Origin of the sequence: Pseudomonas sp. RIT-PI-AD (assembly GCF_025642785.1) — a bacterium.
Taxonomy (GTDB): domain Bacteria; phylum Pseudomonadota; class Gammaproteobacteria; order Pseudomonadales; family Pseudomonadaceae; genus Pseudomonas_T.
This window is the reverse complement of the sequence record NZ_JANZKU010000026.1, coordinates 1-55,046: the sequence shown is the minus strand read 5'-3', so window position 1 is coordinate 55,046 and position 55,046 is coordinate 1. Positions and strand designations below refer to the sequence as shown.

Here is a 55,046-nt window from a genome sequence, read left to right as displayed (position 1 = left end):
GCCGATGATGATCACCAGGCTGGTGTCCTTGAACAGCGCGATGAAGGTGTTGACGATCCCCGGGATGACCAGCTTCATCGCCTGCGGCAGGATCACCAGGCCCATCATCCGCCAGTAGCCGAGGCCCATGGCGCTGGCGGCCTCGTACTGGCCCTTGGGGATGGCTTGCAGGCCGCCGCGGACCACCTCGGCGACATAGGCCGACTGGAACAGGATGACCCCGATCAAGGCGCGCAACAGCTTGTCGATGCTGAGCTGCTCGGGCAGGAACAGCGGCAGCATCACCGAGGACATGAACAGCACGGTGATCAGCGGCACCCCGCGCCAGAACTCGATGAAGGTGACGCAGATGACCTTGATCGCCGGCATCTTGGAACGCCGACCCAGGGCCAGCAGCACCCCCAGCGGCAAGGCGCCGGCGATGCCGACGGCAGCGATCACCAGGGTCAGCATCAGACCGCCCCACTGGCTGCTGGACACCACCCGCAGGCCCAGTCCGCCATGCAGCAACCAGTAGGCCAGCAGCGGATAGATCACCAGGAACGCCAGCCCGTAGGGCAGTTTCCGCGGCATGCGGCCGATGAACAGCGGTGCCGCGCCGACGATCGCCAGCAGCACGGTGAGGTTCACCCGCCAACGCAACTCGCTCGGGTAGAAGCCGTACATGAACTGGCCGAAGCGCGCCTTGACGAACACCCAGCAGGCGCCCTCCCCGGTGCAGTCGGCACGGGTGGTGCCGCTCCAGTCCGCGTCGAGCAACGCCCACTTGATCAGTGGAGGCAGCAGCAGGCAGACCAGGCCGAACGCCACCAGGGTCAGCAGGGTATTGAACCAGCCGGAGAACAGGTTGGCGCGCAGCCAGCCGATGAAGCCGACGCTCAACCGCGGCGGCGGCTGGTCGGCTTTGAACGTATGGGTAAGCATGGGCGTCTCCCTACCGCTCGATCAGCGCGATGCGCTTGTTGTAGGCGTTCATCAGGATCGAAATGCTGATGCTGATGGCCAGGTAGACGCTCATGGTGATGGCGATCACCTCGATGGCCTGGCCGGTCTGGTTGAGCACGGTGCCGGCGAACAGCGAGACCATGTCTGGATAGCCGATGCCGGCGGCCAGCGAGGAGTTCTTCGCCAGGTTCAGGTATTGGCTGGTGAGCGGCGGGATGATGACCCGCAAGGCCTGGGGCACGATCACCAGGCGCAGGATCTTGCCCGGCTGCAGGCCGAGGGAGCGCGCCGCCTCGGTCTGGCCATGGCTGACCGCCTGGATGCCGGCGCGCACGTTCTCGGCGATGAAGGCCGCGGTATACACGGTCAGTGCCAGGGTCAGGGCGATCAGCTCGGGGATCACCACCCAACCGCCGCGGAAGTTGAAGCCCTGCAGTTGCGGCACGCTCCAGAGGAAGGGGTTGCCGAACACCAGCGCACTCAGTCCCGGGAGCGCGACCAGCAGGCCCAGGCTCACCAGCAGCAGCGGGAAGCGCCGTCCGGTGGCCTCGCGGCGCGCACGGGCCCAGCGCCCCAGCACCAGGATGGCTATCACGGCCACCAGCAGGCTCAGGCCGAATGGCCAGAACCCCTCGCCGATGCCCGGAGCCGGCATGTACAGGCCACGGTTGTTGACGAAGAAACCACTTCCCATGCTCAGGCTCTGCCGCGGCCCGGGCAGGGGCAGCAGGACCGCGAAGTACCAGAAGAAGATTTGCAGCAGGGGCGGAATGTTGCGGAAAGTCTCGATATAAACAGTGGCCAGCTTACGCACCAGCCAGTTCGGCGATAGCCGGGCGACCCCCAGGACGAACCCGATCAGGGTCGCCAGGACGATCCCGATGACCGACACCAGCAGGGTGTTCAGCAGGCCGATGACGAACACCCGCGCGTAGCTGTCGCTTTCGGTGTAGTCGATCAGGTGTTGCGAGATGCCGAAGCCGGCGCTGTTGGAGAGGAAGCCGAAGCCGGAAATGATGCCGCGTTGTTGCAGGTTGTGCTGGGTGTTCTGGAACAGGTACCACCCGAAGGCGACTACCGCGATCACCGCGATGATCTGGAACAGCCACGCGCGCGCCTTGGGATCGGTCAGTAACGAATGGGCGCGCGGGGCATTGGCAGGGTTTTGCATGATAGCCCTCTAGGAACCCCGACGGCCCGTGTTCGCGGGCCGTGGAGTCCTCTCGACATGGAAACGCACCGGCGCCGTCCGACGGCGCCGGTGAACGGTCAACGCACCGGAGGTGCGTATTGCAGACCGCCCTTGTTCCATAGGGCGTTGAGGCCGCGTTCGATCTTCAGCGAGCTTCCCGCGCCGACGTTGCGATCGAAGACCTCACCGTAGTTGCCGACCTGCTTGACGATCTGCACCGCCCAGTCCTTCGGCAGCTTCAGGTCCTTGCCGAACTCGCCCTCGGTGCCCAGCAGGCGGCCGACGTCGGGGTTCTTGGTGCTCTTGGCCTGCTCTTCGACGTTCTTCGAGGTGACGCCCAGCTCTTCGGCGTTGATCAGCGCGAACAGCGTCCAACGGACGATATCGAACCACTCCTCGTCGCCCTGGCGCACCGCCGGTGCCAAGGGCTCCTTGGAGATCACTTCCGGCAGTACCACGTAGTCGTCGGGCGAGGCCAGCTTGATGCGTTGCGCATAGAGTTGCGACTGGTCGGAGGTCAGCACGTCGCAGCGCCCGGACTCGAGGGACTTGGCGCTTTCGTCGGAGGTGTCGTAGGTGATGGGGGTGTATTTCAGGCCGTTGGCGCGGAAATAGTCGGCGAGGTTGAGTTCGGTGGTGGTGCCCGCCTGGATGCACACGGTGGCGCCGTCGAGTTCCTTGGCGCTGGAGACGCCGAGCTTCTTGTTCACCAGGAAGCCCTGGCCGTCGTAATAGGTCACGCCGACGAAGTTCAGGCCCATCGCCGCGTCACGCGAGCTGGTCCAGGTGCTGTTACGCGAGAGGACATCGACCTCGCCAGACTGCAGCGCGGTGAAGCGCTCCTTGGCGGTCAGCGGGCTGTACTTGACCTTGCTGGCATCGCCCAGCACCGCGGCGGCGACCGCCCGGCACACGTCCACGTCGATCCCCAGGTAATTGCCCTTCTCGTCGGCGTAGGAGAAGCCCGGCAAGCCGTCGCTGATGCCGCACTGCACGTAGCCTTTCTTCTTGACCGAATCCAGGGTCGCGCCGGCCTGGGCCATGCCGCTCGCGCCGATGATCGCCAGCGCGGTCAGTGCAGCCAGGGTGGATTTCACCATCTTCATCAAAACCTCCAGTCGCTTTGTTGTGTTGGAGTCTCGGCCTTACCCCGCCCTCATGAGGCGCGTGCGATCCGTTGGGATCGCCCGGGGTGCGGCCCGAGGACCGGCGTCGAGCACGCCCTGCGTACCTTCGCCACTCCTCGCCCGTGGGTTGAACGGGCATGAGACGGATCGACTGCCGCGCGCATCGTTACCGACGTTCGACGACCATTCACGGGATGAAGCCAGTCCATTCCGCTGCCAACGTGCTCGAGCAGGTGGTATAGAGTGTTACCGGCTGTGCGCACACGGCTGAATCCCCTGTGGTTTAGCAAGCGTCGTACCAGTTCGCTCGCGACCGCTGGTTTCGCTCAGGTCAAGTGGCTGACTTTCAGGGTTGCGACATCTACTTCACAGTTTTGCCATTCAATTGCCAGCACGACGCACCATGCCGGTGCGCCCGCACCTTTTCGGAGTCACCCATGCACGATCCGCTGATCCTTGAGCCCACGCGCCAGGCGGACGCCTGCGTCATCTGGTTGCACGGCCTCGGGGCCGACCGCCACGATTTCCATCCCGTCGCGGAGGCCCTGCAGGTTCACCTGGACAGCACCCGCTTCATCCTGCCGCAGGCACCCACCCGGCCGGTGACCATCAATGGCGGCTGGGCGATGCCTTCCTGGTACGACATCCTCGCCACGAGCCCGGCCAGGGCCATCGACCAGGACCAGCTGGAGCATTCGGCGCAGGGCGTCATCGACCTGATCGAAGCGCAGCGTGACGCCGGCATCGACCCGGCGCGGATTTTCCTCGCCGGCTTCTCCCAGGGCGGCGCGGTGGTGCTGCATGCCGCCTTCCTGCGCTGGAAAGGCGCGCTCGGCGGCGTGCTGGCGCTCTCCACCTACGCGCCCACCTTCGCCGAGGACCTGCAACTGGACGATGCCGCGCGCCACATTCCGGTGCTCTGCCTGCACGGCAATCGCGACGATGTGGTGCTGCCCGCCATGGGCCGCGCCGCCTATGACCGTTTACTCGCCAACGGCGTGACGGCAAGCTGGCGCGAATACCCCATGGCCCACGAAGTGCTGCCCGCGGAAATCCGCGACATCGCCGACTGGCTGGGCGAACGCTTGAACTGAGCCCTAGGCTGACGAGAACCTTTGCCGGAGCGACCCGTGTCCATCACTTCACTGCGCGACATCGAACTCATCGAAGAAACCCCGCTGGAAGCCCGCGACCTGCCGGCCAGCACCTATGAGCTGCTGGCGCGCAGCGCAGCCCGCCATGGGGCCTCGCCGGCGCTGACCTTCATCCTCCAAGGCAATGCCGAGGAACAGCCGTACCGGCTGACCTATGCCGAGCTCTTCGCCCGCATCACCCAGACCGCCAACGCCTTCCACCGCCTCGGGCTGCGGCCGGGCCGGGCGGTCTCCTTCCTGCTGCCGAACCTGCCGCAGACCCACTTCACCCTCTGGGGCGGCGAAGCGGCGGGCATCGTCAATGCCATCAATCCCCTGCTCGAGGCCGAACACATCGCCGAGCTGATCCGCGCCGCCGGCTCGGACATCCTGGTGACCCTGGCGCCCTTCCCGGGCAGCGACCTCTGGGACAAGGTGGCCCACCTGCGCGGCGAGTTACCGGAACTGAAGGCCATCGTCACCGTGGACATGGCCAACCTGCTGCCGGAGCCGATGATCGAAATCATCAAGGGCCAGCGCGGCCCGCTTCCGGAAGGCGTGCTCGACTTCGACGAGTTGATCGCCGCCTGCCCCGCGGATCACCTGGAAAGCGGCCGGGTCATCCAGGCGGACGACATCGCTTCCTACTTCCACACCGGCGGCACCACCGGCACGCCGAAACTGGCGCCGCACACCCACCGCAACGAAGTGGTCATGGCCTTCAGCATGGCCATGGCGGCGGATTTCGGCGAAAACGACACCACCCTGTGCGGGCTGCCGCTGTTTCACGTCAACGGCATGATGGTGACCGGCCTGGCGCCGCTCTATACCGGCGCCGAAGTCCTGCTGGCGACCCCGCAGGGCTATCGCACGCCCACCTTGATCCAGAACTTCTGGTCGATCATCGAGCGCCACCGGGTGACCTTCTTCAGCGGCGTGCCGACCATCTACGCGGCCCTGCTGCAAGTCCCCAGCGAAGGCTACGACCTCTCCAGCCTGCGCTATGCGCTGTGCGGCGCCGCCCCCATGCCGGTGGAACTGATTCGCCAGTTCGAGCGCAAGACCGGCCTCAGCCTGATCGAAGGCTACGGGCTCACCGAGGGCACCTGCGGCACCAGCGCCAACCCCGCGGGCGGCGAACGCCGTGCGGGCTCCATCGGCTTGCGCATGCCCTACTGCGAGGTGAAGATCGCCCTGCTCGACGAACAAGGCACCTACCTGCGCGATGCCGCCGAGAACGAAATCGGCGCCCTGTGCATCCGCGGCGCCACGGTCTTCCGGGGCTACCTGCACGCCGACAAGAATCGGGACATCTGGGTCGACGGCGATTGGTTCAACACCGGCGACCTGGGGCGGATGGATACCGACGGCTACCTCTGGCTCACCGGCCGAAGCAAGGACCTGATCATCCGCGGCGGCCACAACCTCGACCCGCAGATGATCGAGGAAGCGCTGCACCGGCATCCCGCCGTGGCCTTGGCCGCCGCGGTGGGCAAGCCGGACCGCAGGGCCGGGGAACTGCCGGTGGCCTACGTGCAACTGGTGGCGGGCGCACAGGTGGCGGAAGCCGACCTGCTGGAGCACGCGGCCGCGCACATCGCCGAACGCGCGGCAGTGCCGAAGGACATCTGGATCGTCGACAGCCTGCCCCTTACCGCGGTCGGCAAAACCTACAAGCCGGCCCTCCGCCAGGATGCCATTCGTCGGGTTCTGTATGCGGAGCTGGAAACCCAGGTCCCAGGGGTCCGCATCGACGTGGTGCCGGACGCCCTGAACGGGCAGAAAGCCGTGATCCACACACCTCCCCTCGACACCCGCGCGCGCTATCGGCTGGAGGAGACCTTGCAGGATTTCGCCTTGAAATACGAACTGCGTCACACCTGAGAGCCGTCCCAGCGCGCCGCCGGTCGGCCAGGGGTTTTTCGAGGATTGTCAGGGCAACGGCACACGCTTAGTGTCGAAAATGGTTTCGCCTCGACGAAGGGAAGCGCTTGCGATGCCACACGCCTGCATTGCCATATCCGGATCTCTATGAAAAGCGCGCACTGGCAGGAGGACCTGCAGCAAATCAGACAAGCGCGGCTATTCCACAAGGTCGCCGCCGGCAGTCTCAAAGAGCTGCTCAAGGTCTTTCGTGCCTGGGAATTGGAAACCGGCGAGATCGTGCTCTCGCCGTTCAACCGCAACAAATACCTCTACCTGGTTCTTCACGGCCAGCTCAAGGTCTACCTCGGCTCCCTCGACAACCAGCCGATGTCCACCCTGGGCCCGGGCGAGTGCGCCGGCGAGATCAGCTTCATCGACAACGACCACCCCTCGGCCTACGTGGTGGCCACCGAGCCGACCACGGTGCTGCGCCTGCACCGCCAGGCGCTGGTGAACCTGTTCCAGCAATCGCCGCAACTCATGCAGAACCTGCTGGAACTGCTCTGCGACCGCGTGCGCCAGGGCAACCGGATCCTTCTGGACACCGAGCAGAATGCCAACGTCGATACCCTCACCGGGCTGTTCAACCGGCGCTGGCTGGAACACATCTACGAACGCGAGAGCACCCGCTGCGGCTATAACAACGAGCCGCTGTGCATGCTGATGATGGATGTCGACCACTTCAAGGTCTACAACGACCAGCACGGGCACCTGGCGGGCGACTATGCCCTGTGTCTGGTGGCGCATACCCTGCGCAACCAGCTGCGGCCGAAGGACAGCATGTCGCGCTACGGCGGCGAGGAGTTCGTCATCCTGCTGCCGGAAATCGCCCTCGAGGAGGCCCGCGGCATCGGCGAGCGGCTCCGCCAGAGCCTGGAGCAGATTCCCTCCTTCTATTCGCCGGTGGGCATGCTGCCCGGCGTCACCGTCTCCATCGGCCTCGGCGAGATGCACCCCGGCGACAGCCTGCAATGCCTGATCGCCCGGGCGGACAGCGCGCTCTACCAGGCCAAGCAGCAAGGCCGCAACTGCCTGTTCGGCTGATGGCGTGGGGTCGGCAAACCCGCGCCAACGCGCCGAAAAGGGCGCGCCCCCCGCTCCATCCGGGGGAAAAACCGTCGGATAAACCCGTCCTCGCCCCGCTCGACCGGGCGTAATGCTTCGCCATGCAGGCATCTTGCTTTACACTGCTCCGGTTAATTCATAATCACCGACGAGATCGCCGTGCTCAAAGCACTCAAGAAAATGTTCGGCAAGGGCGATGAAAGCCCTTCCAGCGCCCTCCCCAGCAGTACCGTTGCACCCGTCGCGGCCCCTTCCGCCGTCGGCGTCGAATCCCAGCCCTCTTCCCCTTCGCTCGCCGCCCCGGCCGCCGAAGAACGTCCGCCACGGGCCGAGCGCCCGCCGCGCACGGACAAGCCGCGCAGCGACAAGCCGCGACGCGAACGCCAACCGAAGCCCGCGGTGGTGGACACCTGGAAGCTGGAAGACTTCGTGGTCGAGCCCGCCGAAGGCAAGACCCGTTTCCATGACTTCAACCTGTCGCCCGAGCTGATGCACGCCATCCACGACCTCGGGTTCCCCTACTGCACGCCGATCCAGGCGCAGGTGCTGGGCTACACGCTCCGCGGCCAGGACGCGATCGGTCGCGCCCAGACCGGCACCGGCAAGACCGCCGCCTTCCTGATCTCCACCATCACCCAGTTGCTCAACACGCCGCCGCCCAAGGAACGCTTCATGGGCGAGCCGCGCGCGTTGATCATCGCGCCGACCCGCGAACTGGTGGTGCAGATCGCCAAGGACGCGCTGCTGCTGACCAAGTACACCAAGCTCAACGTGATGAGCTTCGTCGGCGGCATGGACTTCGACAAACAGCTCAAGCAACTGGAATCGCGCTTCTGCGACATCCTGGTGGCCACGCCGGGACGCTTGCTGGACTTCAACCAGCGCGGCGAGGTGCACCTGGACATGGTCGAGGTCATGGTCCTCGACGAGGCCGACCGCATGCTCGACATGGGCTTCATCCCCCAGGTCCGCCAGATCATCCGCCAGACCCCGCACAAGGGCGAGCGCCAGACCCTGCTGTTCTCCGCCACCTTCACGCCCGACGTGATGAACCTGGCGCAGCAGTGGACCGTATCGCCGGCCATCGTCGAGATCGAGCCGGAGAACGTCGCCAGCGACACCGTCGAGCAGCACGTCTATGCGGTCGCCGGCAGCGACAAGTACAAGCTGCTGTATAACCTCATCGCCCAGAACAACTGGATCCGCGTGATGGTCTTCGCCAACCGCAAGGACGAAGTGCGGCGCATCGAGGAACGCCTGACCCGCGACGGCATTAGCGCCGCGCAGATGTCCGGGGACGTGCCGCAGCACAAGCGGATCAAGGTGCTCGAAGGTTTCCGCGAAGGCAAGATTCGCGTGCTGGTGGCCACCGATGTCGCCGGTCGTGGCATCCACGTCGACGCCATCAGCCACGTGATCAACTTCACCCTGCCCGAGGATCCGGACGACTACGTGCACCGCATCGGCCGTACCGGTCGCGCCGGCACCACCGGCACCTCGATCAGCTTCGCCGGCGAGGACGATGCCTTCGCCCTTCCGCCCATCGAGGAATTGCTGGGCCACAAGATCGCCTGCGAAATGCCGCCCGCCGAACTGCTCAAGTCGGTTCCGCGCAAGCACTGAACAGCCGAGTCGCGAAAGCGGAGCCCCAGGGCTCCGCTTTTCGTTTAGGCCCTCGTCGCCGGCTGGTCCTGCCCTTCGAATAGCGCCTCGTTCCCCGGCGACGGCCAGGCCGCGCCTGATTCGCCCCGATGACAGACTGGGCGCCCTGCCCGCCCTCGCGCGAGGGCCCCTCGCGTAACCACCGCCGCGCCGGCCCCACCCTGGCGGCGCCGGGCATTCTCGGCCAGACTCGGACACCGTTTTTCCGGACCTTTCGCCATGACCGATCGCTTCGACGCCGCCGACCTCGCCCGTGCCGTACAGGCCGGGGTGCTGCAGCCCGGCCAGGACCGCGCATTGCTGGACTTTCTCCAGCGCCAGCCCCAGGCGCGGCCGAGCTTCCAGCTCGCCCACGTGGCCTATTACTTCGGCGCCATGCTGATCATCGCCGCCATGGGCTGGCTGCTCAACGAGGCCTGGATGCGCATCGGCGATGCCGCCCTGCTCGCCATCGCCCTGCTCTACATGGGCGCGCTCACCCTCGCCGGCCTGATCCTGTGGCGTCGCGGCTTGCAGATTCCCGGCGGCCTGCTCGGCGCGGCGGCGGTCAGCCTGACCCCCCTGGCGGCGTTCGCCGCTCAGCGGTTGCTGGGGTGGTGGCCCCTGGAGGCGGGGCTCGACTACCACGACTACTACGTCTACGTGCGCGGGGGCTGGCTGACGATGGAAGTCGCGACCCTGCTGGTGGGCCTGGCGATGCTGCGCCTGTTGCCCTTCCCATTCATCGTCATGCCCATGGCGCTGGCCCTCTGGTTCATGTCCATGGACCTGACCGAATGGGTCTATGGCACGCCCTTCGAGTGGGCGGAGCGATGCCGGGTCTCGCTGTGGTTCGGCCTCGCGGTGATCCTCGCCAGCCTGCTGGCGGACGGCCGCAGCCGGCGCGACTTCGCCTTCTGGGGGTACTTCGCCGGGCTGCTGGCGTTCTGGGGCGGGTTGAGCCTGATGGACAGCGACAGCGAGCTGGGCAAGGCCCTCTACTGCCTGATCAACCTGGTCCTGATCGGTTGCGCCGTGGCGTTGCGGCGCCCGCTGTTCATGGTCTTCGGCGCCCTGGGCGTGGCCGGCTACCTGGGCCACCTGGTGCACCGGGTGTTCCAGGACTCGCTGGGGTTCCCGCTGATAGTGAGCCTGATCGGGCTGGGGCTCATCGCCCTGGGCATCGCCTACCAGAAACGCCGCGAGGGCCTCACCGCAGCCATGCGCGAACGCCTTCCGGAAGGCCTGCTACGGCTGTTGCCGGCCCTGCGCCGCTGAGCGCGACAGCGAAGGCCTGCTCCGTTCCCTCAGCAAGCGCCCAGCCCCAGTTGCAACAGCGCCAGCCCGCCCCGCTGCCAGCCCCAGCCAGCCAGGCCCAGCGCCAGGAGCGCGCCAGCCAGCAAGGCAAGGCGCAGGCCCAGGCGTTTCATGCGCTGCCCAGCGCTTGCAGGCGCGCCACGGGCCGCTCCCGCACCGGCCAATTGAGCACCGCCGCCAGCAGGCTGAGGGCGATGGACAGGTGCCAGACCCATTGGTAGCTGCCGGTGTGATCGTACAGGTAACCGCCCAGCCAGCCGCCGAGGAAGGCGCCGAGCTGGTGGAAGAGGAAGACGATGCCACCGAGCATCGACAGGTTGCGCACGCCGAACAGAGTCGCCACGGTGCCGTTGGTCAAGGGCACCGTCGACAGCCAGAGCAGACCCATGGCGACGCCGAAGGCATAGGCGCTGCCCACGCTCAGGGGCAGGTAGACGAAGGCCGCGATCACCAGCCCACGGATCAGGTACAGCGCGGTCAGGAGCCGCGGCTTCGACATCCGTCCGCCGAGCCAGCCGGCGAGGTAGGTGCCGAACACGTTGAACAGCCCCACCAGCGCCAGCACGGTGGTTCCCACTTGGGCCGGCAGGTGCTGGTCCACCAGGTAGGCCGGCAGATGCACGCCGATGAACACCACCTGGAAGCCGCAGACGAAGAAACCCAGCGCCAGCAGCCAGAAGCCGCTGTGCGTGGAAGCCTCCCGCAGGGCCTCGCCAAGGCTCTGCTCGTGGTCGAGGCGCGGGGTCGGACGATCCCGCAGCAGGCCGGCCAACGGCAGGATCAGGGCCACCAGCAGCGCCAGGAACAGCAACGCCGCCGACCAGCCGAGCCAACCGATCAGCCCGAGGGTGCCGGGTAGCATGGCGAATTGGCCGAAGGAGCCGACCGCGCTGGCGACCCCCATGGCCATGCTGCGTTTTTCCGCCGGCACCGCGCGGCCGACCACGCCGAGGATCACCGAGAAGGACGTCCCGGACAGGCCGATGCCGATCAGCAGCCCGGCGCTGAGGGACAGCGAGGCGACCGAATCGGCCAGGCCCATCATCGCCAGGCCAGCGGCATAGAGCCCACCGCCGAGCATGACCACCTTGCCCGCGCCGAAGCGGTCGGCCAGCGCGCCGGTGAAGGGTTGGGACAGGCCCCAGATCAGGTTCTGCAGGGCAATGGCGAAGGCGAAGACCTCGCGGCCCCAGCCGAACTCCGCACTCATCGGCGCCAGGAACAGGCCGAAGCCATGCCGGGTGCCCAGGGACAACGCCAGGATCAACGACGCCCCCACCAGTATCCAACCGCTCGTACGCCATACCGAAGTCATGGGAGTCCTTGACCGGGGTGATCCCCGTTGTTGTTGTGAAAAATCAGTCGAGGCGTTCCAACTCGTCCAGCAGTTGCATGAGCGCAACCCGCTGGTCTTCGCCCAGGCGGCGCCTCAGCCGTTCCTGTACGCCTTGCCACAGCGGCAACGCCCGCACCAGGCAGGCCCGCCCCTCGTCGCTCAAGCCCACCAGGCGATTGCGCTGGTCCTCGCCACCGGCCAGCTCCACCCATCCGCGCTCCTGCAACACGCGCAGGTTGCGCCCGAGGGTGCTGCGCTCCAGCCCTATGGACTCGGCCAGCGCGGTGATGCTCGGCCGGTCGAGCCGCTCGACATGACGCAGCAGCGAATACTGCGCCACGCTCAGGCCGATTTCCGCCAACGCGTGGTCGTAGAGATGGCTGACGTTGCGGGTCGCGCGACGCAGCTTGGTGCACAGGCAGTGAGTGTTCAGCATGGTGCGTGTATATACCCGCAATGTACCGGGCGTCAAACGCGACGTCCGCGCCCGGGCATCTCGCCTCACCGCATACCCAGGGCCGCGACCGACATACACGCGCTGAATCGCTGAACCCGGCGGAGCATCGCGCAGCCTTGCCCCGATGCCGACATCGGCCGCTGTCGTTACCCGCCCAGGCAAGCGAGCGCCAGCAGCACCCCACACTCGGCCACTTCCACCAAAGCGCCGGCGGTGTCGCCGGTGGTGCCACCGAGGCGGTGCAGCAAGGCGCGGCGCAGCCAGAGGAACAGCGCCCCGCCCACCGCCAGGGCGAGCAGTGCCTCGGCGCCGAACGTCAGGAGCATCGCTAGGCCATGGAACGCCAGCACGCCGGGCAGCGCGCGCCGCGGCCGATGTTCGGCCAGCGCCTGGCCCAGGCCACCAGCCCTCACATAGGGCGTGCAGAGGAACAGCAGCGGCAACGCCATGCGCGCCAGCCAGGGCGCGAGCGACACGCAGGCGCCGCGGCCGGCTTCGAGCAAGGTCACCAGGGCGGCGAATTTCAGCAGCAGGAGCAGCACCAGCACGACCACCGCGATGGGACCGCTGCGCGGGTCCTTCATGATCGCCAGGGTACGCTCGCGGTCGCCCAGGCCACCGACCCAGGCATCCGCGGTGTCGGCCAGACCGTCCAGGTGCAGGCCGCCGGTGATCGCCACCCAGAAGGTCAGCAGCAACGCCGCCTGCAACGGCGCCGGCTGGGCCGCCAGCAGCGCTTCGCCGCCGAGCAGGCAGAGGCCGAGAAGCAGGCCCACCAGCGGGTACCAGAGCAGCGAGCGTCCCACCTGGGCCGGCTCCGGCAGGCCGGGCAGGCGCACCGGCAGCCGGGTAAGGAATTGCAGGGCGATCCAGAACGGCAGCATGGCCTCAGCCCTCGCGCCAGGCGCCGTCGGCGCTGCAAACCAGCCGATGCATGGCGGCGTGGGCGACCTCCACCTGCAACAGGTGCTCGCGGGGCAGTCCGCGTGCCTGGGCCAGCAGCAGACGCATGACCCCGCCATGGGTGATCACCAGCAACCGTTGTCCGGGGAAACGCGTGCGCAAGCCCTCCAAGGCACCGGTCACCCGCGCGGCGAAGGCCACCAGGGTTTCGCCGCGCGGCGGGGTGAAGGCGTAGGGGTCGGCCCAGAAACGCCCGAGGGCCTCGCGGTCGGTTTCCATCAGCTCGGCGGCGGAACGGCCTTCCCAGTCGCCGAAATGCAACTCGCTCAAGCCCGGCTCCAGGTGCAAGGGCAATGCCTCGCGCTCGGCCAGGGCCTCGGCGAAGGCCGCGCAGCGGCGCAACGGCGAGCTGATCAGCGCATCCCAGCGCGGCCGGCCGTCCAGCGCGGCTCGCATCTGTGCCCAACCGGACGCGGTCAAGGCATCATCGAGGCTGCCGCGAAAGCCTCCGCCACGCTCGGTTTCGCCATGGCGCAGCAGGTCCAGGCGCAGGCTCATGCGGGGCGGTCCGAAACCGCCGCTTCGGCGAAGGTGGCCATGCCGCCATGCAGGTCGCAGGCCAGGCGCAGCAACGGTACCGCGAGGGCCGCGCCGCTGCCTTCGCCCAGGCGCAGGCCGAGCGCCAGCAAAGGCTCCGCGTCGAGGGCGGCGAGCACGGCGCGGTGCCCCGGCTCCGCGCCCTGGTGGGCGAACAGCAGCCAGTCGCGGCAGCTTGGATTCATCCGTTCGGCGCAGAGCGCCGCCACGCTGCAAATGAAGCCATCCACCAGGGCCGGCAAGCCTTCCTGGGCGCAGGCCAGGTAAGCGCCGGTCAGGGCGGCGATCTCGAAGCCGCCGACATGGCGCAGGGCTTCGGCCGCCGAGGCGCAGGCCGGCCGGTGCAGCGCCAGGGCCCGCTCGATCACCGCCGCCTTGTGGGCCACGCCTGCGCCGTCGAGGCCGGTCCCCGGCCCCACCAGTTCCGCCGCCGGCCGCTGCAACAGGGCGCAGGCCAGGGCGCTGGCGGCGGTGGTGTTGCCGATGCCCATTTCGCCGCCGACGAACACCTGCGCGCCCTCGGCACGGGCGCGCAGCACCGCGTCGCGCCCGGCCTGCAAGGCTGCCGCCCACTGCTCGGGGTCCATCGCCGCGGTCCGGGCGAAATTCGCGGTGCCGCGGCCCAGCCCCAGGTGGCGCACACCGACGAGCGGCTCCAGCGCGAGGGCGGTGCCCAGGTCGACGACCTCCAGGGTGGCGCCGAGGCTGCGCGCCAAAACGCTGATCGCCGCGCCGCCGCGGACGAAGTTACGCAGCATTTCGCCGGTCACCGCCTGGGGGTAGGCGGAGATACCCTCCGCCACCACGCCGTGGTCGCCGGCGAATACCGCGATGTGGCAGCGGTCCAGACGCGGCCGCTCGCATCCCTGCATGGCGGCCAGGTCGATGGCCAGGGTTTCCAGGCGGCCGAGGGCGCCGCGGGGTTTGGTCAGTTGGGCTTGGCGCGCCTGTGCTGCTTCGCCGGCGGCATGGTCCAGCGGGCGGCTCGGCGCCTGCCACCAGTAAGGGCTCATCGGGATTCTCCTTTCAGGATCAGCGGCAAGCCGGCGACGGTCAGCGTCACCCGCTCGCAACGTTCGGCGACGGCCTGGTGCAGCGTTCCCGCCTCGTCCAGGTAGCGCCGGCTCAGTTCGCCCAGGGGCACCACGCCGAGGCCACCCTCGTTGCTCACCAGCAGGATGCGCCCCGGCAGGTGCGGCAGGCATTCGAGCAGCGCCTCGCGCTCCTCTGCCAGGCGCTGCCCGTCGTCCTCCAGCAGCAGGTTGGTCAGCCACAGGGTGAGGCAGTCCACCAGCAGGCAGCGTTGGGGGGCGGCGCGTTCGCGCAGCACGCGGGCCAGCGCCAGAGGTTCCTCCAGCAGCGCCCAGTGGAGCGGACGGCGAGCGCGATGCTGGCGGATTCGTTCGTCCATTTCCGCGTCCAGCGGCCGGCTGGTGGCGATGTACACCACTTCCAGGCCGGAGGCTTCGGCGTGGCGCTCGGCCAGGCGGCTCTTGCCGGAGCGGGTGCCGCCGAGAATCAGTTCGCGCATCGACAGATGTCCGTGATCGGGGAATGAAAGGGAAAACGGCGGCCCGGCGCCAACCGCCGGCGAACGGGGCGGCGCCGGATCAGAGCCCGCACAGCGACCTCAGCCGCGCCGTATCCAGGTGGCGCTCCACCAGGTCCGCCAGGCGCTCGATGTCGCGTTCGCGCAGGCCGTCGTAGTCGAACGCCTGCACCTCGCCCAGGCCCGCCCAGCGCAGCAACGCCGTCGTGCCCTCGGGGGACTCGAACAGCCCGTGCAGGTAAGTACCGAGCACTTGGCCGTCGGCGCTGATCGCGCCGTCGCAGCGCCCGTCGTCCAGGCGCACCGCCGGCCGCGCCAGCGCCGGCCCTCGGCTGAGCCCGGCGTGGATCTCGTAACCGCGCACCGGCGCATCGTCCAGGCACAGGCGCCCCTGTACGGTGTGCAACTGCTTGTCCGGCTCCAGCCGCGTGACCAGCTCCAGCAACCCGAGGCCCTCGCTGGCGCCGGCGTCGCCCTCCAGGCCCAGCGGGTCCTCGAGCCGCTCCCCGAGCATCTGCAACCCACCGCAGATTCCCAATAGTTTGCCGCCGTAGCGCAGGTGACGGCGGATCGCCGCCTCCCAGCCCTGCTCGCGCAGCCAGGCGAGGTCGGCGCGCACGCTCTTCGAGCCGGGCAGGACGATCAGGTCGGCGGCCGGCAAGGCCTCGCCGGGGCCGACGAAGCGCAGGTCCACCTGCGGGTGCAGGCGCAGCGGGTCGAAATCGGTGTGGTTGCTGATCCGCGGCAGCACCGGCACGGCGATTCGCAGGGCCTCGCCCGGTTTCGCCGCCTGGCTGCGGTCGACGGCGTCCTCGGCCTCCAGGTGGAAATCCTGCAGATAGGGCAGCACGCCGAGCACCGGTTTGCCGGTGCGCGCCTCCAGCCAGTCGAGCCCCGGTTGCAGCAGCGCCAGGTCGCCACGGAACCGATTGATCACGAAGCCGGCGACCCGCGCCCGCTCGCTTTCGCTGAGCAGTTCGAGGGTACCCACCAGGTGGGCGAAGACCCCGCCCTTGTCGATGTCGGCGATCAGGATCACCGGGCAATCCACCGCCTCGGCGAAGCCCATGTTGGCGATGTCGCGGTCGCGCAGGTTGATCTCCGCCGGCGAGCCGGCGCCTTCTACCACCACCAGCGGATAGGCGGCGGCGAGGCGCCGATGGGACTGCAACACCGCCGCCATGGCCACCGGCTTGTAGGCGTGATAGGTCCGCGCGTCCATGTTGCCGAGGGCGTGGCCGTGGACGATCACCTGGGCGCCGATGTCGCTGTTCGGCTTGAGCAGGATCGGGTTCATGTCGGTGTGCGGCGCCAGCCCGGCGGCCTGGGCCTGGACCGCCTGGGCGCGGCCGATCTCGCCGCCGTCGGCGGTCACCGCGCTGTTCAGCGCCATGTTCTGCGGCTTGAACGGCGCCACGCCGACACCCTGGCGCCTCAGCCAGCGACACAGGGCGGTCACCAGGGTGCTCTTGCCGGCGTCGGAGGTGGTGCCTTGCACCATCAGGGTGGTCATCGGGTGTCCTCGGCATGGGCGGACAGGGCGGCGCGCAGACGGCTCCAACCCACCGCGTCGGGCGGCAGGCCGAAACGCAGGCTGGCCGGCTGCGCGAACAGCCGGACCAGGATGCCGCGCCGCGCCAGGTAGTGGTGCAACTCGGCGGCCCGCTCGCCGCGCCACCATTGGAACAGCGCACACCCGCCAGCCGGGGCCAGGCCGTGGGCGGCGAGCAGCGCGGCGAGGCGCTCGCCGTCGGCGCGCAGGCGTTCCCGCTGGCGCCGCTGGCCAGGGCCGTCGGCGAGGATCGGCGCGGCCATGGCGCGGGTGGGGCCGGCCACGCACCAGGGCCCCAGCCATTCCTCCAAGGCTTCGAGCAACGCCGGCTCGGCGAGGACGAAACCCAGGCGCGCGCCGGCCAGGCCGAAGAACTTGCCGAAGGAGCGCAGCACGATCAGCCCGGGCCGCTGGGTCTGCGCCGCCAGGCTGAAGGCCGGAGTCGGGTCCATGAAGGCCTCGTCCAGCAGCAGCCAGCCGCCGCGCGCGGCGAGGCGCGCGTGCCAGTCCAGCAGGCGCGGCGGTGCGATCAGGCGACCGGTGGGGTTGTTCGGATTGACCGCCACCAGCACGTCGAGGCCGTCCAGGCAGGCATCCAACGCCGCCTCGTCCAGCTCGACGACCGAGTGCCCTTCGCGGCGCCAGGCGGCGGCGTGCTCGGCGTAACAGGGCGAGAGCACCCCGACGCGCCCGGGCGGCCGCAGGCGCGGCAACGCCTGGATGGCGGCCTGTGAGCCCGCCACCGGCAGCAGCGCGGGCGCCCCGTAGTATTCGGCGGCGACCCGTTCGAGCCCGTCGTCGCCCTCCGGCAGGCGCGTCCAGGCCCGCGCGGGGATGTCCGGCAGGGGCCAGCCGTAAGGCGCCAGGCCGCTGGACAGGTCCAGCCATTCCGCCAGCGGAATGCCATAGGCCTGCGCCGCCGCGCGCAGGCGACCGCCGTGTTCAAGCATGCCAGAGGCCTCCCAGCAGGAGCAGGCCGAGCCACAGGCAGACGCCGCGGCGCACCAGGCTCATGGCGCTATGGATATCCGCCGGCAGTGGCGGCGGCCCTTCGCCGAGTTCCGGCCGTGGGTGGCATTCGCCGTGGTACCGGGCGGCGCCGCCGAGGGACACGCCCAGGGCGCCGGCGCCGGCCGCCATCACCGGTCCGGCATTCGGGCTGTCCCACAGCGGCGCCTGGCGGCGCCAGCAGCGCAAGGCCAGGCGAGTGCGGCCGAGCAGCGCGTAGGTCAGCGCCACCAGCCGCGCCGGCAGGTAGTTGAGCCCGTCGTCGATGCGCGCCGCCGCCCAGCCGAAGCGTTCGAAACGCGGGGTGCGATAGCCCCACATGGCGTCCAGGGTGTTGCTCAGGCGATACAGCACCACCCCGGGCGCACCGGCCACGGCGAACCAGAACAGTGCGGCGAACACCGCGTCGCTGCCGTTCTCCAACACCGACTCGGTGGCGGCGCGGGCCACCGCGGTGGCGTCCAGCTCGGCGGTCTCGCGGCTGACCAGATAACCGACCCGGCGTCGCGCTTCCGCGAGGTCGTCCCGGCACAGGGCCATCATCACCGGCTGGGCATGTTCGCCAAGGCTGCGCAGGCCGAGGGCCGCGTAAAGAAAGAGGATTTCCAGCACCCCGCCGACACCCGGCAGGCAGGTCAGCAGCCAGGCCAGCAGGGTCGGCGGCAGCACCGCCAGGCACCAGCCGGTGACGCCATGGCTGCGCCAGCCCTGGCCACCGCCGTTGAGCCGGCGCTCGATGCGCTGCGCCAGGCGCCCGAATGCCACCAGCGGATGGGCCCGACGCGGTTCGCCCCAGCAGGCGTCCAGCAGCACACCGGCGACAGCGGCCAGGCCCAGGCTCATCGACATTCGCCCCAGGCGTCGGTGAACAGGAAGTCCTCCAGCGGGCGCGGCTGGGTCCAGCCCTCCAGGGCCAGCATCGGCGCCGGATAGAAGGTCTCGACCGGCCCCAGGCACAGGATCGCCACCGGCTCGGCACCGGCCGGCATGCGCAGCAGGTCGGCCAGCGCCGCCGGTTCGAACAGCGACACCCAGCCCAGCCCGAGGCCCTCGGCGCGGGCGGCCAGCCAGAGGTTCTGGATCGCGCAGGACAGCGAGGCGAGGTCCATCTGCGGCAGGGTACGACGGCCGAAGACATGGGCCTCGCGCCCGTCCATCAGGGCGGCCACCCAAAGTTCGGCGCACTCGCGGATGCCTTCCACCTTGAGGCGCATGAAGGCATCCGAACGCTCGCCCAGCGCCTCCGCGGTACGCACCCGTTCCGCCTCGACCTGGGCATGGATGGCCTGGCGCAGCTCGGCGCAGCGGATGCGGATGAACCGCCAGGGCTGCATCAGGCCGACGCTGGGCGCCTGGTGCGCCGCCTGCAACAGCCGCGCGAGCACCTCCGGCGCCACCTCGCCACCGCTGAAATGGCGCATGTCGCGGCGTTCGGCAATGGCACGGTAGACGGCGGCGCGCTCCGCCGCTTCGAAGGCGTGCTCGCTCATGGACGGAACAGCGCCGCCGCCGCGAGCGGGCTCGACGGCAGGTAGAAGTGGATGTAGGAAGCGGTCAGCCGGCCGAGCCGGTACACCGCCTCGGCGGTGCGCTTGTAGGTCGGGCATTCGCCCCGCGCCAGCGGCGGCAGGTCGCAGGCGAGCCGGGAATAGTGATAGGTGTGCCCGCGCAAGATGCCCTCCGGCAAGGTCGCCGCTTGCAGCGCCAAGGCGCTCATCCGCGGTTGCAGGGTCGCCTCGCCGTCCAGCAAACCGAGCAGTTCGGCACTGGCGCCGTCCTTATCGGTGAGCCGCCGCAGCAGGTAGAGCATGCCGCCGCACTCGGCGTGGATCGGCTTGCCGGCCGCGTGGTGCGCGCGGATCGCCTCGAGCATCGAGCGGTTGCCGGCGAGCCGCTCCAGGTGCAGTTCCGGGTAGCCGCCGGGCAAGTAGAGGCTGTCGAGCGCCGGCAGTGCGGCGTCCGCCAGGGGAGAAAAGAAACGGAGTTCGGCGCCCAGTTGACCCAGCAGATCGAGGTTGGCCTGGTAGAGGAAGGCAAAGGCGGCATCCCGCGCCACGCCGATCCGCACGCCCGCCAGGGGACGCTCGGTCGGTGCCGGCACTTGCTGCGGCGCGGCGAAGCGCACCGGCGCTGGCAGAGTCACGTCGCTGCTGGCGCCCAGGGCCTCGGCGGCGGTGTCCAGGCGCAAGTCGAGGTCGGCCAGTTCCTCGGCCTGCACCAGGCCCAGGTGGCGGCTGGGCAGTTCCACCGCGGCACTGCGGGTCAATCCGCCGTACCAGCGGATCGCCGGCGGCAGGCAGTCGCGGAGGATCTCGCCGTGGCGCAGGCTGCCCAGGCGGTTGCCGAGGACCCCGGAAAACGGCAGGTCGGGCTGGAAGCTGGCCATGCCGTGGGCCAAAGCGCCGAAGGTCTGCGCCATGCCGGAACCGTCGATCACCGCCAGCACCGGCACGCCGAAGCGGCGCGCCAGGTCGGCGGCGGAAGGCGAGCCGTCGAACAGGCCCATCACCCCCTCGATGAGGATCAGGTCGGCCTCCCCCGCCGCTTCCCAGAGCAGCCGGCGGCTTTCGGCTTCGCCGACCATCCACAGGTCGAGCTGGTACACCGGCGCGCCCGAGGCGCGGGCGAGGACCATGGGGTCGAGGAAGTCCGGCCCGCACTTGAACACCCGGACCCGTCGGCCCTGGCGGCTGTGCAGCCGCGCCAGGGCGGCGGTGACGGTGGTCTTGCCTTGCCCGGAGGCTGGCGCGGCGATCAGCAGCGCCGGGCATTCCCGCGCGCTCATCGGAGACTCCCGGTTCCGCCCAGGCGGCGAACCGGCGGGGTCTCGGCGACCGCGAGCGGCCGCGCGTCGCGGTGTGAGGGGTCGCTGGAGCCTTTCAATATTCGACGCCTTTCTGGGCTTTGACCCCGGCCTTGAAGGCATGCTTGACCAGGCTCATCTCGGTCACGGTGTCCGCCGCCTCGACCATGCCCGGCAACGCGCCGCGCCCAGTGACCACCACATGCTGGGTCAGGGGCCGCGCCGCCAGGTCGGCGAGCACCTCCTCCAGTTCCAGGTAGCCGTGCTTGAGGGCGATGTTCAGTTCGTCGAGCACCACCAGCCCGACGCGCTCGTCGGCCAGCAGTTCGCGGGCGACCGCCCAGGCCGCGCGGGCCTTGTCGATGTCGCGCTGGCGGTCCTGGGTGTCCCAGGTGTAGCCCTCGCCCATCACGTGGTAACTGACGTCTTCGGGAAAGCGGCGAAAGAACAGTTCCTCGCCGGTGGCCATGCCGCCCTTGATGAACTGCACCACGCCGACCTTCAAGCCGTGGCCCAGCGCCCGCGCGACCATGCCGAAGGCCGAACTGCTCTTGCCCTTGCCGTTGCCGCCCAGGACCAGCAACAGGCCGTATTCTTCCTGGGCGCCGGCGATCTTCTCGTCCATCAAGGCTTTCTTGCGCTGCATGCGCGCCTTGTGCCGCGCGTCGCGCTCGCTGGATTCGTTCATCGTGACCTCGTCATCGAATAGCTCCGTCGGCCGCCGGCAAGCGACAGGAGCGACGCCGGAGCAGGGATCGGATGGTGGAAAAGCGGCAATGCCAGTCGCGACAGCCGGCACGCACCCGGCGCGGCGAGGGCCGGCGGTTGGGAATGAGGCATGCGCAAGTCGAGGGTCTCCGGACGCGGCATCGGCGGGAAAGGCACGCGGCGGAGGAGCGCGAAGGCGGCCCGAGCGGCCTTCGCCCGACACGCGCCCACCGCACGGTCTTGGATCGCTTCAGGCCGGTCTCCGGGCTCGCGGGCGGGCCGTGCCAGTCGCCCGCGCGGAGATCGGGGTCATGGGGCTCGCTCGCCTACCGTTGCGGGGGCAGCGCCGGACTCTTCGCAGAATGCACCGGCTTCCCTGTTTCACCCGTCATGCGGGCACCTGAAACAAGCGGGGAAGGTTAGAGACTCGCGCCAGGGGCGTCAACGCGGGCGACCGGCCCGGCCAGCGCCGCCGGCGTCGAGGACTGCAATAGAGGGTCACGGCTCTCCAGCAAGGCGGTGCCGGCAGAGGTCGGCACGGGGAGGCGACGGAGTCGGACGCGGATGGATTTTGACCCGCCAGACACCTCGTTACCGACCCCATGAGGCAGTTCCGCCACAGGCTGAGCCGACTGAAAGCGCGCAGGAACGATTCGACCGCTTCGCTGCTTAACGGCCCGCCGCGGCACTTCCGGCAGGCTTTCGCGGCACACCTCGCAGGCCCAGCGCGGGACATGGCACCGCTCGTAGGCCAGTCACCCCTCGCGTGCGAAGTGCTGGAAGCATCACAGCATTGGAATAGAGCGTGGTTCTATAGTGGCCGCCCGTTCTATAAAAGGAATTAGCATGCCTATCGATACACGGGGCTATTTCATGCTCCCGCAAAAACCAGAGGAAGCGGGTTATTACCCTTATGGCACGCCTGATAGGGGAAGGGCTCATTATGGCCATCCCAAGTTACTGACCTTCATCTTTCTGGTTGAGCACCGCTGGGTCATGCAAGACGACCGTAAAATCGGCATCGGCAATATCAGCCTCGCTGACGGCACGCGGTCAGATCACAGATCTCATCGCAATGGGTTACAGGTGGACGTAAGACCTCTTCGCAAGGATGGCGAAAACATCCCTGTTAAATATTTCCACGCACAATACGACCGGGAAGCCACGGCCCGGCTGATAGACCTGTTTTGGCAAACGGGCCTCGTGAAGAATATCTTTTTCAACGATGTATCGATCCCGCGAGTTAGAAAACTCGCAGGGCACGATAACCATATACATGTGGAAATCCTGAATTGAAAAACATGAAATTTATCGGCTTCTATCTACTGTTCTCCAATGCCTTGGCCATCGCGGCGTCTTCCAGTGAAGACGGGGTAAAAGACGCTCCCGATTACCGATCCTTCCAGGGTACTTACAAAATCTACGGGGGCGAGCTCAGCGACCCCATCCCCGCGAGTAAGAGAGATCGCAAATTGGCGATCGGCATCGAGGACGATGCTGCCCGCGTCCTGTTCGAAGCCATCGGACCGGACATCCATGATGCATGTACGGAGGGCACCGAGACGCGGGTCCGCGCCCGCCGCAACAGCCAGTTCGAATGCATTCGCACGGAAGACGCCCAGTACCGCTGCTCCCTGGGTATCGATCTGAATTCGGGCAAACCGATCCCGGGCTCGACGTGCTGATTGACCCCTGACGCCAGGGTAGCGGACAGGGCGACTACGGCAGGCGGTCCGCCGGCATGCGCCACGGCAGGACCTGGTTCGCCACAGGCCAGCTTGCCCTCCCCCCTGACCGCGGAATCTCGAGGCGCGCTCGCCTGAAGACGCAGGGCAGTACCCGTTGGTGGGGGGATGCCCTCCGCTGCCGGCCCGCGATCGAACATCGGGACACCGCGAAACGCTGCGGCTGGCACCGCTTTCCCGAGCACCCCTCACGGCCGCCGTCAGGTCTTCGGCTTGAAGCCCGGCGGCTTGCCTGCCAGCCACTCGACGAAACCACGGATGCGTTCGTCCGCCATCAGGGCGTCGCGGCTGTTGTAGGTCAGGGCCAGTTCCCGCTCGCCGAAGGTGGCATGGATATGGTTGTGACAGGCGCGACAGACCCAAAGGGTCGCGCTGACCCGCTCCTGGCGCGTATAGCGCTTGCGGATGTAGAGCTTGCCGTGCAGGGATTTGGGAATCAGGTGGTGGCGGGTCAGCGGCGAGGCCCGCCGGCACAGTTCGCAGGCATCCGGCTGGGGCGGCAAGCGGATCGGTTCGTTCATGGCATGGAATCTTGGCCCGTCGGGCCGGTAAGCGATGGCACGCTAGCCGCGAAAGCGGCAGGCTGTCCCGCGGCCCACGGGGCTGGTCTCAGGGCGTGCGCGCGAGCCGGGCGTCGTCGATGATGCGCTTGGCGCTGAGGAAATTGCGCTGCCAATAGGCGCTGGCCAGGCTGTCCAGGCGCACCGTGCCGCCGCTGGCGGGCGCGTGGACGAAACGCCCCTCGCCGACGTAGATGCCGGCATGGCTGACCTTGCCGCCGCCGGCGGTGGCGAAGAACACCAGGTCGCCCGGCACCAGCGCGTCGCGCCCGACGTTGGCGGAGCGCATGGCGTTCATTTCGCGGGTGGAACGTGGCAGGACGATGCCCACGGCGTCACGATAGACGTAGCCGATCAGACCGCTGCAATCGAAACCGCCATCCGGGGTGTTGCCGCCATAGCGATAAGGGGTACCCACCAGGCCAATGGCGCGGAACAGCACATCCTCGGCCACCGGCGAGAACTGGCCGAGCGGCGGCGCGGTGAAGACCGGCGCGACGGATTTGACGGGAGGCGCCTTGCTCGCGCAGGCGGTGAGCAGCGCGGCGAGGCAGAGCATGACTACGCGAGACGAAAGAGGCATGGGCTGATCAGTCCAGGGCCGGGTGCGGCTACTCTGCCGTCTGGCCGGCGCGGAGGCAAGCCCCGCGCCAGCGTTCGGGTTCAGCGATGCAGGGGGCCGCGGCTGGCGATAGTGGCGGCTGCGGGAGCCGCCTGGGCCAGGACACGCTTGGCTTCGATGAAGCTGGAACGCCAGTAGCCGTCGTCCAGGCTGTCCACCCGAACCCCGCCGCTGCGGCGGCTGGAGGAATGGATGAATTGGTCGTCGCCGATGTAGATGCCGGTATGGCTGACACGGCCGCGACCGCGGTCGTTGAAGAAGACGATGTCGCCCGGCTCCAGGTCGTTGCGCGAAATCAACGGCGCGTCGAGGTTGATCATCTCGCGGGTGGAGCGCGGCAGCTGGATGCCAGCTTTTTCGTTGAACAGGTAGCTGACGAAGCCACTGCAATCGAAACCGGTCTTCAGGGAGCGGCCGCCGAAGCGATACGGGGTTCCGATCAATTGGAAACCGCGATCGAGGATGCTGTCGGCCAGGGAAGGCAATTCGTAGGATTCATCGTTCGGCAGTTCGTCGAACTTCTCCACGCTCGGCTCGGGCATCTCCGGGAACACCGGCTGACTGACCTTGGCCACACGGGGCGTGAAAGGGGTCTGGGACTGCTGCTGTATCGAGGGTCCGGCACAGGCGGCCAGTAAAAACACCATCGAAAGAGGGACCAGGGGTGCGAAGCACTTAAGCATGGGCACGGCCTTCGTCTGCTTTTTAAGATGCGCCACTCTGCCTTGTGAAGGCCGGTTATGCAAATTTATTCCGATAAAGAGTGACCTAAAAGCTGCGACATGATGTCTAAGGCGCGTCCTTTCATCTTTATATCGACCCGCTCGCTCAGCGCGGTGGTGCCCGGATTGATCTCGGCGATGAGGCCGCCGGCGCGCTGGATGAGCAGCAAGGGCTCGGCGATATAAGGAAAACTCGCGGTGGTGCCGATGCTGATGCCCAGCTCGAACCCTTCGCGCAGCTCACCATACAGGGTTTCCAGCGCGGTTTCCGGCAACATCTCTTCGAACAGCACCACGGGCGGCCGCAGCACCCCGCCGCACTGCGCGCACCGGGGCGGCAACGGCCGCTGCACATGCACGTCGAGACCGGCGTCGACTTGTCCGCACGACTGGCAGAACAGCGGTTCGAGCGTCCCGTGGATTTCGATCAGTCGCTCCGGCGGCGAACCGGCGCGGCGGTGGAAGCCGTCGATGTTCTGGGTCAGCACCCAGCAACCGGGTTTGCGCCGCTGCAACTCGGCGATGGCGCGATGCGCGGCGTTGGGCTCGGCGCCGAGGCAGGCGCGCCCCAGTTCGGCGAGGTATTTCCAGCACAAGGCAGGATCACGCCGCAGCATGGGGCCGGAGAGCGCCGTCTCGATCGGCAGACCCTCGGCGGTCAAGCCATTGTAGAGACCACCCAGGCCACGGTAGGTCGGCAGCCCGGAGTCCGCGGAAAGCCCGGCGCCGGTGACGATCAGGATACGATCGGCGCGCAGCACCGCGCGCATTAGGGCATGCAACTGCTCGTCTTCCATGATCGCCCGCCTCCTCGGCCAGGCTGCCGGGCCCAGGCCCGGACGGTTTCAGTGGTTGACCGTATGCGCCAGCATCACCGACAGCTGGCAGAACGGGCGGCCGCTCTCCGCGTGCCAGCGGTTGAACGCCGTCTGCACGGCGGCGAGGTCCTTCAGGCTGGTGGGCGCCTTGTCGATCACTTCCTGGGCCTTGAGCGCGGCCACCACGTCCTCGGTGGGCAGGAAGGTGTCCTTGCCGGCCATGCGCAGAAAGCGCGGCGCCGACAGCCCGCCCAGCTGGTTACCATGCCGGGCCAGGTATTTCCACAGGCCGACGATGTCCGTGGACGGCCAGTCGGCGATGAAATGGCCGAAGCGGCCGCTGGTCTTGACCACGTCCAGGATCATCTGGGCATTGCGCGGCACGCTCTTCAGCTTGCCGAGGTAACGGATCAAGCGGGCATCCTGCATCAGCCGCTCGATGTGCTCGGCGCCCATCAACACCACCTTCTCCGGGTCGAAGCCGAAGAACACTTCCTCGAAGGCCGGCCACTTGGCGTCCACCAGGCTGTGCTTGAGGCCGGCGCGAAAGACCCGCAGCGCGAGCAGGGACAGGTAACGGTCGTCGTCCAGCGCACGCAGCTCGGCATCGGACTTGGGCCGCGGCAGCCGCGCCTCCAGGGCCGCCTGGGAACCGAAACGGTTCAGACAGAATTCATTCAACCACGAGTAGTCACGCATGCCTGTTCCTGTCGGTGACGCCCGGGGCTGCCGCTGACAACGGCGCGATCCGGGGCGGTTCTGCGAAAAAGCGTCGCCTTTCAGACCGCCGATGCCGGGCAAGGCTCCCTCGAAAATCTCGAAGGCGAACGCAGCGCGCCGGGCGAGGAGCCGTCGAGCCAAGGCCAGGCGCCCCTGCGGAAGCGCGTCACGCGGCGTAGCGGGCGCCATTCGGCGAAGCGCCGCCGGGCGCCGGTATTCCGCCAGGCGCACTGGCCGGACCAAGGCGCCCTGTCCAGGACGCCGGCGGGTGCTCAGAGATTCATCACATCCAGGAAGCGCGGAGTGGCGCTTTCGTCGATGCGCAGGTTGACGAAGTCGAACAGGTTGCGGTCGGCGAGTTGCGAGGGGACCACGTTCTGCAGGGCGCGGAACATGATCTCGGTGCGCCCGGGCGACTTGCGCTCCCATTCCAGCAGCATGTCCTTGACCACCTGGCGTTGCAGGTTCTCCTGGGAGCCACAGAGGTTGCAGGGGATGATCGGGAACCCCTTGAGCACCGAATAAGCCTCGATGTCCTTCTCGCTGCAATAGGCCAGCGGGCGGATGACCACGTTGCGCCCGTCGTCCGCGCGCAGCTTGGGCGGCATCGCCTTGAGGGTGCCGCCGAAGAACAGGTTGAGGAAGAAGGTTTCGAGGATGTCGTCGCGGTGGTGCCCCAGGGCCATCTTGGTCGCGCCGATCTCGTCGGCGAAGGTGTACAGGGTGCCGCGGCGCAGGCGCGAGCAGAGCGAGCAGGTGGTCTTGCCCTCGGGAATCTTTTCCTTCACCACCGAGTAGGTGTCCTTCTCGACGATGTGGTACTCGACGCCGATCGACTCCAGGTAGGCGGGCAACACGTGCTCGGGGAAGCCCGGCTGCTTCTGGTCCATGTTCACCGCGACGATGTCGAAGCGGATCGGCGCCACCTTCTGCAGGTAGAGCAGGATGTCGAGCATGCTGTAGCTGTCCTTGCCGCCCGACAGGCAGACCATCACCTTGTCGCCGTCCTCGATCATGTTGAAGTCGGCGATGGCCTCGCCGGCCTGGCGGCGCAGGCGTTTCTGCAGTTTGTTCTGGTTGACCGAGAGGGTGCCCATGGTGCGCTGGAATCCGAAAGGGTACGAAAAACCGGCTATTTTACGCACAAAGCGCCCTCCGCCCCAGCCCCGCCGCGGGCATGTTAGGCTCGGCCGATGAACGATCCGCGCCTGCCCGACCTCGACCCATCGCTGGACCTCGCCGATCAGGCGCTGGAACTGCTCGACGCCACGCCGGAAGGGCTGAGCGAATACGCGCTCATCCAACGGCTCAAGGCGCGCCACTCGACCCACATCCCGCACTGCGGCCTGGACGACAAGCTGGTGCTGTTCCGCACCCACTTCCTCCTGTTCAACGCCCTGTATCGCCTGCGCGACCGGCTCTGGGGCGAAGGCCGCGCGCACCTCTCCATCAGCCCGCTATGCGTGCGCCTGCTGCCGTTCCAGCCGGGCACGGCCAACCTGAGCGAACGGGATCCGCTGCGCGACTATTACCTCGACCTGCGCCACCTGCGCGAGACCTCCGAACGCGACGTGGAGAAGCTGATGGAAAGCTTCTGGTCGCGCATGCAGGGGGGCGACGAGAAGCAGGCGGCCCTGGCCCTGTTCGAGCTGGACGAACGGAGTCGCCGCCTGGACCTGACGCTGATCAAGCAGCGCTACCGTCAGTTGGTCAGCCTGCATCACCCGGATCGCGGCGGCAGCACCGCCCGACTGCAATCGATCAATCTCGCCATGGAAATTCTGCAACGCTATTACCGCTGACGGGTTGAGGTCCATTTGCTCTAAAGGCCCGGCCCGCGCGGTCTCCAGCGACCTATACTGCGGCTTAAGGTCGCATGTGTCGGCCGGGCTGCGGGAGGCGCTGGTCATGCGCTCCCGACGTTCGCTGGGGGGCGGCCTCATAATAATGAGGAGGTGTTCAGCATGATCCATCACGTCTTGGGGCTCTTCACCCATCCGGACCGCGAATGGCAGGAAATTCGCGGCGAGGAAGAAAGCATCGGCCACATGTATCTCACCCATGTTCTGATCCTGGCCGCGATTCCCGTCGTATCCGCCTATATCGGCACCACCCAGGTCGGCTGGGCCATCGGCAGCCGCGAACCGGTGCTGCTGACGCAGGACAGCGCCTTGCAAATGACCGTGCTGGCCTACCTGGCGATGCTCGGCGGCGTGGCCCTGATGGGCGCCTTCATGCACTGGATGGCGCGCACCTACGATGCCAACCCCACCTTCACCGAGTGCGTGGTGTTCGCGGCCTATTGCGCGACCCCGCTGTTCATCGGCGGGATCGCCGCGATCTACCCGCACCTGTGGCTGGCGATGTTCATCGGCACGGCGGCCATCTGCTACACGGTCTATCTGCTGTACGTGGGCCTGCCCACCTTCATGAACATCCCGTCGGACGAAGGCTTCCTGTTTTCCAGCTCGGTGCTGGCGGTGGGCCTGGTGGTGCTGGTGGCGATGATCGCGCTCTCGGTGATCGTCTGGGGGCTGGGGGTCGGCCCGGTATACATCCGCTGAAGGCTGCAACCCGCTCGAGCCGAGGCCGCCCACGAGGCGGCCTCGGCGTTTCTACGACGGCGGTTTTCGCCGCGCAAAGGATTGAAACCCTTTCTCCTCACGCCGTCTAAGGAATTAAGGCAGCCGCCTTCATCGGCCGCCAGGATGTATCACAGGCTGCTAAGGAGGCCTCGTATGACTCCCCATTTCGTTTCACTGTTCACCCGTCCAGAGCGTGCATGGGACGATATACGCCAGGACGAGAAGAGCAATGGCCTTCATTACCTCGGCCACCTGCTCCTGCTCGCGCTGATCCCCGCCGTCAGTCTTTACGTGGGCACCACCTACACCGGGTGGAGCCTGGTGAAGAACGAAGATGTCCACCTGCAAAACACCAGTGCCCTGCAGCTTTGCGTCTTGCTCTACTTCGCCATCCTCATCGGCGTGCTGATCATGGGCGCCTTCGTGCGCTGGATGACCCGTACCTTCGATGCGCGGCCGAGCCTCAACGAGTGCATCGGCTTCATCGCCTACGTCTCGACACCGTTCTACATCGCCGGCCTCGCGGCGCTCTACCCGAGCCGCTGGCTGGCGATCGCGATCCTCGGGGCAGCCTCGGTGTACTCCGCATTCCTGCTCTACGTGGGCCTGCCACGCTTCATGCGCATTCCCCATCAGAAAGGCGCGCTGTTCTCCACCTCGGTGCTGGCCGTGGGCCTGCTGGTGCTGGTGAACATGATGGTCGGGACCATCCACTTCTGGCAGCTGTCGATGTCGCCGGAATATGAGCGCACCACCCAGGACCAGAGCTACCCGACGGTCGACGAACGTCCGCAGAAAGTCCCGGAAGCCCTGTAAGGCGTCCGGCCTCCTCCGGCATAATCGCTCCCCAGGAGTGCCTATGCCCGAACGCCTACACATGAAGGTGGAGGCCTGCTACCAGCAGGCCGAAGCCTTTTTCAAACGCCGCTTCACCCGCCCCGAGGTCAGCTTCAAGCTGCGCGGGCAGAAGGCCGGCGTCGCCCACCTGACGGAAAACAAGCTGCGTTTCAATCCGCGGCTTTACCAGGAAAACCTCGACAACTTCCTGCGCCAGACGGTGCCCCACGAAGTCGCCCACCTCATCGCCCATCAGTTGTTCGGCGGCCGCATCCAGCCCCATGGCGAGGAATGGCAGTTGATCATGCGCGGGGTCTACGAATTGCCGCCGGATCGCTGCCACACCTATGCGGTGGAACGGCGCAAGGCCACCCGCTTCGTCTATCGCTGCGCCTGCGTGGACAACGACTTCCCCTTCTCCGCCCAGCGCCACGCCCTGGTGGCCCGCGGGCGCCGCTACTTCTGCCGCCGCTGCAAGGCCACCCTGACCTTCACCGGCGAGCAGCGGGTGGAATGACCCCAAGCCTTCAGGCGACGACCTTGCGCGCCTTGAGCTCGGCGATCCGCGCATCCCCATAGCCCAGTTCCCGCAGCACCTCCTCGGTATGCGCCCCGATCGCCGCGCCGATGTGCCGCGGGGTGGGCAGTCCGGCGGAAAATTTCAGCGGACAGGCCATCTGCCGCTGGGGCGGCGCGCCCTCGCGAGGCACCTCCACCACCAGCCCGCGAGCTTGCAGGTGGGGATGCTCCAGCGCCTCGGCGAAACTCAGCACCGGCTCGACGCAGGCATCCAGCGCCGCGAAGCGCTCGCCCCACTCGGCCGCGTCCCGCGTCGCGAAGGCCTGGGCGATCTCGCGCTTCAGGGCGCGCTGGACCTCGGGGTCCGGCGACAATCCCAGGGCCGCCAGCTCGGGACGCTCCAAGGCGGTGCACAGGGCTTTCATGAACGGCGGCTCCAGGCTGCCGACGGCGAACCAGCGGCCGTCGCGGGCGCGGTAATAGTCGTAGAAGCTGCCGCCGTTCAACGCCAGGGCCTCCCGCTCCGGCTCGACCCCCGCCGCCAGATAGCCGGCACCGGCCATGGCGTTCAGGCTGAAGGTACAGTCGGTCATGCTCACGTCGACATGCTGGCCTTCGCCGCTGTGCTGGCGCTGGATCACCGCGGCCAGCAGGCCCAGCGCGCCGTGCAGCGAGCCTCCGGCGACGTCGGCCACCTGCATGCCCAGGGGCAAGGGCCCGCTTTCGGCGCGCCCGCTGTAACTGGCCAGGCCGGACAGCGCCAGGTAGTCGATGTCGTGCCCGGCGCGCTCGCGGTACGGGCCGGTCTGCCCGTAGCCGGTGATGGAGACATAGATCAGCCGCGGGTTGAGCGCCTTCAACGCCGCGTAGCCGAGGCCGAGCCGCTCCATCACCCCCGGACGGAATTGCTCCAGCAGGATGTCGTATTCCTGGATCAGTTGCCGCACCACGTCCAGCGCCTCGGGTTGCTTCAAGTCCAGGGCGATACCGCGCTTGTTGCGATTCAGGTAGGCGTGGCTGGCCGAGACGCCATCGGCGTGGGGCGGCAGCAGGCGGATCAGGTCGGCGCGTTCGGGGGCCTCGACCCGCAGCACCTCGGCGCCCAGGTCGGCCAGCAGCAGGGAGGCGAACGGTCCCGGCAACAGGGTGGAGAAATCCAGCACTTTCAACGAGGACAACGGGCCTTTCATCGCGATCTCCTGGGGCGTGGTACCTGCTGCGGCGCGGCGGGCGAGCGCGGCGCCGGGACCCTGCCCCGGCGACCGCACCCCAGGTTAGGTCCAGCCCCCGTCCCGCTCAATGACCCAAGCGCTCGGCGCGGCTGACCCATTCGCCCAGGCGCGGCGGCCCCTCGGAGGACCGGGCGGAGATTGCCCGCCACTGGCTCGGCTGATCCGGCTACGACCGCAGTCGCCTGCCGGGCATCGCCCTCGACACGCCTCACCTCCCGCCGGCCACGGCTCCGCCGATCGGCGGCCTGTGGCGCGGGGACTCTTGCCGTGGCGGCGGCGCCGCGCAGCACTCGGCTGCGCGGCTGTCGAACACCGCAGGGGCTTGTGGAAAATCGGTCTGGGCGGATGGCAGCGGGCGACCCCTTCGCCGCCGGTTCGACTTCGGCGTGCGGCTACGCCTTCGCCGATAAGCCGTCGGTTCTCCTGACGCCGAGGCCAAAAACGCCCCAGGCAGCCCTGGCCCCCTGAAACGACAAAACCCGCCGGCAGGCGGGTTTTGCGTCGCGGGAAAGGCCTCAGGCCATTTCGCTACGGGTCGGTATAACGTCGTCCGGGTTACCGCCGGAGGCCAGTTCCCGTTGCAAGGTCGCCTCGTCCACCTGCTTGCACCAGCGCGCCACCACCAGGGTCGCCACGCCGTTGCCCACCAGGTTGGTCAGCGCCCGTGCCTCGGACATGAAGCGGTCGATGCCGAGGATCAAGGCCAGGCCGGCGACCGGCAGGTGGCCGACGGCGGACAGGGTCGCGGCGAGCACGATGAAGCCGCTGCCGGTGACCCCGGCGGCGCCCTTGGAGGCGATCAGCAGCACCAGCAGCAGGGTCAGCTGGTGGGTGATGTCCATCGGCGTATCGGTGGCCTGGGCGATGAATACCGCGGCCATGGTCAGGTAGATCGAGGTGCCGTCGAGGTTGAAGGAGTAGCCGGTGGGGATCACCAGGCCGACCACCGACTTGTTGCAGCCGAGCTTCTCCATCTTGGCGATCAAGCCGGGCAGCGCCGATTCCGAAGACGAGGTGCCGAGCACGATCAGCAGCTCCTCGCGGATGTAGCGGACGAAGCGCAGGATGCTGAAGCCATGCGCCCGGGCGATGCTGCCCAGGACCACCAGCACGAAGAGGATGCAGGTGAGGTAGAAGCACAGCATCAACTGGAAGAGCTGTACCAGCGAACCGACGCCGTACTGGCCGATGGTGAAGGCCATGGCGCCGAGGGCGCCGATGGGCGCGACCTTCATGATCACCCCGATGATGTTGAACATCACCTGGGAGATGCGCTCGATGAACTCGAACACCGGCTTGCCGTAGTCGCCCAGGCGATGCAGGGCATAGCCGAAGAGAATGGAGAAGAACAGCACCTGGAGGATGTCGCCGTTAGCGAACGCACCCACCACGGTGTTGGGGATGACGTTCATCAGGAAGTCGACGGTGCTCTGCTTCTCGCCCGCCGCGGCGTAGGCGGCGATGCCCTTGGTGTCGAGGCTGGCGGGATCGACGTGCATGCCGGCGCCCGGCTGCACCACGTTCACCACCACCAGACCGATGATCAGCGCGAGGGTGGAGACCACTTCGAAGTACAGCAGCGCCATGCCGCCGGTCTTGCCCACCGCTTTCATGCTCTGCATGCCGGCGATGCCGGTGACCACGGTGCAGAAGATGATCGGCGCGATGGCCATCTTGATCAGTTTGACGAACCCGTCCCCCAGCGGCTTGAGCGCGACGGCGGTCTGCGGGTAGAAGTGGCCCAGGGCGATACCGATGGCGATCGCCACCAATACCTGCACGTACAGGCTTTTGTAGAAAGGCTTGCGGGACATGGCAGTTTCCTCGCGGGTACAACCTGCGCCGAACATCCTCGGGCGCGCGTTGCCGGACTCGATACACCTCCCTGACCGGGAGACTTTGTTGTGGGCGCCTGTGCGGCGCGAGTTCCACATCGCAAGCGCTATGCCAAGTCCGACGCCGGCGCCCGGCACAGCGAATCCGCCCCTTCGCGCTCGCGCCAGGGCCCGCCCGCGCGTCCGGGATGGCGGAAACCCGCCGTTCGTCGCGCGGATTTCCGCCACCCCGCCTTGTCGCGCGCCCGCCGAGCGCCTACCATCGCGGCGCCCGAGCCGCTCCGGAAGCCGCCATGCGCGAGCCCAGCATCGCCGTTCATTTCGTCCGCGCCGCCCTGCACGGCGTCCGCCGCCAAGGCCTGGACGAAGCGTCCCTGCTGCGCCTCGCCGGCATCCCGCCGGGCCTGCTCGCCGAACCCCGCGCGCGTGTCGCGCCGGAGGCCTTCGCCCGGCTGCTGCACCTGCTCTGGCAACGCCTGGCCGACGAGTCCCTCGGCCTCGCGCCGGCGCCCAGCCGCCCCGGCACCTTCGCCATGATGTGTCACGCCCTGATCCACTGCCGCAACCTGGAAAAGGCCCTGCTGCGCGGCATCCAGTTCCAGGCGCTGTTCCCGCGCGCGCTGCTTCTCGAGCTGGTCCGCGAGGGCGATCACGCGTGCCTGAGGGTGGAGCATAGTCCAGCCACCGACCCCGAGCATTTCCTGCTGGAAAGCCTGCTGACCCTCTGGCATCGCCTCGCCAGCTGGCTGATCGGCGAACGCATCCGCCTGGACAGCGCGCACTTCGCCTACCCCGAACCGGCCCATGCCGCCGAGTACCGCCTGTTGTTCCCCTGCCCTCGCCACTTCGCCAGCGCCCAGTGCGCGCTGCGCTTCCCCGCCCGCTACCTGGCGATGCCGCTGTTGCAGGACGAGCGCAGCCTCAAGCGTTTCCTGGCGAGGGCGCCGGCCGACCTGCTGGCGCGCCCGGACGCCGGCGACGGTTTCGCCGTGCGCATCCGCCGCCTGCTCGGCCGCGACTGCCGGCACTGGCCGGATCTGGAGGGCGTTGCGCGGCACCTGCACGTCAGCCCGCAAACCCTGCGCCGGCACCTGCGCGAGGAAGGGTGCAGCTTCCAGCGGCTGAAGGATCAGTTGCGCCGGGACCTGGCCATCGAGCTGCTGGAACGCGAACCTTCGATTCCGGCGATCGCCGAGCGCCTCGGCTTTTCCGAGGCGTCGGCCTTCCATCGCGCGTTCAAGAAATGGACCGGGGTGCCTCCCGGGACCTACCGCGCCCGCGAAGGCTGAGCCGGACCCGGCACGCCGCGCGGTTCAGTTGGCGCCAAGGCGGATGTGGAAGGCCGCGCCGCCGAGGGAAGAGGTCTGCAGGCTCAGCTCGCCCTCGTAGCTGTCGATGATGTCGCGCACCACCGCCAGGCCGATGCCCTGCCCCGGATGCTGGGTGTCCAGCCGCTCGCCCCGTTGCAACACCCGCGCATGCTGGTCGGCGGGCACTCCCGGGCCGTCGTCCTCGATCCACAGCTCGCAACCCTCGAGGCTGCCGCGGGCGCTGACCCGAATCCGCCCGAGGCACAGCCGGTAGGCGTTCTCCAGCAGGTTGCCGAGCAGTTCGAGCAGCGCCCCGCGCTCCATCGGCACGTGGAGGTAACCGTCGAAAGCCCGTTCGACCTCCACGCGCTTGTCGCGATAGACCTTGTCCAGCGCCTCGCACAGGGTGTCGAGCAGCGGCGCGAGGGGCGTGCGATGGCGCACCAGGCCGCTCTTGCGCAGGGTCGCGCGCTGCAACTGGTAGCCGATCTGCTGGCTCATCCGCTCCACCTGGTTCTGCAACACCTGGGCCTGCTCGCGGTTATTCGGCTGGGTGGCGATCACCTCGCCGACGCTTTGCAGGACCGACAGCGGCGTCTTCAGGCTGTGCGCCAGGTCGCCGAGGGAATCGCGGTAGCGCTGGCGCTGGCGGCGTTCGCCATCCAGCAACCGGTTCAGCGAACCGGTCAGGCGCAGCAGTTCGCGCGGGTGCTTCTGGCTCAAGCGTTCGATGACGCCCGACTCGATCTGGTCCAGTTCCTCGCGCAGCCCGCGCAGGCTGCGGAAGCCCCAGGTCAACCCGAGCCAGAGCAGGCCGAGGAGGAACAGCAGCGCGGCGCCCAGCCAGATGTACAGCTGGTCGCGGAAGCCGGCAAGCATGTGCTGGTATTCGCGGGTGGGCTGCATGGCGATGAAGCTGAAGGAGGCTTCCTCCCGGTCCTCCAGGCGCAACTCCACGTCGTAGACGAAGTATTCCTCGCCATCGGCATCGCGGGTGCGGCGAAATTCGGTGGCGCCGTTGCCGTCGAACTTCGGCAGGTAGGTGATCGACTCGTCGTCGGCCGAGCGCGAGCGCCAGACCAGGCGGTTGTCGCGGTCGTAGATGTAGCCGAGCAGCTTGGCCTCGGGCAGGTTGAATTCCTCGTCGGGCAGCCGCGTGGGCATTTTCAGCGCGCCGCGCTCGAAGCGCGCGGCACCGATCAGGGTGCTGGCGTCCGACGCCAGGCGCTGCTCGATGACGGTTTCCAGGGTCGAGCTGAACACCCCGAGCAACGCCGGCAGCAGCGCCAGCATGAACAGCACCGCCAGGGCCGCCGCGCCCAGCATCAGGCGCAGGCGCAGGGAAAAGCCGCGGCCGCCGCGCAGCGGCCAGCGCAGCCTCATCGGCAGCGCTCGGTGAACAGGTAGCCCTGGCCGCGCACCGTCTCGATCGGCCGGAAACCGGGCGCCGCCTCCAGCTTGCGCCGCAGGCGTCCGACCAGCACCTCGATGACATTCGGGTCGCGCTCGCCGTCGTCCGGGTAGAGCTGCTCCATCAGGCGGTCCTTGGCGACCACCTGCTGCTGATGGCGCATCAGGTATTCGAGGATGCGGTATTCGTAGGCGGTCAGCGCCAGGGGTCTGTCCTCCACCAGGGCCTGCTTGCGATTCAGGTCCAGGCGCAGCGGACCGGCCTCGATGGTCGCCTGGGTGAAGCCGGCGGAGCGTCGCAGCAGGGCGTTCAGGCGCGCCTCCAGTTCCTCGAACTGGAAGGGCTTGACCACGTAGTCGTCGGCGCCGGCGGCCAGGCCTTCCACCTTGTCCTGCCAGTTGCCGCGGGCGGTGAGGATCAGGATCGGGAAGTCGCGGCCCTGGCCGCGCAGTTGGCGGATCAGGTCGAGACCGCTCATGCCCGGCAGGCCGAGGTCCACCACCGCCAGGTCGTGGTGGTATTCGCGGGCGTGGTACAGCGCTTCCTCGGCATCGGGCACCGCATCCACCACGTGGCCCTGCTCGCCGAGCCGGGTATAGAGGTGATGGCGCAACAGCGCCTCGTCTTCCACCACCAAGAGTTTCATCCGCATGCTCCTCGCCCGGATGCGCGCCGGCCGCCCCGGAGCGAAGCGGGACGGCCGTGGCCGGGTTGCGCCCGCCGCGCGGCGGGCAGGCTGTGGGTCAGAAGTAGTAGTTGGCGCCCAGGTAGGCCTGGCCGGTGCTGTGCAGGTCCAGGGAACCGGCCTTGGCGCCGTCGTGGTCCTTGACCTCGACGCTGGCGTTGCTGCGCAGGTAACGGTAGCCGCCTTCCACCGAGAAGTTGTCGGCGACCTTCTGCAGGATACCGGCTTGCAGGCCGACGGCGTAGCCGATGTCGCTGTCGCGGCGGTAGCCGGAGGCATTCTGGCTGAGCTTGGTCAGCCCGAGGGTGGCGCCGCCGAACAGCCGGGTGCTGTCGGTAATCGGCAGAAAGGCATCGTAGCTGCCCAGCAGGTTGCGCTGGCGCAGGTTCAGGTCGTGGTGATAGTCGCCGGTGAGGCTCTCGTAGCTGGCGTACCAGCGGCCCTCGGCGCTTTCCTGGCCGGCGCGCAGGCCATAGGTGCTGGCGTGCTTGAGGACGTCGTCGTACTTGGGGTTGTCCAGGTTGCGCTCCAGCGCGCCGGAGCGTTCCATGTTGCTGGTGCTCTGGCCGAGGGTCAGGCCGGCGAAGTCCGCGGCCTGGCTGGAGACAGCGGCGAGGGACAGGCCGGCGGCCAGGGCGAAGCGGGTCAGGGTGAGTGTCATTGAAGGGTCCTCCATCGGGGATAAGGGGTGTCGAACACAGCACCCATGCTGCGCCCCCTCCCCTGAACCGCCGCTGAACCCTTGCTGAACCTGCCCTGAACGAAGATGCCGCCCTCAGATGCGCCGGGCGCGCCAGCCGGCGAAGACGAACAGCGCCGCCAGCACCGCGAGCAGCGCCAGCCAGCCGGCGTGCTGCCAGACGTAGCCGCCGCCATAGCCCACCAGGCTGGAGCCCAGGTAATAGGCGCACAGGTACAGCGCCGACGCCTGCGCCTTGGCCGCCGGCGCGCGCTGGCCGACCTGACCGCTGGCGACCGCATGGGCGGCGAAGAACCCCAGGGTGAAGAAGCCCAGGCCGGCCACCGAGGCGGCCAGCCAGGGCAGCGCGCAGAGGGCCACGCCCGCCAGCATCAGCGCCACCCCGCCCTGCACCACCCGCCGCGCGCCCAGCCTCGGCACCAGGCGCCCGCCCCAGCCGGCGCTGAAGATGCCGATCAGGTAGACGCTGAAGAGCATGCCGATCACCGTGGGCGACAAGCCGAACGGCGGCGCCGCCAGGCGGAAGCCGATGTAGTTGAACAGCGCGACGAACCCGCCCATCAGCAGGAATCCCAGCCAGAACAGCCCGCGCAGTTCAGGGTTGAGCAAGTGCTGGCGGAAGTTTTCCAGCAGGCCGCCAAGGCTCAGGGGCTGGGCGCGGAAATGCCGCGAAGGTGGCAGCAGCCAGACGAACAGGCCCAGGGCGAGCAGCGCCAAGCCACCGATCCCGCCCAGCGCCAGCGGCCAGCCGCCGAGGTCGCTGAGCAGACCGGCGAACAAGCGCCCGAGCAGCCCGCCCAAGGCCGTACCGCCGATGTACAGGCCCATCGCCGCCGGCAGCGAATCCGGATCGAACTCCTCGCCGACATAGGCCATGGCCAGCGCCGGCAGACCGCTCAGGGCCAACCCGAGCAGCGCCCGCAAGACCAGCAGCCAGTGCCAGCCCTGCACCAGGGAGCAGGCCACGCCGAGCAGGCTGGCGATCCCCAGCGCCACCGCCATCACCGGTTTGCGGCCCCAGCTTTCGCTCAGCGCGCCAGAGAGCAGCAGGCAGGCCGCCAGGCTCAGGGTGGTCAACGACAGGGCCAGGCTGCTGGTGGCGGCGGACACGCCGAAGTGCTCGGCCAACTGCGGCAACAAGGGTTGTACGCAGTACAACAGGGCGAAGGTGGCGAAGCCGGCGCAGAACAGCGCCAGGGTGGCCCGCCGATAGGCGGAAGTGCCGCGCACCAGGTACGAGGCAGAGGTGGCGGTGGGCATGCGCGCTCCTGAAAGCTCGACCCAGAGGGGCCGCAGGGCTTTCAGGCTACCACAGGCGGCGGCGCGGGACCGGCACGCGGGGCGGCCTTGCCTGGCGGACAAAAAAAACGGCAGCCCTCGCGGGCTACCGCTCTCGATCCGGAGAAAACGCAGGGCGCGCCTCGATAGCATCGTCCTGCTACAACCTCACCTGCGTTTCCGGGGAAACGCGCGGCCAGTGTGGCAAAAACCCGCGCCCGCCTCCGTTGGGCTTTGGTAACCGCCGTGCAACCGAATGTAACCCGGGCGTGACTGGCCGGTTCTCCGCCCATGCGGCAGAATGCCCCGATGACCGCTTTCCATCCCGCCTGCTGCGCGCCGTTCGATTACACCTGGCCCCTGCCCCATGCGCTGGACGCTGTCCGCCTGGTCAGTTGCCGGTTCGATCCCGCCCGCCTCGACGCGGCGGACTTCCAGCGCTGCGCGGTGCCGACCCCGGCGAGCATCCAGCGCTCGGTGGCCAAGCGCCAGGCCGAATACCTCGCCGGCCGCCTCTGCGCCCGCGAGGCCATGGCGCCGCTGATCGGCGCGCGACGCGTCCCGCCGATCGGCGAAGACCGCGCCCCGGTATGGCCGGGCAGAATCTGCGGCTCGATCAGCCACGGCGCCGGGATCGCCGCCGCGGTGGTCGCCGACCGCCGCCAGTGGCGCGGGCTGGGCCTGGACATAGAGGAACTGCTGCCGGACGAGCGCGCCGCGCGGCTGGCCGAGGAAATCCTGGTGCCCGCCGAGCTGGAGCGGCTCGCGGTGCTGCCGGCGGAGCGCCGCGCCGAGTACGTCACCCTGGTGTTCTCGCTCAAGGAAAGCCTGTTCAAGGCGCTCTATCCGCTGGTGCTGAAGCGTTTCTACTTCGAAGCGGCCGAGGTGCTCGGCCATGGCCATGAGGGCCGCGTGGGGCTGCGCCTGCTCACCGACCTGAACGACGACTGGCGCAACGGGGACGAGTTGCAGGGCCAATTCAGGGTGGCCGGCGACCGCCTGCTCAGCCTGGTGGCCATCGCCGCGTAGCGCCATGAAACGGCCGGCGCGAAGCCGGCCGGCCCTCTCCCCGGCTCAGGGGAATTCCCAACTCAGGGTCACCCCGCTGAAGCTGGAATAGGCGCGCACGCCCACATGCCACTGGCCCGCGGTGGGATTGGTGAAGGTGCACACCTCGCTGTTGCCTTCCTTGTAGGGGCGGCAATTCCAGCTCGAGGTGGTCGGCTGGCTGCCCACCTGGGTGTACAGGTCGGCGTCGCCGGTGCCGCCGGCGATGCGCACGTTCAGGCTCTTGGCGCCGGCCGGCACGTTGAAGCTGTAGCGCACCCAGTTACCGGTGCTGGCGGAGAGATTCGGCTTGGTTTCGCCGCCCGGGGTCCCGGGGGTGTCGCCGCCGCCGTCGCAGCCCTTGGCCAGGTAATCGTGGGCCGCCTTGGCCTTGATGATGCCGTAGCCGTAATAGACATCGCGCCCGGCGCTGCCGCGGTCCTCCGCGGTGGCGTCGAGGGCCTTGCGGATCTGCGTGGCGCTGCACTGCTGGTGCTGGCTCCACACCAGGGCGGTGACCGCGGACACGTGGGGCGTGGACATGGAGGTGCCGGACATGTTGCCGTACTGGTTGCCGGGCAGGGTGGAACGTACGCCGACGCCGGGCGCGGCGATTTCCACCTTGGCGTTGTACTGCGAGAAGGACGCCCGGTTGCCAGAGCTGTCCACCGCCGCCACCGAGATCACCGAGTCGTAGGAAGCCGGGTAGGACAGCGTGCTGTTGCCGTCGTTGCCCGCCGCCGCCACCAGCAGGGTGCCGGCCTGGTAGGCGCTGTCCATGGCATTGCGCTCGGTGGTGGAGGATTCGCCGCCGCCGAGGCTCATGCTCACCACGTTGGCGCCGGCGTCGCGGCACTGCTGGATCGCCGCCACCAGGTCCGAGCCGTAGGCCCAGTCGCCGTTGTTGTTGAATACCTTGACGATGTGCAGGCCGAGGTTGCCGGAGCCGGTGACCCCGACCACGCCGAGGCCATTGCCGCCGAGGGCGGTGATGGTGCCCGCCACGTGGGTGCCGTGGCCATTGCCGTCCTCGTACCAGTTGCCGGTGTCGTTGCTGCCGGTGCCGTCGTTGCCGGTCACGCCGCTGGACGGCAGATCCTGGTGCCCGAGGGAATAGCCGGTGTCGACGATGCAGACCTTGCGACTGGAAATGTTCGCGTCGGAGACCTGCGGCCCCTGGACCATGGTGATGCCGTAGGGCACTTGCTCGGCCATCAGGTAGCGCTTCGGGTCGCGCTCCACGTACTCCACCGAGGGATCGCGCTGCAGCGCGGCCAGTTGCGCCGGGGTCAGGTTCGCCACGCTGGCGCCGACCCGGTCCAGGTGGCGGATGGCCGTGGCGCTCGCGCGCCCGAGCACGGCGTTGGCGGTCAGGGTATCGAAGCGCCCCTGGGCCATGGGGCCCACCAGGGTCGACTTGGCGACGTCCTTGCTCAGGCTGGCGGGCGATTTGTACTTGACGATGTAGCGGGTGGTGGCCTGCGAACTCGCCGCGCTATCCAGAGCGACGACGTCCGCGCCCGAGGCCGCGGTGGCGATCAAGGCGAGTGCGGCGGCGAAGGCTGTTTTCGACGTATCCATGTAACGTTCTCCTTGGTTGTTCGCCGGCTCCAGCCGGCGAAAATCAAGGTAGCCCACAACTTTCGGGGTAATTCGGCGAGTGGACGAGGACGTTCGCGACGCTTCCTTAACGTGATTTATCCAACGTCAAAAAACATTACACTTTTAATCACTTAGCGAAGATATTACAGAATATTTCAGTCAATAAGGCGCGAAAAGCGTTGGAACTTGGCGCTGTTTCAGCGTGCCGATCCGGCGAATTATCTGGAAAGCTTTTCTTACATGTTTCGCGCGGTTCCGGTGCACCCTGCAAAACAACTTTCCATGCGATTGCAGAGCCTTCGGCTCGACCCGAAGTTGACCCGTCGTTCAATCCGTTGCCCACCTTGGGGGCACAGGGAAGCGACCGTTCAGGGGAAAACGAGATGGGACGAACGTACCGGTTGACTGGACAAAATCCATATCTCGACATAGCGCAGCACGCGTCATGCGTGCACCGCCCGTCCATGCCCCGAGCGAACCGGCGCCGGCGAATCCGCCGCGCGCCCTCTCGCCGAATGGGCCGCCGCGGGCGATACTGCGGCAACCCGTTTCCAGCGGGTCGCCGCGGCCCGCCGAATCCCCATACGCGGGTCCGCGCCGAACGCCAGGCGCTTCACGCTCAAGGACCAGACGACATGAAATTGCCCTCGCTTCTCGCCGGCCTGCTGCTGGTCGGCGCCCCCCTCGCCCAGGCCGACACCATGCGCTGCGGCGCCAAGCTGATCAGCACCGGCGACCGCCTGTTCGAGGTCGAGCAGAAATGCGGCGCCCCGGTGGACCGCAGCATCGCCGGCTACACCACGGACGGCTACGACCGCCGCGAATCGCCCATCGAGGAGTGGGTCTATCGAACCGGCAACGGCGCCTACAGCATCCTCACCTTCGTCGGCGGCCGCCTGAACACCGTGGAGCTGCGCCGCGAATGATCCCCTCGGGCCGTGACGCCCGGCCCGCCCGCCTCGAAATCCGCCGCGCGGGCATGGCCTCCGCGACGCCCGCGCCGCGCCGAGCCGCTACGCTCAACCGCGCCGCAACGGCTCCAGCAGGGCCGAGAGGCCGTTGTGATCGATCTCCTGCATCAGTTGCAGAAGCCGGCCGATCTCCCCGTGGGGAAAGCCTTCGCGGGCGAACCAGTTGAGGTAGTGACCCGGCAGGTCGGCGATCAGCCGGCCCTTGTACTTGCCGAACGGCATGCTGCGGGTGACCAGCAATTGAAGGTCTTCGGGTTGCATCGAATCGCCTGGGGCCGGGAGGGAGGACGGGACCGCCTCGAGCGGTCGTGGAAGCCCGCCATTGTGCCAAGACACGGCACCCACGCCCAGGCCAGCCGCGCAGGGGCCGCCCGGTCAACGGACGACCCGAGGTCGCGATGAAACGGCCGGCGCCCGTCCGGGGCGGACACCGGGCGCCGCTCGCGAGCCAGCCCGCCCTTCGCCTCGCGCCGCGCCAATGGGGTCGAGGCCGGCCGCTTAGGCGAGGACGCAGCGATCGAAGAAGGTCTCGCGCTGCAACATCATCAGGGCGGCGCGCTTGTGCGGAAAATCGAACGCCTTTTCCCGGTAGAAGCCCAGCGTCTGCATGTGCTGGATCATCCGTGCATTGTCCGCGCGCGGCTCGGCGACCACCCGCTGGGTACGCGGCTCGTCGAGGAACAGGTAGTGGCTCAGGGCACCGAGCCAGGCGGTGACCTTGTGCGGGCCGCGGTGGTGCTCCTCGCCCACCAGCATGTGGATGCCGCGGTCGTAGTCGTCCACCCCGTAGAACGGCGCGATGCGATCCTCCTTGGCCCAGTAGGCCTCGAAGTAGGCGAAGGGCTCGTCGTCCAGGCAACCCAGCAGGGTCAGCACCCGCGGGTCCTCGGCCAGGGCGAGCAGGTAGGCGCGATGCCGGTCGAGGTCGCCCTCCTCCTGCCAGAACTTCGCCACCCGCGGGCTGTTCTGCCACCGGTTGAAACGCGCCAGGTCGGTGTCGAGCGCCAGGCTGCGCAGGGATATCCAGGCCCCCAGGCGCGCGTCGAAGCGGCGATAGACCTCGCCCTCGGGTTTCGGCGGGCGCAGCGGGTGGCGCCGCCCGGTGGTGGCGTCCAGGTTCATCCGCTGCGGGTAGCCGGCGCTGGAGCCGGCGCGCAGGAAGCCGCCGGGCAATTGCCAGAAGGCCGCGCGCTCGACCCGCAGGTCCTCGCCGCGCCCCATCAGCAGGCCGCTGGCCAGCAGCTCGGCGGGCACCTCGGCCAGTCGCAGGCGCAGGCGTTGCCGTTGCGGGTCGGCGGCGAAGCACCAGTAGGCCAAGGCCTCCAGGGCGACGGCCGCGCCCTGGGCCGGCCATTCGAGGGGTTCGAGGACCTCGTCGGCGCCGGCGCCGTGGCGGCGTACCCGCAACAACGGCTCGCCGTCGAGGCGCAGGTCGAAGCCGTCGGCAGCCGGGCCCACGCTCAGGCGCGGGCCGTCGGGCAGCGGCAGCACGCCGCCGACCAGGGTCGTGGAAGAAGGGGAAACGCTGTCGAGTGCGGTGAGGGTCACGGTCGGTCCTGCTGCGGTCGAAGGAAGGTCGGCGGGCGCCGGCGCGGACGCCCTCGGTGCCGTACGGACGTCGTCGCCCGTGGGCGCTTTCGTACAGAACCTAGGGATACGGACGAATCGACGCCCCGATAGTTTTAGCCACCGCAGCCTGACGGGCGTCCTTTCAGCCCTCGCCCTGTCGGCGCGGCCAGACCAGGCTGAAGCGCGCGCCACCCAGGTCGCTGCGGGCGATCAACGCGCGACCGCCGTGCCAATGGATGATCCGCCGCACGATGGACAACCCCAGGCCGTGGCCGCCGGAGGCACGGGTACGGCTGTCGTCGAGGCGCAGAAAGGGGCTGAAGATCCGTTCCCAGGCGCTTTCCGGCACGCCCGGGCCATCGTCCTCGACGTCCAGGCGGCAGCGCGCGTGGCCGATCCGGTAGCTCAAGCGCACGTGGGACTCGGCGTAGCGCATGGCGTTGCTCACCAGGTTCTGCAAGGCCCGGTGCAGGTAGCGCGGCTCGGCCTCGACCCAGGCGCCCGCCGCCTGGTCCGAGACGACGCAGGCGCCGCGCTCGATGCGCACGCCCGGGCGCAGCGGCGCCAGCTCGGCGATCACCTGATCGAGCAGCGCGTCCAGGTCCACCGGCTGGAAGTCCAGGGCCGGCGACCCCTGTTCCAGGCGCGCGTAGGTGAGCATCTCGTCGACCAGCTTGTCGAGGTCCTGGATGTCGCCATCCATACCGTCCATGTACTTGAGGCGCGCCGCGTCGGTCTCGGCGTCGGCGATCATCTCCAGGCCGAAACGCAGGCGCGCCACCGGCGTGCGCAGCTCGTGGGACACCGCGCGGACCATCTCGCGCTGGATGTTCAGGGAGCGCTGCAGATGTTCCGCCATGTCGTTGAAGGTGGCCGCCAGGCGCCCCACCGAGTCGGCGCCGCCCGCCGGCGCGCGGGCGTCCAGCTTGCCGCTGGCGATCCGCGTGGCGGCGCTCTCCAGGGCTTGCAGGCGACGCTCCAGGCGACGCACCAATAGATAGAGGGTGAGGCCGATCAGGCTCAGGCCGAGCACGCCGATCAACACCAGCAGTTGCGGCGGATAGGGATTCATCTGGTACAGCGGGCCGATCTCCAGCACCCAGGACGTCTCGACGATGCCGGCGAACACGCGGATCGCGTCGCCGCTCTTGCTCAGGGCCATCACCGTGTCGCCCTCGTCCACCCGGCGCCGCTGGTCCTCATCGAGGTCGGCGTCGGCCAGGGTCACCAGGGACAGCTCGAAACCGAACTGCTTGTCCCGCGCCAGCGCCGCCAGCCGCTGCGGCTGCTCGTCCACCGGGTAACGCACCAGTTCGTCGATCAGCAGGTAGACGGTGGCCCGGGCCAATTGCTCGCTGACCTGCTGCACCTCGGCGGTCAGGACCTGCTGCTGGTGCGCGCCGAGCAGGGCATAGACCCGCGCGGCGTGGGGGCCGGTCTGCTCCACCAGCACCTGGCCCTGGCCCAGGCGGCTGCGCATGCGACCGTCCAGCGGGGTCTCGGCCAACGGATGCAGGGACAGCGGAATCCCCAGCAGGCGTCCCCAAAGCACCATGGAGCGGCGCCGCTCGACGTCGCTCATCGGCGCCAGGTTGTCGGCCATCAGGCGGAAGGTGCCGCGGGCGAGGTGCTCGCGGTACTGGTCGGAGCGCACCTCGTTGACCAGGTGCAGCGCGCCCACGCCGAACAGTGCCACCAGCACCAGGGCGGCGAGCATGCCGCCATAGATGCGCAGGAAGATCGAGTTCATCCGCGACCCCGTGACGCCCGGCGAGGGCGGCGCAGGCGCTTCAGAGCAGGCCTTCCGCGGCTTCGCGGACGAACAGGTAGCCCTTGCTGCGCACCGTCTTGATCAGCCGCGGGTGCATGGGGTCGTCGCCGATCTTCGGGCGGATGCGCGAGATGCGCACGTCGATGGAGCGATCCTGGCCGTCGTACTCGATCCCGCGTAGGGCGGTGAAGATTTCCTCCCGGGAGAGGATCCGCCCGGCGTTGGCCGCCAGCAGCCAGAGCAGGTCGAACTCCGCGCTGGTCAGCTCGATGCTCTGCTCGCGCAACCAGGCCTCGCGCATCGCGCTGTCGATCACCAGTGCACCGAACGCCAGGCGCCGCTGGCTCTCCGCCACCGGTTCGCCGCCGTCGCTGCGCCGCAGCAAGGCGCGCACCCGCGCCAGCAGGACCCGCGGCCGCACCGGCTTGTACACATAATCGTCGGCACCCATCTCCAGGCCGAGGACCTGGTCCATGTCGTCGGTGCGCGCGGTGAGCATCAGGATCGGGCCGGCATAGCCGTCGCGCACCTTGCGGCATATCGACAGGCCGTCCTCGCCGGGCAGCATCAGGTCGAGCACCACCAGCGCCGGCTGTTCATCGAGGATGCGCGCCGCCGCCTTCGCCCCATCCGACTCGATGGACACGCGCAAGCCGTTGCTTTCCAGGTAATCCCGGGTCAGCTCGGCCAGGCGCTGGTCGTCCTCGACGATGAGGATCTGCCAGGGTTCTTGCTCCACCACATCCTCCAGGCCCGGCCAAAGCGAGGGGCCGGGAAGACCGGCATTGTAGCAACGGCGGCGAGGCTGGCGAGCACTGCACAGGGCATGCCAGAAAAGCCCTTCGAAACACAAGATATTGTGTTGTCCTCGACCGGCAATTCCGCGCTGCCCAGAGGCGTTTTCCGCCGCGGATCGCGCGACGAACGGCATGTCCGGCGGCCAGCCCGCAGGCCATGGGCGCTGACCCCGGCAGAGGCGAATCACACACAAGTCACCCACACGTTATCCACAGCTTACTCAGGTCGTTCGCCTTGCATTGACCCCTGAGCCGCATTATCTTGTATGCCCATCGCAGCCAACCCCTACATGTTGGGGTTTGTACCACGATGGGCACTACCGGAGCAGACCGGGGCGGGACGCGGAACACCCCCTCGCCACTTCTGTCTTTCACCCGTTTTTCGCTTGACATCGGCCACCGCGGACGACCTCCAGGTCGACGCCGGAAGCGTTTTCCGACGAGCCTTGCAAGCCTCGGTGCCTCCTCGCACCGAAACACAAGATGTAGTGGTCTGGCTGTCTGCCCGACCGATTGACTTTTGAGCCATGGAGGCACTCGAGTCCTGCCCTCCCTGCCTCAACGCTGTTCGTCCGCGCCTCCTGGGTCGCGCGGCGGGCGCGGGTCGAAGCGGACGAACGGCGGGCACCGCGGGTGTCCAAACAAACCGAAGAGTGGAGGAACACCAACCCATGCTTACCGACAGCACACGCGAGCATGCGCCGGCCGACGCGCCGCGCGACGCCGATGTCTCCCAGGACCTGGCGGCCACCGCGCCGGGCCAGATGCGCGTGATCAAGCGGAACGGCACCGTGGTGCCCTATACCGATGACAAGATCACCGTCGCCATCACCAAGGCGTTCCTCGCAGTGGAAGGCGGCACCGCCGCCGCCTCGTCGCGTATCCATGACACCGTGCGCCGCCTGACCGAGCAGGTCACCGCCACCTTCAAGCGCCGCATGCCCTCCGGCGGCACCATCCACATCGAAGAGATCCAGGACCAGGTCGAGCTGGCGCTGATGCGCGCCGGCGAGCAGAAGGTCGCCCGGGACTACGTACTCTACCGCGAAGCCCGCTCCCAGGAACGCAAGCGCGGCGCCGCCGACGCACCCGCCGTGGCGCACCCGAGCATCCGCGTGACCAAGGCCGACGGCAGCCTGTCGCCGCTGGACCTCGGCCGCCTGCAGACCATCGTCCGCGAAGCCTGCGAGGGCCTCGCCGAGGTCGACGGCGCGCTGATCGAAAAAGAGACCCTGAAGAACCTCTACGACGGCGTCGCCGAGAAGGACGTCAACACCGCCCTGGTGATGACCGCGCGGACCCTGGTGGAGCGCGAGCCGAACTACTCCTACGTCACCGCCCGCCTGCTGATGGACACCCTGCGCGCCGAAGCGCTGGGCTTCCTCGAGGTCGCCGAGAGCGCCACCCACCACGAGATGGCCGAGCTGTACGCCAAGGCCCTGCCGGCCTACGTCGAGGCCGGCGTGACACTGGAACTGCTCGACGCCAAGCTGAAGACCTTCGACCTGGCGCGCCTGGGCGCCGCCATCGTCCACGAGCGCGACCAGCAGTTCACCTACCTCGGCCTGCAGACCCTCTACGACCGCTACTTCATCCACAAGGACGGCGTGCGTTTCGAGCTGCCCCAGGTGTTCTTCATGCGCGTGGCCATGGGCCTGGCCATCGAGGAAAAGGACAAGGAAGCGCGCGCCATCGAGTTCTACAACCTGTTGTCGTCCTTCGACTACATGTCCTCGACGCCCACCCTGTTCAACGCCGGCACCCTGCGCCCGCAGCTCTCCAGCTGCTACCTGACCACCGTGCCGGACGACCTCTCGGGCATCTACAGCGCCATCCACGACAACGCCATGCTGTCCAAATTCGCCGGCGGCCTGGGCAACGACTGGACCCCGGTGCGCGCGCTGGGCTCCTACATCAAGGGCACCAACGGCAAGTCCCAGGGCGTCGTGCCCTTCCTCAAGGTGGTCAACGACACCGCGGTGGCGGTCAACCAGGGCGGCAAGCGCAAGGGCGCGGTCTGCGCCTACCTGGAAACCTGGCACCTGGACATCGAGGAATTCATCGAGCTGCGCAAGAACACCGGCGACGACCGCCGCCGCACCCACGACATGAACACCGCGAACTGGATTCCCGACCTGTTCATGAAGCGCGTGTTCGACGACGGCCAGTGGACCCTGTTCTCCCCCGCCGACGTGCCGGACCTGCACGACCTCACCGGCAAGGCCTTCGAGGAGCGCTACGAGTACTACGAAGCCATGGCCGGCTACGGCAAGATCAAGTTGCACAAGACCCTCGCCGCCAAGGACCTGTGGCGCAAGATGCTCTCCATGCTGTTCGAGACCGGCCACCCGTGGCTGACCTTCAAGGACCCGTGCAACCTGCGCAGCCCGCAGCAGCACGTCGGCGTGGTGCACAGCTCCAACCTCTGCACCGAGATCACCCTGAACACCAACAAGGACGAGATCGCCGTGTGCAACCTGGGTTCGGTGAACCTGGTCAACCACATCGTCGACGGCAAGCTGGACCTGGCCAAGGTCGAGAAGACCGTGAAGACCGCGGTGCGCATGCTCGATAACGTCATCGACATCAACTACTACTCGGTGCCGCAGGCGCGCAATTCCAACCTCAAGCACCGCCCGGTCGGCCTCGGCATCATGGGCTTCCAGGACGCGCTGTACCTCCAGCACATCGCCTACGGTTCGGACGCCGCCATCGACTTCGCCGACAAGTCCATGGAAGCCATCAGCTACTTCGCGATCCAGGCCTCCTGCGACCTGGCCGACGAGCGCGGCGCCTACGAGACCTTCCAGGGCTCGCTGTGGAGCCAGGGCATCCTGCCGCTGGACTCCCAGCAGATCCTCATCGAGGCCCGTGGCCAGAAGTACATCGACGTCGACCTGACCGAATCGCTGGACTGGGCGCCGGTGCGGGCCCGCGTGCAGAAAGGCATCCGCAACTCGAACATCATGGCCATCGCGCCGACCGCCACCATCGCCAACATCACCGGCGTGTCGCAGTCCATCGAGCCGACCTATCAGAACCTCTACGTGAAATCGAACCTCTCGGGCGAATTCACCGTGATCAACCCCTACCTGGTGCGCGACCTCAAGGCCCGCGGCCTGTGGGACCCGGTGATGGTCAACGACCTGAAGTACTACGACGGCTCCGTGCAGCAGATCGAGCGTATCCCGCAGGATCTGAAAGACCTGTACGCCACCGCCTTCGAAGTGGAGACCAAGTGGATCGTCGACGCCGCCAGCCGCCGGCAGAAGTGGATCGACCAGGCACAATCGCTGAACCTGTACATCGCCGGCGCCTCGGGCAAGAAGCTCGACGTGACCTACCGCATGGCCTGGTACCGCGGCCTGAAGACCACCTACTACCTCCGCGCCCTGGCCGCCACCAGCACCGAGAAGTCGACCATCAACACCGGCAAGCTCAACGCCGTCTCCAGCGGCAGCAAGGAAGGCCTGCAAGCCGCCCCTGCCGGCGCGAGCGCCGAGCCGCAACCGGCACCGGTGCCGATGGCCTGCAGCATCGACAACCCGGACTGCGAAGCCTGCCAGTGAGCCACTGAGCCCGCCGGGCGGACCGCCGCCCGGCCCGGCTCCCGATTCCCAGGGCGCACTCGCGCGACGAGACGCCCGCGGGGCGGCGACACGCCTGCCACCGCTCCGACCGGCGCCGCCGCATTCCACGCGCCGCTCGACCTTTTCAGTTTTTGCGTGCAACGAACGCATCACCCTATAGACGACCGGCCACGCCCGGTCCCCGATCAGGAGGAACCCCCATGCTGAGCTGGGACGAATTCGACCAACCCGAAGAAGGCGCCGCACCGGCCAAGGCCGCAGCCGCCGCCCCGCAACACGCCAGCGCCGCCCCCGAGCACATCGACCACGAAGCCGCCGGCTCGGTGAGCGAAGCCCGCGCCGTGCAGGCCGGCGACTCCGCCGCCGTGGCCCGCGCCAAGGCCGCACTGAACGACCTGGACATCCAGGAAGGCCTGGACGACCTGGAAGGCTCCGCCGCCCGCGTGCAGGTCGACGAGAAGCGCATGATCAACTGCCGCGCCGACCTCAACCAGCTCGTGCCCTTCAAGTACGACTGGGCCTGGCAGAAGTACCTCGACGGCTGCGCCAACCACTGGATGCCGCAGGAAGTGAACATGAACGCGGACATCGCCCTGTGGAAGAGCCAGGACGGCCTGACCGAGGACGAGCGCCGCATCGTCAAGCGCAACCTGGGCTTCTTCTCCACCGCCGACTCCCTGGTGGCGAACAACCTGGTGCTGGCCACCTACCGCCTGATCACCAACCCCGAATGCCGCCAGTACATCCTGCGCCAGGCCTTCGAAGAGGCGATCCACACCCACGCCTACCAGTACTGCATCGAATCCCTGGGCATGGACGAAGGTGAGATCTTCAACATGTACCACGAGATTCCCTCGGTCGCGAAGAAGGCGGCCTGGGGTCTCAAGTACACCCGCTCGATCTCCGATCCCAAGTTCGAGACCGGCACCGTCGAGACCGACAAGCAGTTCCTGAAGAACCTGATCGCCTACTACTGCGTCCTCGAAGGCATCTTCTTCTATTGCGGCTTCACCCAGATCCTCTCCATGGGCCGCCGCAACAAGATGACCGGCACCGCCGAGCAGTTCCAGTACATCCTCCGCGACGAGTCCATGCACCTGAACTTCGGCATCGACATGATCAACCAGATCAAGATCGAGAACCCGCACCTGTGGGACGCCGACATGAAGGACGAAGCGACCCAGATGATCCTCCAGGGCACCCAACTGGAAATCGAATACGCCCGCGACACCATGCCCCGCGGCGTCCTCGGCATGAACGCCGCGATGATGGAGGACTACCTCAAATTCATCGCCAACCGCCGCCTCTCGCAGATCGGCCTGAAAGAAGAATACCCCGGCACCACCAACCCCTTCCCGTGGATGAGCGAAATCATGGACTTGAAGAAGGAGAAGAACTTCTTCGAGACGCGGGTTATTGAGTATCAGACGGGGGGGGCGTTGAGCTGGGATTGATTCCGGGTCGAACCATTAGGACACCATAAAACGCTTCAACCTGATACGGATTTTCGGGGTAGCGAAGAAAGACAAAACCCCGCTTTGTGCGGGGTTTTTTTGGAGAATTTAAAGTGAGCGGAACATATCAAAGCTGGGGTTTTACTGACTCACCATTTAAAGCAATACCGCTTGGAGCGAACAGTCGCGACGAGAATTTATTAATTGGACGAGATCAAGAAATCCAGCGACTATCAACACTACTAAAGAAAACTGACAAATGGACCGTTGTCGATGGAGAAATAGGATCAGGCAAGACAAGCCTGATTAATGTCGCCACTTACAAAATATATAGAGAATACCTTAAAGCCCCCTCTGGAACACTCTTAATACCTGCCACCCGAACAATTCAAATTGAAGAAAAAACGACCACAGAAAATTTCTGTCGCGAAACATATCAAATTATTGCGGAATCCATAATAGCCAAGCAAAGTGAGCTAGCAAAACACCTAGTAAACTACAAGCTAGATAGCTTTAAAAAAATTGAGAACTTACTAAACAGCCCTACAATAACTAGCATTGGCGGCACACTTGGACCTGTCGGGATATCAAACAATTCAATACCAAATGAATCTCCGACATTTACAGAGGCAGGATTTAACTCATTAATTCAATCATGGCTCGACGAATTATTTGGCGAATCCACTACCAATAAAGGTGGTGTCGTTATAATTATCGACAATCTTGAACTATTAAAAACCAGCAAAACAATTCGCGACATACTTGAAAATCTTCGCGACAAAATACTTAACAAAACCGGAATTAAATGGGTTCTCTGCGGGGCGAACGGCGTAATTGCAGCCACAGCATCAACGCGCCTAACCGGGTATCTACAGAAAACACTTCAAGTAGAAAATATACCTGTAACAAAATCCGACGAGATACTTGTAAGCAGGATAAAAGCCTACCATCGAGACTCTGCAGAAGCCTATTTGCCATTTAACCCTGAAAATTTCAAAACCCTCCACTCTATCCTCAACAAGAACTTACGCGACCTCTTAGGAAAAGTTGATTCTTACAATGAAGAAATTATGGACTCTTCCGATGAAAACCCTAAATCCGAAATCGAAAAGGATGAAAAATTCTCCAACTGGTTATCGGAGGACTCTAAAGAAGCACACGAACTGACGCAGAGATACTCCACGAAAAAATCATGGAGCATCTTAGTTAGTGCAAAATCTACGGGAAGCTTCGCCTCAAGCGAGCACGAAAGGTTCGGATATACACAGCAGTCAAACTTCAGCGCGGCAATTAGAGAACTTGCCAGGCTAGGCCTTATCGAAATAACCAGCGACGAAGACGACAACAGAAGAAAAAACATTACTCTTACTTCAAAGGCTTACTACGCTCTATACCACCATGAAAACTCGCCCCGAAAATAACAAGCGAGGTAGCGAGGTAGCCTGGATACCTCACCCGTGGAAAACGCTTCGCGGTTTTCCACCCTACGATGAGATGGCGTAGGGTGGGCAACGCGAAGCTTGCCCACCGACGAACCACCACATCAACGCTCAAGGATGAGCCGCCATGTCCGATTACCGCCGCGCCCGGGTACCGGGTGCGACCTATTTCTTCACCGTGAACCTGCGCGACCGGCGCAGCGGGTTGCTGGTCCGCGAGGTGGAGCTGTTGCGGGCCACGGTACGCGCCACCAAGGCGCGGCACCCGTTTCATATCGATGCCTGGGTCGTGCTCCCGGATCATATGCACTGCCTGTGGACCCTCCCCGAAGGCGATGCCGATTTCGCCCTGCGCTGGAAGGTCATCAAGTTCGCTTTCGCCAAACGCCTGCCGCGCACCGAGGCGCGTCCCACCGCCCTGCTCGCCCGCGGCGAGCGCGGGATCTGGCAACGGCGCTACTGGGAACACCTGATCCGCGACGAACGCGACTACGCGAACCACATGGATTACATCCACTTCAATCCGGTGAAACACCGACACGTGGATCCTGTGGCCGATTGGCCGTATTCAAGCTTTCACCGCGCGGTGCGCCAGGGGCTTTATCCGAAGGATTGGGGCGCGGATTACCGGAATGACGGTGAAAGTTACGGGGAAGCCTGAAGTGCCGGTCGGTGGAAAACGCTTCGCGGTTTTCCACCCTACAAAAAGGACCACGTGGGGTGGCAACGTAGGACGTAGGGTGGGCAACGCTTCGCTTGCCCACCCGTGACTCTACACATCGAGGTTCAATCAGCACTTCTTGCGTGAAAGTATTGCCGATCTCATGGGCCGCTTCACCCATGCTTTATCGCCAACGATCATTCCCATCCTTCTAACCAGACCGCGAGCATTTCAGCAACTACTGTTTGAACCCGCCAAGATAAGTACCATACCCGCCCAACAGAACGATAAGTGCTCCACACACAAGCAGCAATCGGGTTGGCCACACCACCAGCCTCGTCAAGCGAGATGGGAGCCTAGATGCCTCCTCAGCATCCAACTGACCCTGTCGAATGGCAAAATCATGGAAAGCACACAAATAAGAAACTTGTCCCATTCGGTAGATTCTTGCCAAGCCGCTGTCACCCAGATAATTTTTGTTATAAACCACCAACCTGGAGGTCTTCAGGGAATCTTCGAATTCATCGAGCCTGCTATAGGACAGGTAGAAGAAGTACAAAGTCAAAAGGAAAGCAATGATAAAATCACCAACAACGAAGATAAAAAGCGCCACGTTTATTCCTGAACTTCCCGCTAAATCAGTGAGCACAGTTTCACGCCGCTGCTTGCAACGAAACTATCGCTTCGTTGCCCTTAGCACCAGTACCTAATCGCTGCTCTCGTTAACCAAGAGAACATCCACACTGAAGTCTTCACTGATTCATTCACCCCCTTTTATATAATTGAAGAAATAGGAAGCCATCATCATGATGATAAAAGAAAAGAGAAGAATTCTCCCCGTCCACACGATCTTTCTTTCCAACCTTCCAGGAAATCCGGAGACATCGCTCGCATCCAGCTGCCCTTTGCGAATTGAATAGTTCTTCACGCTCAGGCAGCCCGCAATCTGTAACATACGCATGGCACGAGCGATAGGGCCATTTCCTAAATTTCTTTTATTCATAACAATCCAGTTGGATTTCTTTAAAAATTGCTCGGCCCTGTCCAGCTCTTTGAAGGCCAGAAAAGTCATATAGAGGCCAGCAACTATAGCTGTCATCATATTCAACAGCATCACACCCATTACCCAATATTTAAACTGCATCATTAATGAGCCACTTCATATAGTTCTTCGGCTATATACTCGCCGCTTTTGCTTAAGCCATCTCCACCTATGGACCCTACAGTACCCACGACGACTAACGAGCAAGCTATTGCACCTACCCCCATAGAACCCAACCCTATTGCTGCGCAAACCGATGGCCCAA

The 55,046-nt window shown here is 66.7% G+C and carries 53 protein-coding genes and 1 riboswitch (1 of these 54 running past the window's edge); of the genes, 18 read left to right on the top strand and 35 right to left on the bottom strand.

What is annotated here, in order from left to right; genetic code table 11:
* The 3 genes from OGL92_RS18785 to OGL92_RS18775 all read right to left on the bottom strand — a co-directional run.
* Positions 1–924 carry the 5' portion of an amino acid ABC transporter permease gene (locus OGL92_RS18785; RefSeq protein WP_263146525.1) on the bottom strand. Its footprint begins 171 nt before the window's first position, so 924 of the gene's 1,095 nt are visible here — the first part of the coding sequence; it begins with the start codon at positions 922–924; the stop codon falls past the left edge of the window.
* Between the two features lie 10 nt (positions 925–934).
* Entirely contained in the window at positions 935–2,116 is a 1,182-nt protein-coding gene (locus tag OGL92_RS18780) for an amino acid ABC transporter permease (protein WP_263146523.1), read from the bottom strand.
* 98 nt (positions 2,117–2,214) lie between these two features.
* A complete protein-coding gene (locus tag OGL92_RS18775) occupies positions 2,215–3,243 on the bottom strand; it encodes an amino acid ABC transporter substrate-binding protein (protein WP_263146520.1) in 1,029 nt (342 codons plus the stop codon).
* 458 nt (positions 3,244–3,701) lie between these two features.
* On the opposite strand from OGL92_RS18775, the gene OGL92_RS18770 reads away from it, so the two are divergent.
* The 5 genes from OGL92_RS18770 (at position 3,702) to OGL92_RS18750 (ending at position 10,307) form a co-directional block, all read left to right on the top strand.
* Positions 3,702–4,358, top strand: coding sequence for an alpha/beta hydrolase (locus OGL92_RS18770; RefSeq protein WP_263146519.1), 657 nt, complete (start codon positions 3,702–3,704; stop codon positions 4,356–4,358).
* Between the two features lie 21 nt (positions 4,359–4,379).
* Positions 4,380–6,281 (top strand): acyl-CoA synthetase, encoded by a 1,902-nt coding sequence (locus OGL92_RS18765; RefSeq protein WP_263146516.1) that lies wholly within the window; start codon positions 4,380–4,382, stop codon positions 6,279–6,281.
* Positions 6,282–6,428: 147 nt separating this feature from the next.
* Complete coding sequence (locus OGL92_RS18760) at positions 6,429–7,367, top strand: GGDEF domain-containing protein (RefSeq protein ID WP_263146514.1); 939 nt, start codon at positions 6,429–6,431, stop codon at positions 7,365–7,367.
* A 180-nt stretch (positions 7,368–7,547) separates the two neighbouring features.
* The gene (rhlB, locus tag OGL92_RS18755; RefSeq protein ID WP_263146511.1) at positions 7,548–9,011 is read left to right on the top strand and encodes an ATP-dependent RNA helicase RhlB; all 1,464 of its coding nucleotides are present in this window, start codon (positions 7,548–7,550) and stop codon (positions 9,009–9,011) included.
* 258 nt (positions 9,012–9,269) lie between these two features.
* Positions 9,270–10,307 carry a DUF2157 domain-containing protein gene (locus OGL92_RS18750; protein ID WP_263146509.1) on the top strand — a complete coding sequence of 346 codons (1,038 nt, stop codon included), beginning with the start codon at positions 9,270–9,272 and terminating at the stop codon, positions 10,305–10,307.
* Between the two features lie 29 nt (positions 10,308–10,336).
* Here OGL92_RS18750 and OGL92_RS18745 read toward each other — a convergent pair whose 3' ends face one another.
* From OGL92_RS18745 to cobO, 13 genes are all read right to left on the bottom strand, one after another.
* Positions 10,337–10,459 (bottom strand): hypothetical protein, encoded by a 123-nt coding sequence (locus tag OGL92_RS18745; protein ID WP_263146508.1) that lies wholly within the window; start codon positions 10,457–10,459, stop codon positions 10,337–10,339.
* A complete protein-coding gene (locus tag OGL92_RS18740) occupies positions 10,456–11,661 on the bottom strand; it encodes an MFS transporter (RefSeq protein ID WP_263146504.1) in 1,206 nt (401 codons plus the stop codon). The genes OGL92_RS18745 and OGL92_RS18740 overlap by 4 nt, the downstream gene beginning before the upstream one ends.
* 43 nt (positions 11,662–11,704) lie before the next feature.
* The gene (locus tag OGL92_RS18735; RefSeq protein WP_263146503.1) at positions 11,705–12,118 is read right to left on the bottom strand and encodes a MarR family winged helix-turn-helix transcriptional regulator; all 414 of its coding nucleotides are present in this window, start codon (positions 12,116–12,118) and stop codon (positions 11,705–11,707) included.
* 167 nt (positions 12,119–12,285) lie between these two features.
* Positions 12,286–13,023, bottom strand: a complete 738-nt coding sequence (locus OGL92_RS18730) for an adenosylcobinamide-GDP ribazoletransferase (protein WP_263146501.1) — start codon at positions 13,021–13,023, stop codon at positions 12,286–12,288.
* Positions 13,024–13,027: 4 nt separating this feature from the next.
* Positions 13,028–13,600: an alpha-ribazole phosphatase family protein gene (cobC, locus tag OGL92_RS18725; protein ID WP_263146499.1), complete on the bottom strand. Its 573-nt coding sequence runs from the start codon at positions 13,598–13,600 to the stop codon at positions 13,028–13,030.
* Entirely contained in the window at positions 13,597–14,652 is a 1,056-nt protein-coding gene (gene cobT, locus OGL92_RS18720; protein ID WP_263146497.1) for a nicotinate-nucleotide--dimethylbenzimidazole phosphoribosyltransferase, read from the bottom strand. Before cobT ends, cobC begins: the two co-directional genes overlap by 4 nt.
* A complete protein-coding gene (cobU, locus tag OGL92_RS18715; RefSeq protein ID WP_263146493.1) occupies positions 14,649–15,170 on the bottom strand; it encodes a bifunctional adenosylcobinamide kinase/adenosylcobinamide-phosphate guanylyltransferase in 522 nt (173 codons plus the stop codon). Before cobU ends, cobT begins: the two co-directional genes overlap by 4 nt.
* Before the next feature lie 79 nt (positions 15,171–15,249).
* On the bottom strand, positions 15,250–16,701 hold the full coding sequence (locus tag OGL92_RS18710; protein ID WP_263146491.1) for a cobyric acid synthase: 1,452 nt from the start codon (positions 16,699–16,701) through the stop codon (positions 15,250–15,252).
* On the bottom strand, positions 16,698–17,690 hold the full coding sequence (gene cobD, locus OGL92_RS18705) for a threonine-phosphate decarboxylase CobD (protein ID WP_263146489.1): 993 nt from the start codon (positions 17,688–17,690) through the stop codon (positions 16,698–16,700). The genes OGL92_RS18710 and cobD overlap by 4 nt, the downstream gene beginning before the upstream one ends.
* Positions 17,683–18,597, bottom strand: a complete 915-nt coding sequence (gene cbiB, locus OGL92_RS18700; protein WP_263146486.1) for an adenosylcobinamide-phosphate synthase CbiB — start codon at positions 18,595–18,597, stop codon at positions 17,683–17,685. Before cbiB ends, cobD begins: the two co-directional genes overlap by 8 nt.
* Positions 18,588–19,238, bottom strand: coding sequence for a 5,6-dimethylbenzimidazole synthase (gene bluB / locus OGL92_RS18695; protein ID WP_263146485.1), 651 nt, complete (start codon positions 19,236–19,238; stop codon positions 18,588–18,590). Before bluB ends, cbiB begins: the two co-directional genes overlap by 10 nt.
* Positions 19,235–20,533, bottom strand: a complete 1,299-nt coding sequence (locus tag OGL92_RS18690) for a cobyrinate a,c-diamide synthase (RefSeq protein WP_263146483.1) — start codon at positions 20,531–20,533, stop codon at positions 19,235–19,237. The genes bluB and OGL92_RS18690 overlap by 4 nt, the downstream gene beginning before the upstream one ends.
* 94 nt (positions 20,534–20,627) lie before the next feature.
* Complete coding sequence (gene cobO, locus OGL92_RS18685) at positions 20,628–21,239, bottom strand: cob(I)yrinic acid a,c-diamide adenosyltransferase (protein WP_263146481.1); 612 nt, start codon at positions 21,237–21,239, stop codon at positions 20,628–20,630.
* Between the two features lie 255 nt (positions 21,240–21,494).
* A riboswitch (cobalamin riboswitch) is annotated at positions 21,495–21,678 on the bottom strand.
* A 427-nt stretch (positions 21,679–22,105) separates the two neighbouring features.
* Between cobO and OGL92_RS18680 the strand changes: the two genes are divergently transcribed.
* Together OGL92_RS18680 and OGL92_RS18675 are read left to right on the top strand one after the other, a co-directional pair.
* Positions 22,106–22,555, top strand: coding sequence for a penicillin-insensitive murein endopeptidase (locus OGL92_RS18680; protein ID WP_263146479.1), 450 nt, complete (start codon positions 22,106–22,108; stop codon positions 22,553–22,555).
* Entirely contained in the window at positions 22,552–22,944 is a 393-nt protein-coding gene (locus OGL92_RS18675) for a hypothetical protein (protein WP_263146477.1), read from the top strand. Before OGL92_RS18680 ends, OGL92_RS18675 begins: the two co-directional genes overlap by 4 nt.
* A gap of 260 nt (positions 22,945–23,204) precedes the next feature.
* Here OGL92_RS18675 and OGL92_RS18670 read toward each other — a convergent pair whose 3' ends face one another.
* From OGL92_RS18670 to ttcA, 6 genes are all read right to left on the bottom strand, one after another.
* The gene (locus OGL92_RS18670; protein WP_263146475.1) at positions 23,205–23,525 is read right to left on the bottom strand and encodes an HNH endonuclease; all 321 of its coding nucleotides are present in this window, start codon (positions 23,523–23,525) and stop codon (positions 23,205–23,207) included.
* 88 nt (positions 23,526–23,613) lie between these two features.
* Complete coding sequence (locus OGL92_RS18665; protein WP_263146472.1) at positions 23,614–24,147, bottom strand: C40 family peptidase; 534 nt, start codon at positions 24,145–24,147, stop codon at positions 23,614–23,616.
* Between the two features lie 80 nt (positions 24,148–24,227).
* Positions 24,228–24,869 carry a C40 family peptidase gene (locus OGL92_RS18660; protein WP_263146469.1) on the bottom strand — a complete coding sequence of 214 codons (642 nt, stop codon included), beginning with the start codon at positions 24,867–24,869 and terminating at the stop codon, positions 24,228–24,230.
* A 65-nt stretch (positions 24,870–24,934) separates the two neighbouring features.
* Positions 24,935–25,705, bottom strand: a complete 771-nt coding sequence (locus tag OGL92_RS18655; protein ID WP_263146467.1) for an NAD-dependent protein deacylase — start codon at positions 25,703–25,705, stop codon at positions 24,935–24,937.
* Positions 25,706–25,753: 48 nt separating this feature from the next.
* Positions 25,754–26,425 (bottom strand): DNA-3-methyladenine glycosylase I, encoded by a 672-nt coding sequence (locus OGL92_RS18650; RefSeq protein ID WP_263146464.1) that lies wholly within the window; start codon positions 26,423–26,425, stop codon positions 25,754–25,756.
* A gap of 293 nt (positions 26,426–26,718) precedes the next feature.
* Positions 26,719–27,543 carry a tRNA 2-thiocytidine(32) synthetase TtcA gene (gene ttcA / locus OGL92_RS18645; RefSeq protein WP_263146461.1) on the bottom strand — a complete coding sequence of 275 codons (825 nt, stop codon included), beginning with the start codon at positions 27,541–27,543 and terminating at the stop codon, positions 26,719–26,721.
* Between the two features lie 96 nt (positions 27,544–27,639).
* On the opposite strand from ttcA, the gene OGL92_RS18640 reads away from it, so the two are divergent.
* From OGL92_RS18640 to OGL92_RS18625, 4 genes are all read left to right on the top strand, one after another.
* Entirely contained in the window at positions 27,640–28,248 is a 609-nt protein-coding gene (locus OGL92_RS18640; RefSeq protein WP_263146458.1) for a DNA-J related domain-containing protein, read from the top strand.
* A gap of 162 nt (positions 28,249–28,410) precedes the next feature.
* Complete coding sequence (locus OGL92_RS18635; RefSeq protein ID WP_263146456.1) at positions 28,411–29,010, top strand: Yip1 family protein; 600 nt, start codon at positions 28,411–28,413, stop codon at positions 29,008–29,010.
* Positions 29,011–29,184: 174 nt separating this feature from the next.
* Positions 29,185–29,847: a Yip1 family protein gene (locus tag OGL92_RS18630; RefSeq protein ID WP_263146455.1), complete on the top strand. Its 663-nt coding sequence runs from the start codon at positions 29,185–29,187 to the stop codon at positions 29,845–29,847.
* 43 nt (positions 29,848–29,890) lie between these two features.
* Positions 29,891–30,385, top strand: coding sequence for a SprT family zinc-dependent metalloprotease (locus OGL92_RS18625; protein ID WP_263146452.1), 495 nt, complete (start codon positions 29,891–29,893; stop codon positions 30,383–30,385).
* A 10-nt stretch (positions 30,386–30,395) separates the two neighbouring features.
* Here the strand turns inward: OGL92_RS18625 and OGL92_RS18620 are convergent, their stop codons facing one another.
* Together OGL92_RS18620 and OGL92_RS18615 are read right to left on the bottom strand one after the other, a co-directional pair.
* The gene (locus OGL92_RS18620) at positions 30,396–31,577 is read right to left on the bottom strand and encodes a CaiB/BaiF CoA-transferase family protein (protein WP_263146450.1); all 1,182 of its coding nucleotides are present in this window, start codon (positions 31,575–31,577) and stop codon (positions 30,396–30,398) included.
* A 557-nt stretch (positions 31,578–32,134) separates the two neighbouring features.
* Positions 32,135–33,433, bottom strand: a complete 1,299-nt coding sequence (locus tag OGL92_RS18615; protein WP_263146447.1) for a dicarboxylate/amino acid:cation symporter — start codon at positions 33,431–33,433, stop codon at positions 32,135–32,137.
* Between the two features lie 314 nt (positions 33,434–33,747).
* On the opposite strand from OGL92_RS18615, the gene OGL92_RS18610 reads away from it, so the two are divergent.
* Complete coding sequence (locus OGL92_RS18610) at positions 33,748–34,743, top strand: AraC family transcriptional regulator (protein ID WP_263146444.1); 996 nt, start codon at positions 33,748–33,750, stop codon at positions 34,741–34,743.
* A gap of 24 nt (positions 34,744–34,767) precedes the next feature.
* Here the strand turns inward: OGL92_RS18610 and OGL92_RS18605 are convergent, their stop codons facing one another.
* The 4 genes from OGL92_RS18605 to OGL92_RS18590 all read right to left on the bottom strand — a co-directional run bounded on the left by OGL92_RS18605 (position 34,768) and on the right by OGL92_RS18590 (position 38,820).
* Positions 34,768–36,147, bottom strand: a complete 1,380-nt coding sequence (locus tag OGL92_RS18605) for an ATP-binding protein (RefSeq protein WP_263146442.1) — start codon at positions 36,145–36,147, stop codon at positions 34,768–34,770.
* Positions 36,144–36,821, bottom strand: a complete 678-nt coding sequence (locus tag OGL92_RS18600) for a response regulator (RefSeq protein WP_263146440.1) — start codon at positions 36,819–36,821, stop codon at positions 36,144–36,146. The genes OGL92_RS18605 and OGL92_RS18600 overlap by 4 nt, the downstream gene beginning before the upstream one ends.
* A gap of 97 nt (positions 36,822–36,918) precedes the next feature.
* Positions 36,919–37,521 (bottom strand): hypothetical protein, encoded by a 603-nt coding sequence (locus tag OGL92_RS18595; RefSeq protein ID WP_263146438.1) that lies wholly within the window; start codon positions 37,519–37,521, stop codon positions 36,919–36,921.
* A 114-nt stretch (positions 37,522–37,635) separates the two neighbouring features.
* Positions 37,636–38,820: an MFS transporter gene (locus tag OGL92_RS18590; RefSeq protein ID WP_346659503.1), complete on the bottom strand. Its 1,185-nt coding sequence runs from the start codon at positions 38,818–38,820 to the stop codon at positions 37,636–37,638.
* Between the two features lie 327 nt (positions 38,821–39,147).
* Here OGL92_RS18590 and OGL92_RS18585 point away from each other — a divergent pair, with 327 nt between their 5' ends.
* The gene (locus OGL92_RS18585; protein WP_263146433.1) at positions 39,148–39,867 is read left to right on the top strand and encodes a 4'-phosphopantetheinyl transferase superfamily protein; all 720 of its coding nucleotides are present in this window, start codon (positions 39,148–39,150) and stop codon (positions 39,865–39,867) included.
* A gap of 45 nt (positions 39,868–39,912) precedes the next feature.
* On the opposite strand, the gene OGL92_RS18580 is transcribed toward OGL92_RS18585, so the two are convergent.
* Positions 39,913–41,466, bottom strand: a complete 1,554-nt coding sequence (locus OGL92_RS18580; RefSeq protein WP_263146431.1) for a S8 family serine peptidase — start codon at positions 41,464–41,466, stop codon at positions 39,913–39,915.
* A gap of 656 nt (positions 41,467–42,122) precedes the next feature.
* Here OGL92_RS18580 and OGL92_RS18575 point away from each other — a divergent pair.
* Positions 42,123–42,413 (top strand): DUF2845 domain-containing protein, encoded by a 291-nt coding sequence (locus tag OGL92_RS18575; protein ID WP_263146429.1) that lies wholly within the window; start codon positions 42,123–42,125, stop codon positions 42,411–42,413.
* 93 nt (positions 42,414–42,506) lie between these two features.
* On the opposite strand, the gene OGL92_RS18570 is transcribed toward OGL92_RS18575, so the two are convergent.
* The 4 genes from OGL92_RS18570 to OGL92_RS18555 form a co-directional block, all read right to left on the bottom strand.
* Positions 42,507–42,719 (bottom strand): DUF3820 family protein, encoded by a 213-nt coding sequence (locus OGL92_RS18570; RefSeq protein ID WP_263146427.1) that lies wholly within the window; start codon positions 42,717–42,719, stop codon positions 42,507–42,509.
* 237 nt (positions 42,720–42,956) lie between these two features.
* Positions 42,957–43,949, bottom strand: coding sequence for a GNAT family N-acetyltransferase (locus OGL92_RS18565; protein WP_263146545.1), 993 nt, complete (start codon positions 43,947–43,949; stop codon positions 42,957–42,959).
* 220 nt (positions 43,950–44,169) lie between these two features.
* On the bottom strand, positions 44,170–45,777 hold the full coding sequence (locus OGL92_RS18560; protein WP_263146423.1) for an ATP-binding protein: 1,608 nt from the start codon (positions 45,775–45,777) through the stop codon (positions 44,170–44,172).
* 40 nt (positions 45,778–45,817) lie between these two features.
* Positions 45,818–46,537, bottom strand: coding sequence for a winged helix-turn-helix domain-containing protein (locus tag OGL92_RS18555; protein ID WP_263146421.1), 720 nt, complete (start codon positions 46,535–46,537; stop codon positions 45,818–45,820).
* A gap of 729 nt (positions 46,538–47,266) precedes the next feature.
* On the opposite strand from OGL92_RS18555, the gene OGL92_RS18550 reads away from it, so the two are divergent.
* The 4 genes from OGL92_RS18550 to OGL92_RS18535 all read left to right on the top strand — a co-directional run bounded on the left by OGL92_RS18550 (position 47,267) and on the right by OGL92_RS18535 (position 53,739).
* Positions 47,267–50,164: a ribonucleoside-diphosphate reductase subunit alpha gene (locus tag OGL92_RS18550; RefSeq protein WP_263146418.1), complete on the top strand. Its 2,898-nt coding sequence runs from the start codon at positions 47,267–47,269 to the stop codon at positions 50,162–50,164.
* A 221-nt stretch (positions 50,165–50,385) separates the two neighbouring features.
* Positions 50,386–51,639 (top strand): ribonucleotide-diphosphate reductase subunit beta, encoded by a 1,254-nt coding sequence (locus tag OGL92_RS18545; protein ID WP_263146416.1) that lies wholly within the window; start codon positions 50,386–50,388, stop codon positions 51,637–51,639.
* A gap of 113 nt (positions 51,640–51,752) precedes the next feature.
* On the top strand, positions 51,753–53,060 hold the full coding sequence (locus tag OGL92_RS22240) for a winged helix DNA-binding protein (RefSeq protein WP_263146413.1): 1,308 nt from the start codon (positions 51,753–51,755) through the stop codon (positions 53,058–53,060).
* 145 nt (positions 53,061–53,205) lie between these two features.
* Positions 53,206–53,739 carry a transposase gene (locus OGL92_RS18535; protein ID WP_263146412.1) on the top strand — a complete coding sequence of 178 codons (534 nt, stop codon included), beginning with the start codon at positions 53,206–53,208 and terminating at the stop codon, positions 53,737–53,739.
* A gap of 238 nt (positions 53,740–53,977) precedes the next feature.
* On the opposite strand, the gene OGL92_RS18530 is transcribed toward OGL92_RS18535, so the two are convergent.
* Together OGL92_RS18530 and OGL92_RS18525 are read right to left on the bottom strand one after the other, a co-directional pair.
* Entirely contained in the window at positions 53,978–54,352 is a 375-nt protein-coding gene (locus OGL92_RS18530; protein ID WP_263146410.1) for a hypothetical protein, read from the bottom strand.
* Positions 54,353–54,499: 147 nt separating this feature from the next.
* Entirely contained in the window at positions 54,500–54,886 is a 387-nt protein-coding gene (locus OGL92_RS18525; RefSeq protein ID WP_263146407.1) for a hypothetical protein, read from the bottom strand.
* Positions 54,887–55,046 lie beyond the last annotated feature (160 nt).

What these genes read in the sequence shown, in the direction of transcription:
- OGL92_RS18780 (WP_263146523.1), bottom strand. Translation starts at nt 2,116, where the DNA reads ATGCAAAACCCTGCCAATGCCCCGCGCGCCCATTCGTTACTGACCGAT.
- OGL92_RS18775 (WP_263146520.1), bottom strand. Translation starts at nt 3,243, where the DNA reads ATGAAGATGGTGAAATCCACCCTGGCTGCACTGACCGCGCTGGCGATC.
- OGL92_RS18770 (WP_263146519.1), top strand. Translation starts at nt 3,702, where the DNA reads ATGCACGATCCGCTGATCCTTGAGCCCACGCGCCAGGCGGACGCCTGC.
- OGL92_RS18760 (WP_263146514.1), top strand. Translation starts at nt 6,429, where the DNA reads ATGAAAAGCGCGCACTGGCAGGAGGACCTGCAGCAAATCAGACAAGCG.
- OGL92_RS18750 (WP_263146509.1), top strand. Translation starts at nt 9,270, where the DNA reads ATGACCGATCGCTTCGACGCCGCCGACCTCGCCCGTGCCGTACAGGCC.
- OGL92_RS18745 (WP_263146508.1), bottom strand. Translation starts at nt 10,459, where the DNA reads ATGAAACGCCTGGGCCTGCGCCTTGCCTTGCTGGCTGGCGCGCTCCTG.
- OGL92_RS18740 (WP_263146504.1), bottom strand. Translation starts at nt 11,661, where the DNA reads ATGACTTCGGTATGGCGTACGAGCGGTTGGATACTGGTGGGGGCGTCG.
- OGL92_RS18735 (WP_263146503.1), bottom strand. Translation starts at nt 12,118, where the DNA reads ATGCTGAACACTCACTGCCTGTGCACCAAGCTGCGTCGCGCGACCCGC.
- OGL92_RS18730 (WP_263146501.1), bottom strand. Translation starts at nt 13,023, where the DNA reads ATGCTGCCGTTCTGGATCGCCCTGCAATTCCTTACCCGGCTGCCGGTG.
- cobC (WP_263146499.1), bottom strand. Translation starts at nt 13,600, where the DNA reads ATGAGCCTGCGCCTGGACCTGCTGCGCCATGGCGAAACCGAGCGTGGC.
- cobT (WP_263146497.1), bottom strand. Translation starts at nt 14,652, where the DNA reads ATGAGCCCTTACTGGTGGCAGGCGCCGAGCCGCCCGCTGGACCATGCC.
- cobU (WP_263146493.1), bottom strand. Translation starts at nt 15,170, where the DNA reads ATGCGCGAACTGATTCTCGGCGGCACCCGCTCCGGCAAGAGCCGCCTG.
- OGL92_RS18710 (WP_263146491.1), bottom strand. Translation starts at nt 16,701, where the DNA reads ATGACCACCCTGATGGTGCAAGGCACCACCTCCGACGCCGGCAAGAGC.
- cobD (WP_263146489.1), bottom strand. Translation starts at nt 17,690, where the DNA reads ATGCTTGAACACGGCGGTCGCCTGCGCGCGGCGGCGCAGGCCTATGGC.
- cbiB (WP_263146486.1), bottom strand. Translation starts at nt 18,597, where the DNA reads ATGTCGATGAGCCTGGGCCTGGCCGCTGTCGCCGGTGTGCTGCTGGAC.
- bluB (WP_263146485.1), bottom strand. Translation starts at nt 19,238, where the DNA reads ATGAGCGAGCACGCCTTCGAAGCGGCGGAGCGCGCCGCCGTCTACCGT.
- OGL92_RS18690 (WP_263146483.1), bottom strand. Translation starts at nt 20,533, where the DNA reads ATGAGCGCGCGGGAATGCCCGGCGCTGCTGATCGCCGCGCCAGCCTCC.
- cobO (WP_263146481.1), bottom strand. Translation starts at nt 21,239, where the DNA reads ATGAACGAATCCAGCGAGCGCGACGCGCGGCACAAGGCGCGCATGCAG.
- OGL92_RS18680 (WP_263146479.1), top strand. Translation starts at nt 22,106, where the DNA reads ATGCCTATCGATACACGGGGCTATTTCATGCTCCCGCAAAAACCAGAG.
- OGL92_RS18670 (WP_263146475.1), bottom strand. Translation starts at nt 23,525, where the DNA reads ATGAACGAACCGATCCGCTTGCCGCCCCAGCCGGATGCCTGCGAACTG.
- OGL92_RS18665 (WP_263146472.1), bottom strand. Translation starts at nt 24,147, where the DNA reads ATGCCTCTTTCGTCTCGCGTAGTCATGCTCTGCCTCGCCGCGCTGCTC.
- OGL92_RS18660 (WP_263146469.1), bottom strand. Translation starts at nt 24,869, where the DNA reads ATGCTTAAGTGCTTCGCACCCCTGGTCCCTCTTTCGATGGTGTTTTTA.
- OGL92_RS18655 (WP_263146467.1), bottom strand. Translation starts at nt 25,705, where the DNA reads ATGGAAGACGAGCAGTTGCATGCCCTAATGCGCGCGGTGCTGCGCGCC.
- OGL92_RS18650 (WP_263146464.1), bottom strand. Translation starts at nt 26,425, where the DNA reads ATGCGTGACTACTCGTGGTTGAATGAATTCTGTCTGAACCGTTTCGGT.
- ttcA (WP_263146461.1), bottom strand. Translation starts at nt 27,543, where the DNA reads ATGGGCACCCTCTCGGTCAACCAGAACAAACTGCAGAAACGCCTGCGC.
- OGL92_RS18640 (WP_263146458.1), top strand. Translation starts at nt 27,640, where the DNA reads ATGAACGATCCGCGCCTGCCCGACCTCGACCCATCGCTGGACCTCGCC.
- OGL92_RS18635 (WP_263146456.1), top strand. Translation starts at nt 28,411, where the DNA reads ATGATCCATCACGTCTTGGGGCTCTTCACCCATCCGGACCGCGAATGG.
- OGL92_RS18630 (WP_263146455.1), top strand. Translation starts at nt 29,185, where the DNA reads ATGACTCCCCATTTCGTTTCACTGTTCACCCGTCCAGAGCGTGCATGG.
- OGL92_RS18625 (WP_263146452.1), top strand. Translation starts at nt 29,891, where the DNA reads ATGCCCGAACGCCTACACATGAAGGTGGAGGCCTGCTACCAGCAGGCC.
- OGL92_RS18620 (WP_263146450.1), bottom strand. Translation starts at nt 31,577, where the DNA reads ATGAAAGGCCCGTTGTCCTCGTTGAAAGTGCTGGATTTCTCCACCCTG.
- OGL92_RS18615 (WP_263146447.1), bottom strand. Translation starts at nt 33,433, where the DNA reads ATGTCCCGCAAGCCTTTCTACAAAAGCCTGTACGTGCAGGTATTGGTG.
- OGL92_RS18610 (WP_263146444.1), top strand. Translation starts at nt 33,748, where the DNA reads ATGCGCGAGCCCAGCATCGCCGTTCATTTCGTCCGCGCCGCCCTGCAC.
- OGL92_RS18605 (WP_263146442.1), bottom strand. Translation starts at nt 36,147, where the DNA reads ATGAGGCTGCGCTGGCCGCTGCGCGGCGGCCGCGGCTTTTCCCTGCGC.
- OGL92_RS18600 (WP_263146440.1), bottom strand. Translation starts at nt 36,821, where the DNA reads ATGAAACTCTTGGTGGTGGAAGACGAGGCGCTGTTGCGCCATCACCTC.
- OGL92_RS18595 (WP_263146438.1), bottom strand. Translation starts at nt 37,521, where the DNA reads ATGACACTCACCCTGACCCGCTTCGCCCTGGCCGCCGGCCTGTCCCTC.
- OGL92_RS18590 (WP_346659503.1), bottom strand. Translation starts at nt 38,820, where the DNA reads ATGCCCACCGCCACCTCTGCCTCGTACCTGGTGCGCGGCACTTCCGCC.
- OGL92_RS18585 (WP_263146433.1), top strand. Translation starts at nt 39,148, where the DNA reads ATGACCGCTTTCCATCCCGCCTGCTGCGCGCCGTTCGATTACACCTGG.
- OGL92_RS18580 (WP_263146431.1), bottom strand. Translation starts at nt 41,466, where the DNA reads ATGGATACGTCGAAAACAGCCTTCGCCGCCGCACTCGCCTTGATCGCC.
- OGL92_RS18575 (WP_263146429.1), top strand. Translation starts at nt 42,123, where the DNA reads ATGAAATTGCCCTCGCTTCTCGCCGGCCTGCTGCTGGTCGGCGCCCCC.
- OGL92_RS18570 (WP_263146427.1), bottom strand. Translation starts at nt 42,719, where the DNA reads ATGCAACCCGAAGACCTTCAATTGCTGGTCACCCGCAGCATGCCGTTC.
- OGL92_RS18560 (WP_263146423.1), bottom strand. Translation starts at nt 45,777, where the DNA reads ATGAACTCGATCTTCCTGCGCATCTATGGCGGCATGCTCGCCGCCCTG.
- OGL92_RS18550 (WP_263146418.1), top strand. Translation starts at nt 47,267, where the DNA reads ATGCTTACCGACAGCACACGCGAGCATGCGCCGGCCGACGCGCCGCGC.
- OGL92_RS18545 (WP_263146416.1), top strand. Translation starts at nt 50,386, where the DNA reads ATGCTGAGCTGGGACGAATTCGACCAACCCGAAGAAGGCGCCGCACCG.
- OGL92_RS18535 (WP_263146412.1), top strand. Translation starts at nt 53,206, where the DNA reads ATGTCCGATTACCGCCGCGCCCGGGTACCGGGTGCGACCTATTTCTTC.
- OGL92_RS18525 (WP_263146407.1), bottom strand. Translation starts at nt 54,886, where the DNA reads ATGATGCAGTTTAAATATTGGGTAATGGGTGTGATGCTGTTGAATATG.